The sequence below is a fragment of the Geomonas limicola genome (assembly GCF_014193675.1).
In the GTDB taxonomy this organism is placed as follows: domain Bacteria; phylum Desulfobacterota; class Desulfuromonadia; order Geobacterales; family Geobacteraceae; genus Geomonas; species Geomonas limicola.
This window is the reverse complement of record NZ_BLXZ01000004.1, coordinates 288,147-343,087: the sequence shown is the minus strand read 5'-3', so window position 1 is coordinate 343,087 and position 54,941 is coordinate 288,147. Positions and strand designations below refer to the sequence as shown.

Below are 54,941 nucleotides of genomic sequence, written 5' to 3'. Positions count from 1 at the left end.
GGGCTTGACGCCCAGGTTCACCAGGTAATCGCGGGCGGCCTTGGCCCTTCTCTCGCCCAGGGCGAGGTTGTACTCGTCGGAGCCGCGCTCGTCGCAGTTACCCTCGACCCTGATGCTCACCCCCGGCTGCTTGGCCAGGAGTTCGGCGTTCTTGGAGAGGGCGCTGCGTGCCTCGTTGGAGAGATCCGCGGAGTCGAAGTTGAAGTAGATCTTCTGCAACGCGCTCTCCAGGGCGGTGGCGGCCGGCTGTGCCGCGGCGCCCTGCTGGGGGGTCTCCTGGGCGACGGCCTGCTCCTTGGCCGGGGTCTCGGCCACCGGCTGCGCAGTCTGCGCCGGGGTGCTCTTGGCGCCCTCGCTCAGGGGAGCCGGAGGGGGGACGACCTGCGTTGCAGGGGTCTGTTCTTCGGGCTTCACCACGTCCTTCTTGGCACAACCACCCGAAACAACTGCTGCAAGACAAAGGACAACCAGGCATCCGTATAGTTTTTTGCTCATTCCCCCACTCCTTTTGGATGAAATAGGGCATCTGCAGCTGCCAGATGCCTCAATGAAGCGGAACAAATTATACCGGTTTTTTCACTGAACGCAACGACTGTTACGCCTGTAACAGTAAATTTACCAAGCGGCGGACCAGGTAGGATGCGAGTCACGCGCTTTGCCGCGCGAAACCTTGCTCTGAGCGCTGCCGTCGGCGCGCATGACATATATCGCTTCGCCGCCGTCACGACTTGAGGAAAAAACGATGAAACGCCCGTCGGGAGACCAGCGCGGATGCTCGTTGCTCCCCAGGTTGGTGAGCTGGGTGTCCTGGGTCCCGTCCGGGTTGATGGCGTAGATCTGGAAGCCGTTGCCGTCCTTGCGGGCATAGGCGATGCGGTCCCCCTTGGGTGACCAGCGCGGCGTGACGTTGTAGGCGCCGTTGGTGGTGAGGCGCTTGACGTCCGAGCCGTCGGCGTTCATGACGAAAACCTGCGGCTTGCCCAGCCGGTCCGAGACGAAAGCGATCCGGTTGCCGTCCGGGGACCAGGCGGGAGAGACGTCGATGGCCTGGGTGCGGGTAAGCCGCGCCAGCTCCTTCCCTTCCCGCGAGATCAGGTAGATCTCCGAGTTGCCGTCCTTGCTCAGGACCACCGCGATCCGGTTGCCGTCCGGGGAGAAGCTCCCCATGGCGTTCAGGCCGCTGCGCGCCGAGATGCGGGCCTCGACGCCGGTGTAGAGCTCGCGTCGGTACAGGTCGGGATTCCCCTTCTTGTACGAGGTGTAGATGATCTCGCGTCCCGAGGGAGCGAAGTCCGGGTTCAGGTTGATCGCCCCGTTGTTGGTGACCCGCTGGGTGTTGAACCCGTCGTAGTCCATGACGAAGACCTCCTTGTTGCCGGAGACCTTGCTCACGTAGGCTATTTTGCCGGTGAAGGGCCCTTTTTGCCCGGTGCGCACCCGCAGGACCTCGTCGGAAAAGGCGTGCCCCATGCGGCGCAGGTCCTTCAGCGACCCGGTGTAGCGCTTGGCGGCGACGTCCCGGTTCAGGACCGGGTCGAAGAGGCGGCACTCGATGGTGAGGTTGCCGCCGCTACTGCCGTACGCGGTCTTCAGGACCAGGTCCGAGCCGGCGCTCCCCGCTTCGGCTGGGGCCACCGAGAACGGGCCGGCCAGGTTCAGGTCGAACAGGAAGAGCTCCGCCAGTTCGCGCGCCACCTCGGGAAGGGCCGGTCCGGAAAGGGTCGTCGCCGGCGCCAGGTAGATCTGTTGCTTCTTGTTGGCCGGGGCCGTCACGTCGAGGTACTGATCGGACGCCCCCATGAGCTGCGGGGTGACCAGGAGCAAAAGGCAGAGCAGGATGATTCTTTTCATGGTAGAGCGACCCCTTCCGGCTTGAAGCGGAACACGCGTTCGAAACTCTGCCCGTTGGGCGGCGGCTTGAGGGTACGCCCGGCCAGGGTGACCGCCCGCGAGACCGCGTCGTCGAAGACCGGGTCACCGGAGCGTTTCTCGACGCGGTAATCTGAGATGTGCCCGTCCGGGGCGATCTTGATCCGGACCAGGGTCTGCGGCGTGCCGCTTTGGAAGGCGATCACGTCGCGGAAGGCGTCCCTGAGCCGCGACTGCAGGTACGAGCCGTAGTCGCTCCCCGCCTGGGTCCCCTTGGCGCCCGGCATGCCGACGGTCCGGTTCCCCCCGCGGTTCTTGAGCCCCGCGACCGCAGCCTCCAGCTGGCGTTCCTCGGCCTTGCGCTGCAGGTCCTTCATCCGCTCGGAGAAGTCTTTTCCCTCCTCGGCGCCCGGCTTCTGCGGGGCCGTCTTCCCTTTTTCCGGTGGCGGTGGTGTGACCTTGGGCTTGGCGGACGGGAGCACCATGGCGGCGTGGGGCACGGCAGTGGGAGCGGCCGGGGGAGCCGGGGTCGACTCCGCAGGGGCCGGGGTGCCGGCCTGCGGCGAGGCGACCGGGAGGGTCGCCAGGTCGACGTAGGTGACCGGCTCTTCGGACGGGGTAAAAACGGCGGCCTCGTTGAACCAGATGATGAGTGCGCAGACAACCAGGTGGCACAGGAAGGAGAGTGCGAACATCCCCGCCGGCCCCGGATATCTCCTGGTCTGGCGTATCATTTGCGCTGCGGGGACTCCGTAACCATGCCGAGCCGTTCAACGCCCGCGGCCTTGATCTGGGCCATGACCCGGACCACCTCGCCGTAGGGGACCGAGCTGTCCGCCTTGAGGAACACCTCCCGCTTGGCGCGTCCGGCCAGAAGCGAGTTGAGCTTGTCCTTCAAGAGGTCGGTGTCGATGGCGTCGGAGTTGATGAAGGTCTTGCCGGACTTCTCGATGGAGACCACCAGGGTGTCCTCCTTGGGGGCGAGCGACTTGCTCTCCGCCTTGGGGAGGTTCACCTGCACCCCCTGCTGCATCATCGGCGCGGTCACCATGAAGATAACCAGGAGCACCAGCATGACGTCGACCAGCGGGGTGACGTTGATCTGCGACATGGTGGAGCGGCCGCTGTCCCTGTTGCCGAACTCCATGGTCTATCTCCCCGCGAAGTTGCGCTGCACGATGTTCAGGAACTCGGTGGAGAAGCTGTCCATGTCCGAGATGAGCACCCGAATTTTCTGCTGGAAGTGGTTGTACCCCATGACGGCGGGGATAGCGGCCACCAGGCCTATCGCGGTGGCGATGAGCGCCTCGGCGATCCCCGGGGCGACCACGGCGAGCGAGGCCGAGCCGGACTGGCCGATCTTCTCGAAGGCGCTCATGATCCCCCAGACCGTGCCGAACAGGCCGATGAACGGTGCGGTGGCACCGGTTGTGGCCAGGAAGGTCAGGTACTTTTCCAGCCGGGTGATCTCCGAGGTGGTGGCCCGGCGCAACGAGCGGGCGATGTTGTCGATCCCCAGGTCGGTGCTGATCACGTTGGGATCGGCCTTCTCGTCAGCCTTGCCGCGCAGCTTCTTGAGCTCGTTGTAGCCGTCCTGGAACAGCACCGCAAGCGGCGAGTTCTCGAAGCGGTCCAGCTGCGAGCCGATGGCGTCGAAACTTTTGGCCTTGTAGAAAAATTCCATGAAGCGCTGCGAGGCGCCGTTGGCGCGGTAGACCTGCAGGAGCTTGTAGAAGATGATCCCCCAGGAGACCACCGAGAAGTAAAGCAGCACGATCAGAACGATTTTTACGACCAGGCCGGTCGAAGCGAACATACCCAAGGGACAGTACCTCCGGTTAATTTGCGGTCAAACCGAAAAAATATGCTTTAGTTCCGGCGAAGTCAACAGGAAAGCGTGACGGCCGGGAGATCAGTAGCAATCAGGCCTGCGGTCTTTAAGGCAGGGGATGCTGGCGCGCCAGCTCTCCATGGCCTGCGCCTCGAGGGTGGCTTCGATTGCGCAGCTCTCGTACCCCCCCTGGGCCAGGATCTCCCCCTTGGGGCCCAGGATGAGGCTCCCGCCGAAGAAATCGAGCTTGCCGACCGGTCCGCAGCAGTTGGCGGCCACCACGAAGAGCTGGTTTTCGATGGCGCGGCCGCGCAAGAGGGTGTGCCAGTGGTCGTCGCGCGGTTTGGGCCACTCGCCGGGGACCGCGATGATCTCGGCCCCCTCCAGGGTGAGCCGGCGGGCGAGTTCCGGGAAGCGCAGGTCGTAGCAGATCATCATGCCGATGCGGCCCAGGCTGGTGTCGACTACCACGGCGCGGTCTCCGGCGTCCAGCGAGCGGTCCTCGCCCATCAGGGAGAACAGGTGCAGCTTCCGATAGCTGCCGACCACGGACCCGCGGTCCACCAGGTAGGCGGTGTTGTAGACCTTGGCGCCGTGCGGCTCGGGGAGGCTCCCGACGATCACCATGGCGTACTCCCGGGAGAGCCGTTCCAGTTCCTGTACGATTTCCGGCGTGCGTTGCGCCAGCTGGTTCAGTTCATTGTAGGCGAAGCCCGAGCTCCACATCTCCGGGAGCACGACGAGCTCCGTGCCGCGCTGCGCCAGCTGGGCCAGGGACTCCCTCACCCGGGCAAGGTTCGCGTCGACGTCGCCAAGTGCAATGGTGAACTGTACGGCAGCTGCTTTGACAGTACTCTGCATGTGCCCCCCTGGGTCTGAGAATCGGCAATGTGGAAGTTTAATCCGAGCGGTTGCGGATTTCAAGACTGTTCCACGTTTCCCGCATTTTGATGACAAGGCTTGGGGGAATCTGTTACTTAAAGAGAGGAACCAGGACCAAGGCGCTTCCCCACGAACCAGCTCGGGCCGCGCGCCCGTGCAGCATGCTAGCCAGACATAGACGGAGCATCAGGTGATCACGACCGGCCTCTACATACATTTTCCCTTCTGCCTCAAAAAGTGCCTCTACTGCGATTTCAACTCGGCGGCCTCGAGCACCCTGGCGCGTGAGGAGTATCCCGAGCTCCTGGTGCGGGAGATGGCGCTGCGCCAGGCTGGGCTTACCCAGCCGGTAAGCGCGCCGACCCTCTACCTGGGAGGCGGCACCCCCTCGCTGATGTCCCCGGCCGAGGTCGCACGTCTCATCGATGCTGCAGCCGCACGCTTCGGCCTCACGGCTGATGCCGAGATCACCCTGGAAGCCAATCCGGGAACCCTTTCCTTCGAGAAGCTGGCCGGGTACCGCAGCGCCGGGGTGAACCGGATCTCGCTGGGGATCCAGTCCTTCGAGGACCGCTTCTTGGAAATGCTCGGGCGGGTCCACAGCCGGCACGAGGCCATCAGCGCCTTCGAGGCCTGCCGCAAGGCCGGCTTCGACAACCTGAGCATCGACCTCATGCACTCCCTGCCGGGCCAGTCGCCCGCGCAGTGGCGCAGGGCGCTCGCGGACGGGATCGCGCTCGCCCCGGAGCACCTCTCCGCCTACGCCCTCTCCGTCGAGGAAGAGACCCCCTTCGAGGCGCTGGTGGAGTCGGGGAACCTGACGCTTCCCGGCGAGGAAGACGCGGCCGCCATGTTCGAGGCCACCGCCGAGCTCTTGGAACAGGCCGGCTACCGGCACTACGAGATCTCCAACTTCGCCCGGCCCGGGCGCGAATCGCGCCACAACGGCGCCTACTGGACGCGGCAGAGCTATCTCGCGTTCGGCGCCGGCGCGCACTCGTTCTGGAACGACAACGGGCTGGGCGACCGCTGGCACAACGCCGAGGGGGCAAGCGAGTACCGCGAAGCGATCCTTTCGGGGATCCTACCCGAGCGGGAGCGTGAAGTGCTGGATCGGGAGCAGGCCGTTTCCGAAGCCTTCTTCCTCGGTCTCCGCGTCCTCGCCGGGCTGGACCTGGAGCAGCTTGAGAGAACCTACGGCGCAAGCGCCCTCGCCTCGCGCCGTGACGTTGTCGACCGCCTGGTGGCCGCAGGGGAGCTGATCTGCGAGGGGACCCGGATCCGGCTGGCACCGCAGGCGATCATCGTAGCCAACGGCATCTTCGCCCAGTTTCTCTGATCCCCACGAGTCCGAATCAAAACGTCCCGCGACAGAAGGAATTGCTACGCGGTAGCCACGCGAGCCCGGTTGCAGCCCCTCTGTCTCCCCTTTGCGAAGGGGAGACAGAGGGGATTTGATCAACTTCGCCACAGACGCTACGCTTGACCAGTTCCTCATGGTAGCCAGGGGAATCCCTCCCCTCCCCATCCCCCCGCAGCCGCGCCGCCCGCAAATAATCCACCGAAACTCCCCTGTTTTCCTCCCTCCGCCCCCGGTAAAATCTCCCGCGGAGAGTCCCCTTGACAAAGCATAGGTCCATTGCTAACTTAGGCTGGTTAGCACTCTGGGTTTTTGAGTGCTAATCTGTTTTTTGAAGGAGAGAGGTATGGAAGAGCAGCTTTCAGAACGGGGCAAGCGGATCCTCGAGGCAGTCATCGAGGACTACATCGCCACTGCCGAACCGGTCGGAAGCCGGACCCTCACCAAGAGCCACGCGCTGGCGCTTTCGCCCGCGACGGTGCGCAACGTGATGTCCGACCTGGAGGAGATGGGTTTTCTCACCTCCCCCCATACTTCCGCCGGCAGGATCCCGACCGACAAGGCCTACCGCCTCTACGTCAACTCGATCCTCGAAGTGAGGAATCTCACCCGGGACAACCGCGAGGAGATCAAACGGCGCTGCCAGCTGGCCGGCAGAGACATATCCGAGGTACTCAAAGAGACCAGCCGCCTGCTCTCCTCCACCTCGAGCTACATGGGCGTCGTGATGGCGCCGCGTTTCGCTGCCAACGTTTTTCGCCAGCTGGAGTTCGTGAAACTCTCCAGCCACCGGGTGCTGGCGATCCTCATCTCGCAAAACGGCGCCGTGCAGAACCGGCTCATCGAGACCGAGGTCGAGATCAGCCAGGACGACCTGGTCCGGATGGGGAACTACCTGAACGAGCAGCTCAAGGGACTCACCATCGCCCAGGTGCGCGAACGGCTGCTCTCCGAGATGAAGAGCGAGAAGGTGCGCTACGACGCCATGCTGTCCCAGGCCATCGTGCTTTCCGAGGCGACCCTCAAAAGCGACGATGCGCAGATCTTCGTCGAGGGGCAGGCGAACATCCTCGATCAGCCCGAATTTCATGACGCGGCCAAGATGCGCGAGATCTTCCGCGCCTTCGAGAGCAAGGGGCTGATCCTCGACCTTTTGGACCGCGCCATGCAGGCCGAAGGGGTGCAGATCTTCATCGGGGCCGAATCGCACCTGGTGAAGATGGAGGGGATGAGCCTCATAACCTCGACCTACATGACCGGAAAAGATACCGTCGGCGTACTCGGCGTCATCGGGCCGACCCGCATGGGCTACGGCCGGGTGATACCGATCGTCGACTACACCGCGAAATTGATCAGCCGCCTGCTCGAAACCGAGTAGGAGGACAAAGGAGAGTGGAACCGGATGGATCTCAAGAAAAAACACGGTAATCAGCAGGAGCCCAAGAAAGAGGAGGCAGCCCAGGCAGCTTCCCAGGACCACGTAGAGCTTTCGACTCCGGCCAGCGACGCGGATCGCATCAAGGAGTTGGAAGAGGCACTCGCCGCCAAGGGGCTCGAGTCGGCGACCAACTGGGACAAGTTCCTGCGCGAGCGGGCCGACCTGGAGAACTTCCGTAAAAGGACCCAGCGGGAGAAGGAAGAGATCCTCAAGTACGGCAACGAGCAGCTGATCCTCGAGGTACTCCCGGCCGTCGACAACATGGAGCGGGCCATCGCCCACGCCTCCGAGGAGGGGCTCACCGCGATCATCGAAGGGGTGAAGCTTACCCTGTCCATGCTGCAGGGTGCTTTGAAGAAGTTCGGCGTGACCGCGGTGGAAAGCGCCCCGGGCACCGTCTTCGACCCGTCCTTCCACCAGGCCATGGCCCAGGTGGAGACCGCCGATCAGCAGCCCAACACCGTGGTCGCCGAGTTCCAGAAAGGCTACCTCCTGAACGAGCGCCTGCTGCGCCCGGCCATGGTCACCGTGGCCATCGCGCCGAAACAATAACGGCCGTAACGGCCGTGCTAAGTTCTGCGTTCCAGGTGCTACGTTAAATGCTCCTCGGAGTCCCGTTCGGCCCGGCAGGGAACTGCGTCACAGCCAGCTCAAGCATTGGAAAGCGGTATTCAGCCGTCAACGTGGAACGTAGCACATAGAACGTAGAACTTTTTTTAGTCGTGCCCTTGTTTTTTTGCGGGGGGATGACTAGGTTTTGGACGACAGTTACCAAACACGGAGGATCAACAGACATGAGCAAAGTGATAGGGATCGACCTCGGAACCACCAACTCCTGCGTTGCAGTGATGGAAGGTGGGGAGCCGGTTGTCATAGCTAACGCAGAAGGTAGCCGCACCACCCCGTCCATGGTGGCCTTCGCAGAAAGCGGTGAGCGTCTGGTGGGACAGCAGGCCAAACGCCAGGCGGTCACCAACCCCGAGAACACGCTGTACGCCATCAAGCGTCTCATCGGGCGCAAGTACGACACCGAGGCGGTGAAGAAGGATATCGCCATCTCGCCGTTCAAGATCGTCAAGGCTGACAACTCCGACGCCTGGGTCGAAGTGCGCGGCCAGAAATACTCGCCGCCGGAAATCTCGGCCATGGTCCTCATGAAGATGAAGAAGACCGCCGAGGACTACCTGGGCGAGACCGTCACCGACGCGGTCATCACCGTGCCGGCCTACTTCGACGACTCCCAGCGCCAGGCAACCAAGGACGCCGGCAAGATCGCGGGCCTTAACGTACTGCGCATCATCAACGAGCCGACCGCGGCAGCTCTCGCCTACGGCCTCGACAAAAAGAAGGACGAGAAAATCGCCGTGTTCGACCTGGGCGGCGGCACCTTCGATATCTCCATCCTGGAACTCGGCGAAGGGGTCTTCGAGGTGAAATCCACCAACGGCGACACCTTCCTGGGCGGCGAGGACTTCGACCAGAAGATCATCGACCACATCGCCGACGAGTTCAAAAAGGACCAGGGGATCGACCTCAGGGGCGACAAGATGGCGCTGCAGCGTCTGAAAGAAGCCGGCGAGAAGGCCAAGTGCGAGCTCTCCACCTCGCTCGAGACCGACATCAACCTGCCGTTCATCACCGCCGACGCCTCGGGTCCCAAGCACCTGACCATGAAGCTGACCCGCGCCAAGCTGGAGGCGATCTGCGCCGAGCTGATCGCGAAACTGGAAGGCCCCTGCCGTACCGCACTGCGCGACGCCGGCCTCTCCCCCAATGACATCGACGAGGTGATCCTGGTGGGCGGCATGACCCGCATGCCGATCGTGCAGAAGAAGGTGCAGGAAATTTTCGGCAAGACCCCGAACCGCGGTGTGAACCCGGACGAGGTAGTGGCCATCGGCGCAGCGATCCAGGGCGGCGTTCTGAAGGGCGACGTGAAGGACGTGCTGCTCCTCGACGTCACCCCGCTCTCCCTGGGCATCGAGACCCTGGGCGGCGTGATGACCAAGCTGATCGACAAGAACTCCACCATCCCCTGCAGGAAATCGCAGGTGTTCTCGACCGCAGCCGACAACCAGCCGGCCGTCTCCATCCACGTGCTGCAGGGCGAGCGCGAGATGGCAGCCGACAACAAGACCCTCGGCAACTTCGAACTCTCCGGCATCCCGGCCGCACCGCGCGGCGTGCCCCAGATCGAGGTGACCTTCGACATCGACGCCAACGGCATCGTGCACGTCTCGGCGAAGGACCTGGGTACCGGCAAGGAGCAGTCCATCCGCATCACCGCTTCCTCGGGTCTCTCCAAGGAAGAGGTCGAGAAGATGGTGCGCGAGGCCGAGGCGCACGCCGCGGACGACAAGAAGAAGCGCGAGCTGATCGAAGCCAAGAATCAGGGCGACAACCTGGTGTACTCGACCGAGAAGTCCCTGGGCGAATTCGGTGACAAGATCGACGCCTCCGAGAAGCAGAAAATCGAAGAAGGGATCGCGGCCCTCAAGAAAACCCTCGAAGGGACCGATGCAGAAGAGATCAAGAAGGCGAGCGAAGCGCTCCTGCAGGCCTCGCACAAGCTGGCCGAGGCGGTGTACGCCAAGGCACAGGCAGCCGGTGCCGGCGCCGAAGCAGGCGCCGAGCAGCAGGCCCAGGGCGCCGAAAACGGCGGCGCTGCCAAGGGCGAGAAGGTCGTCGACGCCGACTTCGAAGAGGTCAAGGACGACAAGAAGTAATGCTGGCTTCCCGGACCGGTTCGCGGGTATAATCCCCAACTGGCCTGTCTGAATCATCAACAAAAACGCGGGCAGCGTCTCAAAAAATCGAGACGCTGCTCTTTGCGTTAGCAAGGGATCTATCTTGGCAAACGGCGAAAAGCAGGATTACTACGAGACACTGGAAGTCAACAAGAACGCCTCGGAGACCGAGATCAAGAAGGCGTATCGCCGCCTTGCGGTCAAGTTCCATCCGGACAAGAACCAGGGCGACCGCGAAAGCGAGGAGAAGTTCAAGGAGATCACCGAGGCCTACGAGGTGCTCTCCGACGCCGAGAAGCGGGCCCGCTACGACCAGTTCGGCCATGCCGGCATGGGCGGCGGCTTCTCTTCCGGCGGCTTCGGCGCCGGCACCCCCTTCGGCGACATCTTCGGGGACATCTTCGGCGAGGTGTTTGGTGGCGGCGGGCGCAGCCGCGCCGGTCGCGGACGCCGCGGCGACGACCTGCAGTACAACCTGGACATCAGCTTCGAAGAGGCCGCCTTCGGCGTCGAGAAGAAGATCGACATCCCCTACAACAAGCGCTGCGAAGCCTGCGGCGGTTCCGGCGCCAAGGCCGGCACCCAGCCAAAAACCTGCCCCACCTGCCAGGGTGCCGGGCAGATGCGCTTCCAGCAGGGCTTCTTCAGCGTCTCCAAAACCTGCTCGCACTGCAACGGCGAGGGGCGCGTGGTCGAGCACCCCTGCCCGAGCTGTCGCGGCAACGGCACCGTCCGCGACAAGAAAACCATCTCGGTCAAGGTTCCGGCCGGCGTCGAGACCGGCATCCGCCTGAAGCTCTCCGGTGAAGGTGGCCAGGGGGCCAAGGGAGGGGGCAACGGCGACCTCTACGTCGCCTTGAGCGTACGCGAGCACCCGATCTTCCGCCGCGAGGACAACGACGTCATCTGCGAAATCCCGATCAGCTTTACCCAGGCGGCACTGGGGTGCGAGATCGAGGTCCCGACCCTGGACGGCAGGGTCAACATGAAGATCCCGGAAGGGACCCAGTCCGGCGCCATGTTCCGCATGCGCGGCAAGGGTGTTCCGGCCCTGCAGGGGTATGGCCGCGGCGATCACCTGGTGGTTGCCAAGGTGGAGACCCCGACCAACCTGAACAAGCAGCAGCGCGAGCTTCTGGAGGAGTTGGCACGGATCAGCGGCGAGGACGCGAACCCGATGCGCAAAAACTTCTTCTCCAAGGTCATGGACATCTTCAGCTAGTGCGAACCTGGGTGCGGGGCAGCGTGGGGCTTCTCCTGGCGCTTTGCCTGACCGCCCTCCCCGCCCATGCCCACAACCCGGTCACCGAGCCGCAGCTGCTGGAAAACGGCAGCTACGGTCCGGTGCTCATCCAGAAGATCCAGCAGGCAAAAAGACGCATACTCTGCGTCTTTTTCCTTTTCAAGATCACCGACTCTCCCCGCAGCCTGCCGCGGGCCGTGGCCAGCGAGCTGATCGCAGCCCAGCGCCGCGGCGTCGAGGTGACCGTGGTGCTCGACGCCACCCGGCAGACCCAGCAGGACAACCGCAACGCCACACGCATCCTGGCCCAGGGCGGGGTGCGCGTCGTCTTCGCGCCCGCCGGAACCACCACCCACGCCAAGGCCGTCGCCATCGACGACCGCTACGTCATCATCGGCAGCCACAACCTCACCCAGTCCGCCCTCACCCGCAACAACGAGCTCTCGCTGCTGGTCGACTCCCCCCAACTCGCCGCACGGATGCGCCGCTACCTGGAGCGGTTGAGATAGCCGCTCCGCTAGAAGATTGCCGACAGCCTGCGTTTTTCCTTGAGCTCGGCCACGGGATTCTTGGACTCGCAGGGGACCTGAACCTGGCACAATGCGCACCCCGCCGGGCCCCTGAGGCCGTAGCTCGCCGAAAGGGCGATCGAGTCCCGCCCGTAGGCGTAGCTTGCGCAGATGGTCTTGTCCTGCCCCTCCTTGGAAATCGCCTGCCCCGGGCAGCGCCGCACGCAGGCCGCGCAGGAGCCGTTGTAAAAGTAGAGGCACCCCTCGTTGGGCTCGCTCAACTCCTGCGGGTCCGGATCGAGGGCGATATCGATCACCACCGAGCTCAAATACACGGCACTCCCCAGCTCGGTGATGAAGCCCCTGCTGAGCCCGAAGCTCCCCAGCCGCGCCGCGTAGCCGATGTGGCGCTCCGACCAGGTGGAAGACTTACCGGTCGGGGTATCGACCATCCGGAAATCGGGGCCGTCGACCGGTGCCACCCCGCGGTAGCCGTCGTCGGCCAGGTAGCCCAGAAGTGCCGCGCGCAGCTCTTTTTGCCAGGTAAAGTAGCTCAGATGGTAGGCCTCGGTCACCTGGCGCGAGGGGCGCTCGACCTGGTGGCGATTGGAGTCGCGCAGCTCCTGGCTCCAGGGCATCACCCAGCTCACCACCGTACCGCCGTGCCAGCTCCCCTTCCCGTACACCGCCTCGAACGCCTCGCGCGGCGTCAGGTGCCACTCGCCGACCACCTCCTTGAAATGATCGAAGACCGGATCATCCGCCGAGGCGAAACCGACCAGCGGCGCCCGGAAGTACGGGGCGTTCAACGCGGGGGACCAGTTCTTCTCGTTCTCGGTGATCAGCCGGGTGATGGTGTTGCGTATCTGCTCTTTCATCGATGCCTCCTCTGTCTCTTCACCTGACGCCTGCCAATCCTGCTTCAAAGGTGCCCGGTCCGCGTCGGGTCCCCTCTCCCCTTGCGAGAGAGGGAGGATTCCTGGTTGGACCGTCACCCTATGGCAGGCCCCGTTTCACTGAACCTCCGCTCATCGCGGTACCGCGGCCCCACTTGGTTGCATATGCAACCAACACGCTAAAAAAAATCCGCCGACCAATAAATCAGCGGATCCGTTCCGCCAACAGGCGCAGCGAATCGGCGCCCTCTGCGCCGAGCAGGGCCTGGGCCTTTTCCTGGGCCTGTTGCCAGTAGGGGTGCGAGTCGACCAACAACTGCTGTCCGGCCGGCGTGATGCGCAGCAGTTGGCCGGCCCGGCCACCGCGTTCCACGATCTCGATCCAGCCGCTTTTTCTCATGCGATCCACGTTGCGGCTCACGGTCGACTTTTCCATCTGCAGCCGTTTGCCGATGTCGCCGGGGCTCGCCTCGCCGGCGATGGAGAGGAACACCAGGATGCTCGCCTGGTTGATCTTGATCCCAAACGGCATCAGCGCGCGATCGTAGATGCCGGTGATCACCCGGCTCAGGCGCCGCGCCTTCCCTGCCAGGCACTCGTTCCCTATGGTGACGGCGAGATTGTCAGTGGTCGGATTCATGTCTCTCCTCAAGTTGCATATGCAACCAATACAGTTCCGGCTGGTTTCTGTCAATAATTTTTTCGGCGCTCCGATGCGTTCTGTGTCGCCACGGACTGTGGCACACCTTCCCCGGCGCAGTGTGAATAGCGGAACCGCGGTTCCCTCAGCACGGCGTCCTTTTCCTTTACTCACGCAGCGGCTCGGGGCACAATGCGATTTTATGGAAATTTTATGGTTTGTTTAAGAGCAGTTTAGATCTCGTGCGTACTGTAGCCTCATCAACAACCAAGGAGGCTACACCATGAATAAAGCAAAGCTGCTGTACGACGTAACCAGGATTCTCAAGAACAAGGACAGGATCGACGGGGTACTCACCACCTTCATCCAGAAAGACCAGGAGGAGATCTTCTCGCTGCGCAATCAGTTCGCCAAGAGCGGTGACCAGGCCAGCACCGACGTGACCTGCGAACTGAAGCTCGAGGGCAAAAAAGTGAAGCGCGAGAGCCACACCGAATTCTCCGGTTCCGGCCCGTGCTGCCACGGCGACAAGATGCGCCGTTTCTTCCACCACCGCCACGGCACCACGGGGGGCAACTGCGTCAAGGGGTTCTTCTCCCGGCTCTCCCTTATGTTCGGCCTGTTCGGTGCGGTGAAGGCCGAAGAGCGCGACGGCGGCTCGGTCCTCATCTCGCTGAACCTCGCCGACCTCCCCGAGGAGCTGAAGACAGAGGTGCGCGAGCGCCTGAACGGGCGCTGCTGCCGCAGTGAAGAAGACGGCAATCCGCACGCCCACGGCCACCATTACGGCCACCACTGGCACCACGTCTTCGCCGACGGCCCGCACAGCGTCGAGTCCCTGGACGGCCTCTTGCTGGTGACTTTGAACAGCAAGCGCGAGATCGAAAAGATCTCCCTGAATCTAGACGGCAGGGTGCTGGACCAGAAGGACGAGTCGCACGCTGTGACGGCGACCGCCGACGTGCAGTTCGCCTGGTAGTACCGAAGGGGGCCCGGTGGCAGCCGCGCCGGGCCCCCTGACAGATCGACAGCAACGCTTAGGAGTATCCATGCACAGTAATGAGCGCAGGTTGGGCAGGTGTGCCCCCGGGGGGCGCTGCGAGGGGCTGCAGGAGCGGCTCGCCCACGTCCACGACCACTTCCACCAGCATCGGCACGAGTTCCACCAGTACCACCGGTTCTTCCACTGGGCCCGCCCGATGATCCTCATCTTCAACCTGGTGCTGCTCTACCTGCTCTTCACCTGGTCCGGGTTCAAGGCCGTCGGCCTCTTCTTCGCCATCCTCATCCTGGTGAAGGAGATCGTCCTGCTCTTTTTCCTCTTGCGCCTGGAGCGCCACATTGTCACCCCCATCGAGCGGCTGCGCGAGGGGGTTGACGAAATCGCCAAGGGGAACTACGACGTCTGGGTGGAGAGCCCCTCCCCCAATGCCGTGGGGCTCTTGACCGCGTCATTCAACGAGATGGCGCTGCAGCTCAAAGAAAACGAACGGCTCCAGGCCGAGTACGAGGAGAACCGCAAGGCGCTCATCGCCAACATCTCCCACGACCTGAAGACCCCCATCGCCGCCATCCACGGGCATATCGAGGCGCTCATGGAAGGACGCAGCTTCCCCGCCGAGACCCAGGATAAATACTTGAAGGTGGTGCACCACAACGTGGTCTACCTGAACCGCCTGATCGACGACCTGTTCCTGTTTTCCAAGCTGGACATGCAGAAGCTCGAGTTCCACTTCGAGCGCACCTCGATCCGTCACTACCTGCGCGACCTCCTGGAGGAGTACCAGCTGGAGCTCGAGGGGGCGGGAATCGGCTTTTCCTACCTGGACCAGCTCTCGGACGATCCCCAGGTCGTCCTGGACGGCAGGAGGTTCTACCAGGCCATCAACAACATCGTCTGCAACGCCAAGGGGCACGGCAACAACGAGCGGCTCGCCATCTCGTTCCGCCTCTACCGGGTAGGCGAACGGATCGCGCTGGACATCGCCGACAACGGCCCGGGGATCCCGCAGGACAAGCTCCCCTTCATCTTCGACCGCTTCTACCGCATCGATTCGGAGCGCACCAAGGACCTGGAAAGTACCGGCCTGGGCCTCGCCATCACCCGCGAGTTCGTGCAGGCTCACGGCGGCGAGGTCTCGGTGACCAGCCAGGAGGGGGCGGGGGCCTGTTTCACCATCGAGCTGCCAGCCTACGAGGGGAAGGTGGACCAGCCATGAAGCGGGTACTGATCATCGAGGACGACCTGAACATTGCCGAACTGGAGCGCGATTACCTCCAGTTAAACGGCTACCATGCCGAGATCGAGACAGACGGCACCAAGGGGCTGGCTAGGGCGGTTTCCGGGCGCTTCGACATCGTGGTGGTGGACCTGATGCTGCCGGGCACCGACGGCTACGAGATCATCCGCGCCATCAGGAAGGACCACGAGATCCCGGTGATCGTGGTCTCGGCGAAGAACGAGGACATCGACAAGATCCGCGGGCTCGATATCGGCGCCGACGACTACCTCACCAAGCCCTTCAGTCCCGGCGAGTTCGTGGCGCGCATCAAGTCGCACCTGAAGCGCTACCAGCGGCTCAAGGGCGGGGTGGGCGGCCAGGAGACCATCCTGCACCGCGGTCTCGAGATCAACCCGGCCTCGCGCCAGGTGACGGTGAACGGGAAGGAGGTGCAGCTTACCACCAAGGAGTACGATCTTTTGCACTTTCTGGCGAGTCATCCCAACATCGTGTACACCAAAGACCGTTTGCTCGACGCCGTCTGGGGCAATGGCTACTTCGGCGAAACCGCGACTGTCGCCGTTCACATACAGAAGATCCGCAAGAAGATAGAGCCCGATCCCGCGCTCCCCGTTTACATAGAGACCGTCTGGGGCACCGGTTACCGCTTCAATCCCTGATTCCGCCCTAAAAACCACCGGCCGCAGTGCTACTGGCAAGTAGGCACTGCGGCCCGCCCCACTCCCCTGCCCGTGACGTCGCAATCGAAGGACAGCACAATCTTTAGCTGACCACAGGGCCTCCACGTCCCCCCTTTGGAAAACGGGTCTAGGGGGGATTCGCCTTTTTTAGGATTCGCCTTGTTCCTTCCAAAGCCCGCGGAAACCCACTCCCAAAGCTCCCCCCATCAGGCGCTTAAAAAACGATCAGATCTGCCGCTTTTTTTGCAGCCCCCATCTGCTTCGCACTCCGATATCAGTTGAAACTATAACGTTTTCCCCTCCTGGCACGCCCTATGCTGGTAAGAAAGCATCCTGAAAGTTTCGGATACCTGTGAGACATCGACGACAATGAACGGTTCGCTGCGTTGGACAGCCAGGCCGTTTGAGTATCCTTTGTCAGTGAGGTGGGCCATGAAACGGTACGAAGAGAGAGAGGAGCGGTACGAGGCTTTGGGGCGCCAGACGCAGTCGGCTCCGAGAAACGAGGAAGTCATGCCGGCCAGTGACGTTGCCAAGGCTGCCTACGCCTGGAACAACGCCCTCAAACTGGCAGCGGAGAAGATGTGGGGGGAGCGATTCGAGATCCCGCGGAAGCTGAGCATGCCCTGAACCGCGCTTCGCATTGCGGGGGTTCTCAAGAGGCCGGAGGAGAACTGCAGGAGCTTCCCGGGGAACTATTTTAGTTGGCTGTCCTTGCTGCCTCTCCGATTGTAGAGAGCCGCTCTTTTCTGCCGTCTTTCCATTTCCGTTTGACAGGTAACGCAGTACCTGACTCCCGGCAGCGCTTTACGGCGCGCTTCGGGGATGACATCCTCGCACTCCTGGCAATGGGTTGCGCTTTCGCCAGATGGCAAGCGATTCTTGGCCATTTCGACTGCCGATTCGACCGTAGCATCAATCTGTTCCTGCACTGCCCCATCTCGGGACCATCCAACTGCCATACACTTTTCCTCGCGTCTACACGTGCCTTTGCCTGTGGCAAGTCTAGCTACTGCTCGTCAGTGACACCTCAGAGTATAGTCTTCTCGATAAAAGTTGTGAACCAGTGTACCGTCAGATCGGAAAACAACCGGCTAAACAGGGCCAGCGTTCATTGACCTTTAACAACCTTTACAACCGGTTGAGTCAGCACAACTTTGTCATTTTTGGTAACTTCCAGTTCCCCAGGAGGATCATCGGCTGCACCGATCTCATTCACCATGCACCGATAATGATAGGGTCCGCTTTTGAAATCGTAGTGGTGGTTTCCACCGCTTCCGTCGAACGTCAAAGAACCGTTGTTCAGCACCAATTCTGGCTGTTCTGCCGGCTTCTTATTGACCAGCCAAGCTGCATAGCGAAACTTGTCATCGGGGAGACGGTCGATGCGAATTCTGAATTTCGCCGTTTCCCATTCCAGGACAGGTTCTGTGAAGTCTCGCAAACTGCCGGAAAGTTGTCGCTTATCTGCCTCAATCAACTCTGCACGCTTATGTTTTCCTTTTTCGGTCTGATGGTTGATGGCAATCACTTTCCCATCATCATCGAGCCACAACGAACCGTTCTGAAACATGATTCCTCTCCCCCCCATCTCAGACCAGTCAGTAGAAACGCTGGAGGTAGCGATTGCGTCCAGAAGTTTTGCATCGAGGATCTCATCGTATGCTTCGACAAATTGCCGTGCATTCTCGATTCTCGAAAGGGGAACTTTGCGACGTAAGGGATACGACACCGCATCAGCAATTGCCTGCGGATCCTTACGTGCAACAACCGTCATGAAGTAACTGACCGCCTTTTCGTAACCCTGTTCAGCGCGGACAAGCGGGCAGGAAAAAGAAAAAAGCACCATTGAGATAACTGTGATTTTTAATAGATTCATGTTTCCCCTACCCTTTTGTTTAACCATTGACTGCAGACGCTGCTCTGTTAGAGTTCTGGCATGTTGTCTCAGTGAGCTATGTCATCATCGGGGCAGACAATGACACTGAAAAGCTTCCGCACCATTTCCGCTTTGACTATCGCCATCCTTGCACTGGCTTCCTGCGCCTCGTTTCCCCATCTCCCCGGAGACAGAAACCTCCTCACCGACGTCACCTCACCAGGGGTATCTCGCGAAGCAGTCCTGATGAAACTCGGAGAGCCGTCCTCCAGTTTTGAATCCGGCAGGATCCTCACCTATCGCATCGGTGAAGATGCGGACGGCTACTTCCTCATGGACCGGATGGTCCGCTGGAGCAACACCAAGTACAGCGTGGTCTTCGTCTTCGACAGCAACGGGCATCTGCAAAAGTACAAGATGATTCCAGTGCGTTAGGAGTTGGCCTTGAGAAAGCGTCCTATGTGGCCCGCGGAATTGGCATTCGTGGCAACGCTGACATGCGTGCTGTCCGGTTGCCTGATCATTCCGACCGATTATTACCAGCCATACTCAAGACAGAACGCCGGAGCAGAGGTGCCTTCCGCGCTTGCAACGGGTAAGACGAGGGAAGAAGTCCTGCTTGACCTGGGCGAGCCTGACAGATCCTCACTCGATGAAACGGAACTTTGGTATATAGCGTCCAAGGTCAGAGCGATCATCATCCTGGGGGACAGGGGTGGTGAGGCCGGTGTGGACTACGTCCATGTGGTCCGGTTCGACAAAAACGGGCGTGTCGAACTGTTTCAGACCCTATTTACCAACACCGGAGAAGCCTCCTCTGATGACTCGCAGAGATTCGAGTATTCCTACCTGTTGGAACCACATTTCTCCAGGGAGCACGGTCAACACCCGGAGCGAGGGAGATAGCACGATATCGGCGCAATCCTTGACCAGCATCCCCACCAATCCAACCTCTGCAGTCCCAGCCTAACAAAATTCGTCTTCACGAGAGTAGTACAGAATTGCAGGCGCCTCTCCGCTCAGTCGTCACGAGGAATCAGGTCCGTTAATGCTTGATGACTCGCACCCGCCTTCATGTAGCAGCCTTCGTATAGCACAACCATTGCCAAGAAAATAGGGGTTTATAAGGTGAATTACGGGAACTGGGTTTTGGCTGTCGGTGTCGAACTGGCAAGCTCGGCCCTATATTCGATGAACCACCTAACGATTTATCCAATTATCTTTTACAAATTAGCACTCAAGCCTTTTGGCGACACCCTATCGGATTATTTAACACTCCGCATATCACATGTCGAGATAGCTTACAGTAATCCAAAGTCTTACAATGAAATTCTCTTTTAGAACAAGGGTCCCTGGAAAGGCCCTTATTTTGCAGTCTTATCGCTATCGTTTGCAGTCACTTTTGGAGAAGAAGACAAGACGCCATTTTATTTATAGTTGATTTTCATGTGGACAACCTATTGTCCATTTCGGCCCGTGACGGATGTTTCAGATACAAGGGATTTGGTATCGGGACGCTTCTGAGCGGCTCCTCTGTCGCACAAGCATCAACAATCAAGAAAATATCCTCGCCGGTTACTGAATCCAAAACATCTGAGCCACCGAACAATTGCATTTCAGCCATCGACCACATTGGATCACGGTTGATTGAGGGTGCAGTCGGGGCGTTCTTTATGCTTGAAATGTCGGAATAAACAATGGCTATCGCTTCTTTCATTGATGGAGGAGGGCAACATGATCGGCGGGGCGGAATCACTGGTTATCTTGGTAAGTTTGGTAGCTTTCTGGCTTTATCCTGCCATTTGCTTTTACCTATTAGCACGTAAAACCAAAACCGAGCCGGCCTGGCTGGCATGGATCCCCATTGCCAATCTTTATGTATGCTGCAAAATGGCGCGCATGTCTGGTTGGTGGTTCCTGTTATGTTTAATACCGTACGTCGGCGTAATCTTCATCCTCATCATCTTTTACAGGATACCGTTAAGTCTCGGGATATCGAATAGCTCACGAATTTTGTCGGTGTTGCCGTTTATAAATTATATTTATTTTGGTTATTTGGCATTTCGTCAAGAACCAGATGGTGTGAATCAAGCAGCTTGCAGTGAGGGTATGTCCCTTCCCAAAGAAGAAGACAGCCTAACTGTTTTCTTTCGCATCATGTTCATCTATCTCGGGGCTTCAGCCATTATTTCCTGGGCAGTGAGTTCGGCACTGATGTATTCGCGGCTCAGTCCCTATAGCTTAACCTTCAACAAGGCAGATTTCCTATTGAGGACTTCGCTGGGCTTGGCCTCTTCGTTGTTCTATGCCTGGGTGCTTTGGAAGGCGCGGGAAGGGAGATCTGTAAAGTTACTGGTTATTGCGCTCGGTTATGCTGTGCTTGGAGCATGTACCATGCTCATGTTTCGCTTTGTGCTTAAACGGCCGGCAGCCGGAGAGAGCGACCAGTTCTACACGTTCATAAGTTGGCTGAGCGCTGTAGTTGCGGGGCGGGGATATCCGGTTGGCTGGATTGTCGCCTTGATCGCCATGGTCTCGAAACCAAGCCAGAGTTTCTATGCCATTTTGAACATCTTTCAATCCCTATTCGCTCTAAGTCTCTTCAGCTTCGCCTTGGCAAAACAACCAGAAAAAAACCCTGGCAAGTTTCGACGCGAAGACGGGTCAAAGCCCGAAGGTGTCACAACCCATCAGGCAAAAGTTCAACCCGGCTCTGAAAACTGCTCACCAGATTTACCCGAACTGTCCAGTACATCGTCTTGCTACATTGCCGCCACCACAGATGGCTCCATCCGCCAGGTCGTGGTATCTCTCCCGCCTGCTTCCGCTGTAGAGACTGAATTCAGTACCATTATCCTGCCTGCCGACAAATTCCCCATACTGGCAATGCATTCCTGGTGTTCAGGTTTTTGTAAAATCAATGGACAGCACGTGATGATGCTTCGGGTGGGTGACTTTGCTGCGGCCGTAAAAAATGCAGGTATAACCGTCGGTTTGAGTTTTTGCCACATGCCGACCCATCCCGTGTTTTTAGTCTCCGTCCGGATCGACTCACCGGACTTGACTGGCGCGGTACGCAGTAAATTCCCCCATGTGCCTGCGTTATCGAAGCCGATTGCGGAATGGGTCAGCGGTCTCAACCCCTATGATCGCGAACTCATACCGTCGGTGCTCTCAGCGAATCCTTTCCGGGTGATCCTCGCAGAAGACAGCCCCAGCAAGAGCGTCGTATATCTCCCAGATGGGCAGACGCAGGAATCTGCTATGCCGGATGCGGTCTGCGAATTCAGTTTAGTGTTGGAAGATGGTGTTATTGAGTGCTTGAAACAACAATGGGAAGAATTATTGAGGCATGACGCTTCTATTCCTGGTGACAAAAGAGACTTTAATATGGCTGCCAATTTTGATTTGGTCAGACTTATGCCTTTAGATAGAGATCCGATCATGCCCAAAAAGCAGGTAACTTAAAGGCTAACGATTCTGACAGGCGTGAATTGATATGTTCAGAATCTTGACGCAGTAAAAGTAGTGTTTGTCGCGATCTTCGTACCAGCTTCGCTTGTACACAGCTAACGATGATGACGAGTATTGGCCGACAAAACAAAAGCTCCGTCTTGGACGGCTAAGTGAATATCTTGGAGCCCAGGGAGAATGTCACATGAGGAATGAAACCTACCGCCGCAAGTATTTCGCCTTTTTGTTCATAATTACTCTCCTGATGACAGGTTGCTCTTCAGCTCCCATTCACAAGCATCTAGACACAACGCTGACGAACAAAACCTACGACACGGTAGTGCTCAGCAAAATCCCCAAAGAAGAGATCAGCGTACCTGTGCAGGAAAAGCGCTACACCTCTACGGGAGGAGCTGACGGTCTGCTCTGGCTCTTAATCGACAAGGGGATAAACAAGGCGCGTGCGAGTTCGGTAGAGGAAACCATTGCCCCGTTGCTTAAAGCCACGGCAGATGTTGATTTCCGTACCCAATACTGGAGTCAGTTGGAACCGCTTCTCTCTGGCTCACCTTGGCTTAAGGTTACACGTTTGGACAAGCGCACCCTGGGTTATAAAAAAGAAGAGGCAGAAAAAATCAAAGCACCATTTTTAATCCTTACTACCTTTTACCAGTTATCGTCTGACTTTCAGACCTTGCTCGTCCAGACAAAAGCACAGCTTTACCTGCAGAACACCAGCAAACCAGACTATTTTGGCTTCATGTCATACTATTCTGGCAAAATCGGGAAGAACAACGAAGAGGATTCCAAGGCTGTTGAACTGTGGGTTGCCAACAATGCTGCGGCCTATCGGAAAGCACTTGCCGAAGGTATTGACCAGAACATGAAGATGCTGAGGCTTGACCTGTTAGATCGCCCGGCCAATCCACAGGATGAACAGGGAGAGGAGTTTAAACTGACCTTACGCTCTCCTGTCTCAGACTCTTCACAGACCCTGCAAGGCAAAGTCCTCGATCGTAAGGGAAGCCGCCTCATATTCCGCGATGTAGGCGGAAATCTGTTCTCTATCGACACAGCTTCGCAGGAATAGCCGCTTGGGGAACGTATGAAGCCAGTACTGGTTTTCATCTTGGGGAGTATCTGTCTGCTGCAGGGGTGCGCATCCTCGCCCGAGCCGGTGCGAGTTCACCTGAAATACTCACCGGGAGACAACCGGCAGATACCTGCAGCAATAAGGGGAGAAAATTCCGGTTTGCGGATTGCCAGGCTCGATATTTCCGACATGAGGGTAGATAGAGAGCACCTGGGGAGTACTGACGTCCCTATTTACGGCTCCGGAGCAAGTGATTGGGTGCGGAGCGGATTATTATCTCTATCAGAATTCGGTTATTTCCAGCCACAAGTAGACAGCACTGCCCCCCCTTCGGGATTGTCGCTCAAGGTAAGCTTAAATCGGACCTCATGCAGGGGCACACTTATGCACATGCGCTGCACCGTTCTGATGGAGGTTGAGTACTACCTTGACGGGAAGTTTATCCAAAAAACTCCATACTATGGAGCAGAAATGGATGACAGAAGTATTTGGGTCGGAACCAGCCACTTTGGAGAAGACGCTGTTATTAAAACGCTTAATTCGGCGCTCGATCAGTGCCTGGTACAAATCGGCACCGATATCAAAAAAATGTATAAAGGCTTATAGCACTACCACAAGTGTAATGTATTTCACAGTGGAACTTTGCTCGTGTCGTAGCCAATTGCATGCTTTATCCCCTAGAGGAGATACTAAATGAAACTAAGCATAAGAGGCGCATCCATAATCATTTCTTTTATAGTGCTAATATCAACAGTACTTCCTGCTCATGCCAAGAACTTGGATAAAGAGCTTATGCTCGCAGTCCACGATAACAATTTGAAGAAAGTCGAATCCCTCGTGCGACAGGGAGCTAATGTGAACGTAAAATCGGGCCCCCCTGTAGACTTCACACCATTGATGTACGCAAATTCAACAGAGATGGTGCGCCTACTACTCAACAAAGGAGCAGACGCAAAAATCAAGTGCGGCATGGATGCTACCCCTCTTTTAGTTGCCAGAAATGTGGAAATAGCCGAGATGCTCATTGCACGTGGAGCGGAGGTGAATGCGGTAACAAAAGACGGCCAAACGCCACTTCTTTCCGCTGTTCAAGGGAATAAAACCGAACTAGTGCGCTTCTTGTTGTCTAAGGGGGCAAAGGCAGACCTAAAAACGTCCTACCGGATAACACCACTGATGGCAGCCACCATGAACAAGAACTCAACCATAATCAAACTTCTCAAGGACGCTGGTGCACGACAATAGGTATTGAGAATCAGCCAGACGAGGCCCTGCGAACTCGCAACAAAAATCGGAGGACGTTTTGATGACAAATGACCGCTATGAATTACACGCGGCGATTGCTGCAGACAAATTTTTCATTGTAGGCAAATTGATTGAAAACGGTGCTTTTGTAAATTGCCAAAACGAGCAGGGCGACACTCCTTTACATATAGCCGTGCAAAAGAAGAATTCCCATTATATCCGATTACTGATTACCAACGGTGCTGACGTTGAGTTGCCGAATTCTGAGGGGAAAACCCCTCTCGACATTGCCCGCACATTGAAACCTAAACTGCTAAAAGAAATGGACGAAGCAAAAAAATTTGTAAGACCTGGCCTTGGTTCGTTACCAATTTACCAGGACAGTCTGAGGACTCTCGAACTTATACAGCCGGATGTTGCACAGGCTCATGTACAGGATTCAAGATTGACCATCCTGATCTTAAGCCATATTAGCCAGACGTTTAACTCTGAGGAAAATGCTAAGGGCCCCTCAAGTTTGAATTATTGGACAAACGCTGCAAGGCGTGAGTTGTTTGCCAATGTCGGGATTTACCAGACGGAGTGCAGGGTTGAAGGAGACACATTCATTGCACCGCACGTACTAAAAATAACCAATGCAGGCATAGAACCTCCTACCCTTTTCTTTTACTCGGGAAAACTATTGCATTCAGGCTACCTCGAGTTCACCAAGCTTGTCACCTTGGCTAATATCTGCAATTCACTTGAAATAAATGAGTATCTCTCCCTCGAGGAATCTATTCCCCTGGAACCGTACCTCGAATACAAGGGGTCGGACAACTCTGGTGTATCACTACAGGAATTGATAAAAAAACACAAAAAAAAGGTTGCTGCTACGATCCGTGACACGAAAATCAACAATTTCTTTATTTCCTTCTTTAACGCACTACTATTTGCGGTGGCTGTTTATTTGTTCCGGAGATGCCAACACTGATTTCTCGAACCGAGGCACCGGTTCCGAAATCGCCGTCAAGGTTCTCTTGCAGGGTGCAAAAGCTGAAATCAAGGTTTTGGTTCCACCACATAACTGAAAAGACAGATATATCATACGGAAGGCAACCGAATAACCTCTTCTTTCCTGATCAGTAAGGCTCTGTCAAATTCTAATAGATACAATAATGGAGACTGGCAACATGCATAGATTGGTGAAAAATTTTGTCACCTTTGTAATCGTTATGTTCCTTTCTGTAAATCTGTATGGTTGCGCCACAACAGCTACTCAGATCAACCAATGGGAGAAAACCGGAAATGTAGAAAAGTTATCGGAAGTAACTCGCGACAAGTCAGAGCGTCCATACATACGAAAAATATCGTTACAGAGCCTTGCTCGACTGAACTGGAAGCCTTCGAATGAAGAACGGTTGCAGGTCTACAGCATGTTTGCAACCAAATCAGGGCTCCAGGAAGCCGAAGCACTCATGCAGACTCTTAACTCGGAAACCTTCGCAGCAATAGATGAAAAAGTTGTCGCATGTGGTTCCCTGTTATCTCGAAGCGGTTCGTGGACAGATACAAGTAAAGCCAAAACATTGTACGATGGCTTACTTGGAATGGATAAAAGGGCCGTAACTATCTCCATCTGCCAACAGATTGTTGCCAGGCCTCAATTGCAGGTCCAGATTCTACTTCTAGCTATAAAACTAGGGATACCCGATTCTGAAAATGAGCTTGTGGGAGTTTTGTTCGAGTATGGGGACAAGTCAATGGCAGAAGATTTTCTCAATTCTGGGTCACAAAGACTATCAGACGGCGGGCGTCGCTGGGCCAATGCTCGGGGTTACCGTGTATCGACAGGATTTGGTAGCCATCGGTCAGGATGGGGCCGTTTCTAAAACGTACGCGCCTTGACAGTGCAAATGCCGGCGTCCTTGATGCTCTTAACAACCTGATTGAAGGGCCAATCAACTAAAATGGCTCCCTATCGCTACGAGGATAGTCTATGGCAATGGTTTCTTGTCCCAAATGTTCTCATCAGACAAAGCAAAGTTTCTATCCTACGTGGGTACTGGTAGCGGCCCTGGTACTTTTCCCAGTAGGACTTCTTGCATTCTTTGCTGGACGGAAACCAACATCATGCGAAAACTGTGGCCACACGTGGAACGGCAAAGACAGATCAGCAACCTCAACACGCCCCTCAGGGCATCTTGCTCAAGAGACAAGGAGCATCGCCCCCCGTTTTTTTGGTATTTTAATGTCTGTGTTAGCTTTGTTTACTTCTCTATATGTGACACGAACTGGTTTACCATTTATTAAATCTCACAAAGGCAATGTCTCCATCTCAGTATCCAATCTTAGCGTGGATCACAAAATTGATAACAAAAAAAGAATAAAAGCCATGAATGCAGTAATTAATATTAAAAACGTGGGTTCGACACCTTTTGATTCCGTAGACATAAAATGTACGGTTAAAGAGTCAGGAGCGATCACAAATGGAAAACCTGATTTTTTCGTGTATGAGCGTGAAATCACTTTGGGGCCAATCCCAGCAAACAGCCAACAATCATTTCCCGTTGTTATGGGAGAATCTTTCGATTCAGCGGTGCAGGGGTATGGAGCCAGTAATGACTGGGGTTGTTCTTGCGTACTCTCAAAGGTCAAAGGCAAGTAGTCTCGTAACACCACCACGCTATTATACAAATTCCGACGATTAAATAGCTTGCTCCTCGTGAGGGATCCTTTTGGAGGTACAGTATGCAGGTCTAGATGGAAATCTTGGCCTTTGGAGTTTCCTGATAAGGCGGCCCCCGCTCTGATCAGGCAAAATCACAGTATATGAGGGTAATAAAGGGCAAATGGTTCTGAATAACCGGACGACACCATCTACTTATCCTAGGATTGAGCAGAAAGTTCTATTGACATGAATGGAGTAAAATTCAACTGCCTTTATAAGGAGGGGTTTGTGCGGAAATCATTCTCAGCAGGTATTTTATCGTTAGTGACTTTTATAGTGGCTATGGGTAACGTTTATGCAGACCAGGCAGGCGGCGTAATAAAAGGTAACGTCATCAGGTTGGACAAGAATGGTTTTATGGATTTTAGCCAGCCAATGCCAATTGAAGGGACCCTGATGTTCCATGAACAAGAGTACGATCCTAAAACCAACTCTTTGGGCAATTTAGTAAAACTTCAAAGCGGCATGACAAAAGAACAAGTTGTCGAAGAATGTAAAAAGAGTAATGTTACCGTTAAAAAAGTAGCAGATGACGAGTGGAGAATAGGCACAGGGACAATATTGTTTCGTGATGGGAAACTATATGCCGGGACACTAAAGTGAGCTTGCTCGGGGTGATCCTATGAGAGTTCTGTGGGGCCACTTCAGAACAACGGAGGAGCTGCAGCTGTAAAATTCATAATCGACAATACGTTCCCACGTTGGGATTTTTATTTCTTCCCTGACCAGGAGAACAAGTGGGATGTTGGGTTGAAAGAGAATACGGCGTATATATCAGACAAAAAAACTTATGAGCTTAGCCCCCCTAACGGACCTCTGTCACCGAGGAGTCCTCTGTTTTCATGAGCACATGTATAGTCGCTGGATCCAACGGCAGGGTCATGGCCAACTCCAGGGTGTTCAGTGCTTTTAGCTGCACCCTCTTCTTCACGTCGTAGATGATCTTTCCGGTCCCTTTCCCGGACGCCTCTATTTTCAGGTTTTGTTCAGAGGCGGCAGAAGCGGACAGCTTAAACGTGTAGGTCGTGGCAAAATCGGCTACACCGTCCTTCACGCCCACCAATTGATAGGTGGTGGTCACCTCCATCCCGATGTTCATAAGTCCCGGTACCGGAATCTCCAACGGCACCGTTTTCGTGAACTTCTCCCCGATGCCTATGGGTTCCACCTGCGCAGATTTCATGGCCTTCGAGACCGCCTCGAAGGTGGCTATCACGATCTTCTGCTCTTCTTCCGGCAGTTCCTTCCCGTCCAGCTTGACCAGGCTAAGATTCCCCTGCAGGTCAGTTGTGCCATGAGTGCGAACGCCCACCAGCCTGCCGACGTCGTCACCAATGTTCCTGGTCTGGTCGTTTTGCTTCAGCAATTGGACAGCTTTTTTCAACTCGAAGGTGATCGGGAATTTCTTATCTTTGGTCATCTTCCCAGTCACGATGGAAATCTCCCGGTTATCATCCACCACCATCGAGACAGGGAAATTCTGCCGCACCGTTTCGGGAACTGCGAAGGGATTTTCGAGCGTCATGGTCATCAGATTGGTCGATGACTGCTTGATGCTATAGGACGTCTCCGGCAGGTACCACTGATTTATTTCAACCTTTTCACTAGCCCAAGAAGGACCCGCTGCAATGGCAGTGATTACTGCAAGAAAAAAGAGGACAGAACGGTACATGCAGCCTCCATCGACTTCCAGTTATAGGGGCGCGCGCCCACTCTTGTCCGAATTCACGGCTTTCCTATACCACAATCTCTCACGGGAAAGTAGATATTTATTAATTTAGACTCCAGATTTCGCGCACCTATGGAACATTGGGTGCTCCTTTTTGGCCACAGGTCAGAAACGTGCGTTACGTGAAGGGGATGACGGTACGAGGCGGTGCCGACGGGATCTACAGGATGGCGAAAGAAATCAACCGCTGCACCCGCGTTGCAGGCTCATCGGTTTTCCAGGGGAGGACATGAGAAGAGTACTGGCTTGTTCCAGGCTGAGGCTACGGTCAGATAGACCGGCCTCCTCAAACGACAAGGCTGCGGCCGGAATCTCCTGGAAACCGGCCCCTTTGGTAGAACTACCGAACCCTCTCGTAGCGGTGCCGGGGATTTGAGACTAGGAAACCTCCACTTCCCTTTCCTGTACAAAGCTGCCGAAGGCTGCATCGGAAGCAAGAATATGGTTGGCAATCCAGTTTTTCAGAAAAACGATGGTTTCAACCGAGAGACTTTTTTCACCACGAGAAAAGAGCTTCTCGAGTTTAGTCACCTTGACAATGAACAGGTTGTGTTCGTCACGGTGATGCTGGAATGCAGGGTAGCCCACTAGCTTCATGTGCTTTTCCTCCTCAGTAAAATGGTACTTGGAGTAGTTCAGCAGTTCGTGCAGCACCAACCCGAGATTTTCCGGTGGGGCATTCGAGGAAAACTCGGCGTAAGCCGTGTTCAGCAACTGCACGAGGTGTTCGTGATGACTGTCAATGCTGCCGATATTGATCCGAAAGCTCTCGTCCCACGTCACGATTGACATAGCATCCTCCACAGGAAAGGGTTTGAACGGATTACGTTGCCCCAAGTTTGCATTTTTCTGGCTGCAGCCCGCCTTTTATTACCGTTGGCTCAGTACCTCATGGTAGGTCTAACGCTCCTATCGGACAGTTCCGACATTCCTTGAGTGGTTGCCAACTTTTCTCAGAGTCCTTTGAAAGCCCCTACACACATTTCTATTCGTCGGGCAGCAATAACAACGATACCCGACAGGGCGAGCACAGTAACCTGGTCTTTCTTTTGACAGTACACTGTTCCTTTTGGACCCACCATGTCCCCTGAGGGAACAGTCCTGGCAGCAACTTCACGCTAACTGCCCGTATTTTCGTACTACATGCAGTTGGCCCGGTTTATGCTCATTCTGTGATCGTACCGCAGGCACAGGCCGAATCTGCTACCAGGGGGGACGACAAGACCTGCGCCACATGACAGAGGAAAGAGCGACAAGGGGTAAACGGCATGGAACTTATGGTAGTAGCGACCCTGGCGATTGTTTTCTATTTCGGATACCTGACGGTGCGGGACTTGCTGGACGACTGCCGGCGGGAAGGCCTTCTTGAGGAGGTTAGGTATTGCGGCAATGTGGCACGTGGCTGGTCGAATCGGCTGGTCCGCTTCGCCAACGCGGAAAAGGTAGTGCGCCGCTCGCTGCGGGTTACCCCCTGCAGCGGCACAGCAGCGGTTGTCCGGGTCATGCAGAACCCGATAACGTGCCGGCTGTCACGCAATTGCTGGCGTTAAAAGAAGGGTATTCCGGGAGCGTGGAGATCGAGTCCACGGGTTCACAGGTGTCATCTTAACAACAAACATTCGCACGGAGGGGGGGCGTTCCCCTTCTTCCGCTCCGGACCAAAGAAAGTCAACCGGTAGCATTGATAGGAGGGGGTACACATGGTATCCGATGTCGTTTCAGCAAGCGCAGCAATGCCCATGTTCGGTGCACAGCCGGCGTCGGTTCAGCAGGTTTCCCAAGCTGTACCTGACACCACTGCTCCTGCGGTACAAACCAGCGCTCCGGTTGGTGACACCGTAAATTTTTCAGCTCAGGCGCTCCAGCAATCCGGCACGTTGGGAAACATCGGCGGACCCGCCGTTGAAGGGAGCTCTCTCTCGAGCGTAGCAGGAAGCACCACAAGTGTGTTCCAAGCAACTGACGCGGCATCTTCCGCCGCATTTACCAGTACCATTGCCACGTCAATGGCAATGACCGCGATGACCAGTGTTGATACCTACGCCTGACGTCACAGGTGAACGAACTTCATAGCTATCTGGGAGGCGAGCCGGGGGTGTATCGGATTTTGAGGATACATCCCCTTTGGGGAGTTCCCTGCAGAGATGAGCAGCTGTGCTCGCGCTGGAGACCCCATCGGGTTTCCTTACGGGGCTATGGGAAGAGTACTGCCGAGCCCCTTCGCGAATAAACCGCACAGGGGCCTCCGTGAAATTGCCGGGCAGGATTTTGTGGGCGAGCGGTCGCAAAGGCAAGACACAGAACAGCGCATGCCGCCTCAGCAAACAAAAAAGGCCTTACAGTCTGAACTGTAAGGCCCTGTGTTGGCTCCCCGGGCATTACGCAGCAAGACTTTTTCCGCTATTACTTCAGATCTCAGCCGGCACTAAAACGCACTCCAAATCAACCAGCCACCCACAAGTGCCACCATTCCTCCACTCACTTTTTTTGCCCAGGTCGAGAAGCTCACGATACCTTTCGCCTTGCCAAAGCTCTCAACGAACCCTGTGAATGTGCCGGCCGCCAGCATGAGCAGGCAATGGCCCAACGCGTAGGTAAAAAGGAGCGCCATGCCGTAGAGCATCTGCCCCTTTTTGGCTATCAACGCCAGGAGCACGACCAAGGCCGGGGTCGCGCACGGTGAGGATACCACACCGAAAAAAAGCCCCAGCAGGAGTGACCCCACCATGCCGTCCTGCTTTGGTCGATAGCTAGGCCTAAGGGGGAGGTGAATCTCGTAGAGTCCCATGAGTTGTCCGCCCATCGTTATGGTCACCGCACCGACGGCCACATACCACCATCCTCCCACGGTACCGAACATGGTACCCAAGAGCCCAGCCGCGGCACCAAAGGCCGTGAAAGTCAGAGATAACCCAAGGATAAAAGCGACAGAATACCGGAAGGCTTTCCATCGGTCCCCATCGCTGTAGCCCCCAACATACCCAACCACCAAAGGGATAGTGGCGAGTACGCACGGAGACGCAGAGGAGAGAACCCCTGCGAGAAAGACAGCGGCGAAGGCGATCACGGGATAGAGCGTAATGATCTGGTCGATGTCGCCGAGGAAGCTCATCTTAATCCCGCGGCCTTCAACTCCTTCACGATTTCCGACTTCTCCAGGAAACCCACATGGCGCTTCACCTCTTTACCCTGTGCGTTGAAGAAGATCTGGGTGGGAATCATTTGAATCCTGAACCTGTCGGCGAGGGTCTGCCCCTCGTGCACATCAATGAACAGTACCGATGCCCGGTCCCGGTACTCGGCCGAGAGCGACTCCAGAACGGGGGCCATCTTCTTACAGGGGATACAGGTGCGGGCGCCCAGGTCAATGACTGTGGGTTTCCCCGATGCAAGGGCTTTTTGGATAGTCGCTTCGCTGGCCGAGGGGAGCTCAGCCCGGGAGATCCCGGTCAACAAAAGCGTGGCTACCATGGTTGCAACGATCAGTTTCATGAAGACGTCTCCTTTGCTGTTGTTCGCCTGACGTGACCTGTTACAACCACTCTTTGATTTCGGCTGACGATGCGACCCGGCCGGAGAACTTGACCGTGCCATCGATGACCAGTGCCGGGGTGCTCATTACCCCATATTTCATGATCGAAGGAATGTCTTCAACCTTTGCCACTTCGACATCGGCACCTTTTTCCTCTACCGCTCTTTTCACGTTCTCGTACAGCGTCTTGCAATTGGCGCACCCCGTACCGAGTACCTCGATTTTCATGCCCTACCTCCATTTGAATGTGTAATAAACCCGACTGGCCGGCCTGGGAAAGTGGCAAGCGCCACCCGCCGTTCACAAAATTGCGTTGAAGAGATACCCCACCATGGTGATGGCCACGGTTACCACACCGAAAAATGTCACCAGAAGGGGTTTTTTCAGCACGTTGCTGAGAATCACCGCTTCCGGCAGCGACAGGGCCGTTACAGCCATCATGAAGGCCAGTACCGTCCCCATCGCCATTCCTTTTGCGGTGAGAGCCTGCACGATGGGTATGACGCCGGCGGCATTGCTGTAAAGTGGTACACCAAGCGCTACCGCCAGGGGGACCGCAAAGGGATTGTCGCGGCCGGCCCACTTGGCCAGGAAATCCTGAGGGACATAACCATGGATGAAGGCGCCAATCCCGATTCCGACCAGTACATAGGGCCAGATCTTCTTTAAGAGTCCCAGCGTGTACTCTTTTGCGTACAGGAGACGCTCGGGCCAAGTCGGTGTGGTGACCTCGCCTTTGCCAACGCGCATCTCCCAGACGTAGTCCTGTACGTAACGTTCCATTTTCAGCCTTCCTATGGCTATTCCGGCTACGACCGCAATGATGAGACCAGTCCCTATATAGATGAGGGCGATGCGCCAGCCGAACATTCCCCACAGCATGATCAGGGCGACCTCGTTGACCATGGGAGAGGAGATCAAAAACGAGAAGGTAACTCCAAGCGGGACACCTGACTCTAGAAAACCGATAAAAAGGGGAACTGCAGAGCAGGAGCAAAAGGGGGTGACAATCCCCAGCAGCGCCGCGACGACATTGCCGAGATATCGGGTCTTGTGTGAGAGGATCTGTTTGGTCTTTTCAGGGGGAAACCAGGAGCGGATTACAGCGACCAGGAAGATGATTCCGGCAAGCAGAAGGAAAATCTTTACCGTGTCATAGATGAAGAAATCGAGGGCTCCTCCCAGGCGTGAAGCTGGGTTAAGTCCTAAAAGATCATAGGTCAGGTAGTCGGCCAGGATCTTAAGCATGAGCCACTCCATGAGTATCTGATTAACTGCTCATCTATGCGGGCAAAAAAAATTATCCGAGACGCACGCAGGTCACCTTCTCAGTGGCCGCGCGGATAAGCTCCCGCCCTTATCAGCAGGTGCCGCCACTCGTTATCCAACGCTTTCCGGGACCCTCTGCGGAGGTCACACGGCCTTCAACAATTTGTGCCGCCCGGTAATTTCCTCTTCCACAATCAAGTTCACCAGATCGACGACCTGAAGAATCTCCGGGTGCTTAATCGTGTAGTAGATTTTCAGCCCCTCTTTGCGACGCGACAAAACTCCAGCATCCATCATCATGTTCAGATGTCTGGACGTGTTGGATTGCTCCTCGCCAATGGCCGGGAAGATTTCGCAGACGCAACGCTCACCGTCGCGAAGGAAGTCAAGAATCTTGATGCGGGTGGGTTGTGCCAGAGCTTTGAGAATATCCGAACGAAGTTCGAGTAAGTCTTTCATGGGCGACCTCGTGACTATATGCTTATAGACTCATATATTCCTTAGAAGCCGCCGTGTCAAGACCCTTCACAGGTGACAACCGGTGCCGGTTTCTCCGTGTAAAGGGCGATGGGCAACAGGGTCATCCTTGTAGCTTCAAATCAGAGGGAGATAAAGGAAGGATCGAACTTGATCGGACTGACGCAGGGGGCAAAAAACAGCAAAAGCCCTTGATTACTCAAGGGCTTTTGTGTTTTACCGGACAGTGCCGGATTAACTTTTGGCTCCCCAACCCGGACTCGAACCAGGGACATGGTGATTAACAGTCACCCGCTCTACCGACTGAGCTATTGGGGAATATATCAACGAGACGTTACCCTCGAGGGCCTCCGAAGACCGTTGTCGTCAGAAGCTCGAACTGTATAACATGGGCTTTCAGAGGTGTCAACGGATTTTTTTCGGAGCCGTGCTTTCGCGGTTATCAGGTTCCACGTCAGCGCCCCAGCGCTCCCTGCAACAGCCAGATCACCTGGGCATTACCGGAATCTACAAGCGCAGGGCCGGCTTCAAGTTGTCCGGGGTGTAGATCTGGGCGGTACGCCATCCCTTGCCGGGGACCAGCACCGGCTCGAGGCGGCACGCCAAATAACCGATGAGGTTGGCCTGCTCGGGAAGGTCGGACGCGATCATCACGATGCGGAATCCCACGAGATCCCCTTCCTTCGGGTACCCCTTTGTTTCTCTGAGGGTCGAGGACCAGATGGTGCGGCCGCCACCATCCACGGCGAGGTTGATCTGGAAGGTGCGCTCGCCATCGGGGCCCGGCCCGCCGGGTTCCAGGACCAGGGCAGGAATCAGCGCGCCGATCAGCGGCTGGTAGCCGAGCGTACAGGCATGTGCGAAAGCGGCGTCATTATCGGAAAACTCGATCGGCTCTTTGTTTTTGCGAAACCAGTTGAACATGTGCAGCTCCGGATGCGAGAAAGCTACTACTATACCCGCATTTACCGGTTTGAACAGGGATCAAGGGGGTAACGGCAAAAACTAACAGGGATGAATGGGATGAACGGGATAAGACAAAACCCAAACCTACAAGGAATGAATGGATCAACGGAATATGGCAAAACCCAAACCTACAAGGGAAGAACGGCCACCGCTGGGAGTTTTTCCGGTTTTCATCCCTTTTATCCTGTTAATCCCTGCTTACCGTTTGGTTTATCCCATTCATCCCATGTATCCCTGATATTTGCCTCTGATTTTCATCCCATGCCTCCCTGTGGACACGAAAAAAGGCGGGGTTGCCCCCGCCTTCTTGATGCATGCTGAACGTGCCGCGTCAGGCCGGCTTTTTTTCCGGCTCGACCGCCACTGCGGCGGCCGCAACTTCTACTTTCGGTTCCTCGGCGGGAACGCCGTGACCTTCCACCTTGGCACGCAGCTCCTCGGCTTCTTTCAAACGCTCGGCCTCAGCCTTGGCCTTGGCCTCGGCAAGCTTCGCCAGGTGCTCCTTCTCCTCGGTAGTCCTGGTCTCGGCATCGATCGTCTGCTTGAAATCGTCGGTGGCTTTCTTGAACTCCGCCAACCCCTTGCCTAATGACTTGGCGAGGTCCGGGAGTTTCTGAGGGCCGATTACTATCAGCGCGATGACCATGATGATAATCAGTTCCGGCATCCCAATTCCAAACATACCTGCTACCTCGCTTTATCTGCGCTATCTTCCGCAGTTGGATCAAAAAAGTTAGAAAAAATAATAGAGGTTTTACTCTCCAGTGTCAAGCTTGCTTATCCACTGGCTCAAAGGGTTTGACAGGAACGTTAACATTGTCTACTATCGGTGCTGTTTACATTGAATTCAGCTACTGAAAACAAACCTTTGGCGGTGATAAACCATGGAGCAGCAGTCGGTTCAGATACAGATTAAGAATCTTCTCAAAGAGCGCAATGCGGTGCTCCTTGCTCATAACTACATGCGGGACGAAGTGCAGGAAATTGCCGACATCACCGGCGACTCTCTGGCCCTCTCCATGGAGGCGGCCAAGACCGACGCGGATGTCATCGTCTTCTGCGGCGTTCACTTCATGGCCGAATCGGCCTCCATCCTCTCTCCCGAAAAGACCGTGCTCCTTCCCCGCCTGGACGCCGGCTGCCCGATGGCCGACATGGTGACGGTCGACGCCCTGCGTGAGCTGAAAAAGAGCCTGCCGGGGGTACCTGTGGTCACCTACGTGAACTCCTCCGCTGCCGTCAAGGCGGAAAGCGATATCTGCTGCACCTCGGCCAACGCGGTAAAGGTCGTACAGTCCCTCGATGACCCCGAAATCATCTTCGCCCCGGACCGCAACCTGGGACGCTACGTCTCCGGCTTCACCAACAAGCGCTTCCACCTCTGGGAGGGGTACTGCCCGACCCACGAGCGGCTGCGCCCGGAAGTGGTGCAGGAACTCAAGGCCAATAACCCGGACGCCCCGTTTGTCTGCCACCCCGAGTGCAACCCGGCGGTGGTGGCCCTCGCCGACCACATCTGCTCCACGACCGGCATGTACGACTACTGCCGCAAGAGCAGCGCCAAACGCTTCATCATCGGCACCGAGGCCGGCATCCTGTGGCGCCTGAAGCGGGAAAACCCGGATAAGGAGTTCATCCTCGCCTCGCCCGCCCTGGTCTGCCCCAACATGAAACTGACCTCGCTGGAAGACGTGCTCGAGGCGCTCACCACCATGCAACCGGTGGTCAAGGTCCCCGAAGAGATCCGGGTGCCTGCCAAGCGCGCCCTGGAGCGCATGCTCGCCATCCCGCGCGACTGATCCTTAAACCCTGGAGCACATCGTGATCCGTCCCTTCAAGGGGATCTCCCCCGATATCGCAGATTCCGCCTTCATCGCCGAAGGAGCCGTGGTCATCGGCGACGTCACCATCGGCAAGGAAGCAAGCATCTGGTACAACTGCGTGGTGCGCGGGGACGTCAACTTCATCAAGATCGGCGACCGGACCAACATCCAGGACCTCTCGATGCTGCACGTGACTCACCGGAAAAACGCCGACGACCCCGGCGCCCCGCTGGTGATCGGTAACGACGTGACCGTGGGTCACAGCGTCACCCTGCACGGCTGCACCATCGAGGACGGCGCCTTCATCGGCATGCAGGCGATGGTGATGGACAAGGCGGTGGTGGGCAAGGGTGCCCTGGTCGGCGCGCGCGCCCTGGTCACCGAAGGAACCGTCATCCCGCCTGGAACGCTCTGGATGGGTGCACCCGCAAAGTACAAGCGCGACCTCACCGACGCGGAGGTCGCCTGGCTGGCACGCTCGGCGGGAAACTACGTGAAGTACTCGCGCGAGTATCTTGAGGATCTCGCCGGCCAAGAGTAGCGGCTCGGACCAGATCCCGTACCCATCCCGGGTCCTCCCTTCCAAGGTGAGGACCCTTTTTCGTATCCGCCCCACAACGTGAAGGAAGTGTCCCGTGCAGCCAAATCCCTGGCAGTCCAGACTCATGGAGGTATTCGAACTCCTCTTCACCCGCTACGGCGCCCTCAACTGGTGGCCGGCCGAGACCCCGTTCGAGGTCTGCGTCGGCGCCATCCTCACCCAGAACACCAACTGGCTCAACGTGGAGAAGGCGATCCACAACCTCAGGCGCGAGGGGCTCCTCTCTCCGGAGGCGATCTGGGATCTCGATATCGAACGTCTGGCGGAGCTGATCCGCCCCAGCGGTTTCTTCAACGTGAAGAGCGTGCGGCTCAAGGAGTTCGTGCAGTGGGTACTCGAGGGACACGGCTCACTGGACGCCGTGTTCGCGGGGGACTGGCTTGAGCTGCGCGAGCGCCTTTTGGCGGTGCGCGGCATCGGGCGGGAGACCTGCGATTCGATCCTGCTCTATGCGGGGGAAAAACCTTCTTTCGTGGTGGACGCCTACACCAAGCGGCTCTTCTCGCGACTAGGGCTGGTGCGGGAAACGGACGGCTACGAGGAGGTGCGGGCAGTGTTCATGGAGTCCCTGCCATCGGACGTCTACCTGTACAACGAGTACCACGCGCTCATCGTGGAGCACTGCAAGCAACACTGCAGGAAGAAGCCGCTGTGCGACGGGTGCCCGCTGAGGATTATCTGCCCGTACCCGAAGGCGCACAGGAGGTAAGGCGAATTTTGCAGTTTGGCTCGTTTCCAGACGTAAAGGCGAATCCCCCCCTGTCCCCCCTTTTCCAAAGGGGGGAACGCCGGGACATCTGCTACGCTGCGTGGGAACGATACATAATCTCCCTCTGGCAGGAACCACTGCCATAAAAAAAGGGCGAAGATCATTCGCCCTTTCCTTTCCCTTATTTTCACCAACGTTTCAGTCGTTGGGCGGGTAGCTGAAATCCGCCGGCTTGGTGCACTCCTCTTCCTGCGCGTCGTCCTTGCCGTGCAACACATCCAGAAACTGCTTCAGGATTCTCGCCGTGAGCCCCCAGATCTCGTCCGAACCGTGCATGTAGAAGTGCATGGCCCGCCGCTGCCCCTGCCACTGCCAGTCCTCGGTCCGGTACACCCCGGGCTTCCCGAAGTGCGAAAGCGGCACCTCGATGATCCGCTCGATCTCGGCGTCGTTCACGGTCAGCTGGTAACCGGCGGGGAAGATCCCTACCACCGGGGTGACCCGGTAGTTGTGCAGGGAGCGCACGTCGTCCAACTCCCCCAGGACCTCGACGTGCTCGGGGCGGATGCCGATCTCCTCCCAGGTCTCGCGCAGCGCGGTCGCGGCGGAGTTGACGTCCTCGGGCTCGCCACGGCCGCCGGGAAAGGAGATCTCGCCGGAGTGGTGAGCCAGGTGCGAGGTGCGCTTGGTGAAGAGGATGTGGATCTCGTCGGCTTTCAGGAAAAGCGGCACCAGGACGGCCGCCGGAACCGGGCCCGATTCCATCGGCACCCTGTGCCGTGCCGCGAGCGCGGCCCTCAGGCGCTCCGCTATCGCCGCCGGGTCGCAGTAGACCGCGTCCTCTTGACGGGCCTCGTCGTTCAGAGCACCGGCTCCTTGGCCCGCCTCTTCAACTCGGCAATGGTTGCCGCGTAGTCAGGACTGTTGAAGACCGCACTCCCGGCCACGAAGACGTCGGCGCCGGCATGGGCGATCCGGGCGATGTTGTCGATCTTCACCCCGCCGTCCACCTCGAGTTCCGCCTCTATGCCGCGCCGGTCCATGATGGCCCGCAAGGCCTGGATCTTCGGCAGGCACGCCTCGATGAAGGACTGGCCACCGAAGCCCGGGTTCACCGTCATCAGGAGCACCAGGTCGAGGTCCTCCAGCACGTAGTCGAGCAGGTTCAGGGGGGAGTGCGGATTGAGCGAAACCCCGGCCTTCTTCCCCAGCGACTTGATGAGCTGCACGGTGCGGTGCAGGTGGTTGGTCGCCTCGGCGTGGACCACGATGATGTCGGCCCCGGCCTTGGCGAAATCCGGGATGTAGAGGTCCGGGTTCTCGATCATGAGGTGCACGTCGAGCGGCAGCTTGGTCACCTTGCGCACCGCGTCGACCACCAGGGGCCCGATGGTGATGTTGGGGACGAAGTGGCCGTCCATTACGTCGACGTGGACGTAATCCGCCCCCCCGGCCTCGATGGCGGCAACCTCTTCGCCAAGCCGCGCGAAATCTGCAGAAAGTATCGATGGTGCGATCTTTTTCATGACGACTCCCGGATTATCTAATGTAGCGTGTAAGGCATGTGGTGGATGTGCCGCTGTTGCGGGGATGCCGCGGCAAGGCCGCTTCCCGGCAGGCGCTCCGAGGGGAGCAGACCGTCAGCCGCGCAGGCCGGCGGCAGTTACTCGACCTTCTTGAGCCGTGCCGCGAAGAAGCCGTCCATGCCGTCGCGATGCGGCCAGCTTCTGAAGTAGCCGCGCTCGGTGAACAACGAAGCGAACTGCGGGAACAGGGGGCGCAGGTCCTCGGCCTCGAACTCGGGGTGGCGCACCAGGAAACGGTCCACCACCGCCTCGTTTTCCATGACGCTGGTCGAACAGGTGGCGTAGAGCAGGGTGCCGCCGACTTTCAGGTACTCCGCCAGGTTTTCCAGGATGGCGAACTGGGTGACCGCAAGCTGCTGCAGGTCGCCCGGCTGCTTCCACCACTTCCCTTCCGGGTTGCGCCGGATCACTCCCAGCCCCGAACAGGGGGCGTCCACCAGGATCCGGTCGAACTTCACCTCGCGGATCGCGTTGGAGGGGGTGCTGGCGTCCATGGTGAAGGTGCGCACGATGTCGATCCCCAGCCGGTCGCAGGTCTCGCGGATCATGCGCAGCTTGCGCTGGTTCACGTCGCAGGCGTAGATCTCACCCGCGTTCTCCATGAGCTGCGCGATCTGGGTGGTCTTCCCGCCGGGGGCCGCGCAGGCGTCCAGCACCCGTTCTCCTTTGCGGGGAGTCAGAAAGAGCGGCGCCAGCTGGGAGGACTCGTCCTGGACGGTGAAAAGTCCCTCGGCAAAGGGCGCGAGCCTGGTCACGGCGCCGGAGTGGTTCAGCCGGATGCCGTCGGGGGACCAGGTGGTCGGGGTGCCGCCGATGCCGTCGCGGCCCAGGCGCTCCAGGAGCCCGTCGCGCCCGATACGCAGGGTGTTGGCGCGGATGGTAAAGGGGGGCGGCTCGGCCATGGCGGTCGCCAGCGCCTCGGCGTCCTCGAGCCCGAGCTGCTCCAGCCACTGCGCGACGAGCCACTGCGGGTGCGAGTAGCGCGCGGCCAGGTACTGCACCGGCTGCTCGGCGGGGTCGGGATAGCGGATGCCGTCGCGACCGCGGTCGGCGCTGCGCAGGACGGCATTGATGAACCCGGCGGCCCGCGGGGCCAGTTCCTTGGCGAGGTTCACCGTCTCGTTGACGGCCGCCGAGACCGGCACCCGGTCCAGGAAGAAGGCCTGGTAGATCCCCAGGCGCAGCAGCAGGCGGACGTAGAGTTCCAGCTTCTCGGGGCGCTGTTTGGAGAACTGCCCGACGATGTGGTCGAGGGTCGCCTGACGGCGCAACACGCCGTAGACCAGTTCGGTCAAGAGGCCGCGGTCGGCCCCCTTGATCAGATCCTTGGAAAGCTCGTGATCGATGAGGATGTCGGCGAAGGACCGTTCCTTCTCGATCCTGAGCAGAATGTCGAAGGCGGCGCGACGTGGATTTTTCGTGGACAAGGTACTTCCTTTTTGAGCGGTGACGAGATCGTGCCGAAGCTGCTTCATTATAAGCATTTCGGGCAAAACTGCAAGCTGATAGGGCACTTGACATGCCTCAGCGCAGGGTTAATCTTTCTTTTGGAGCGTCTTAATAAAAAGGAGGGTCTGCCATGTTAAGCTGGGAGTCGGATATGGCCAAGGCACTGTCCCGGGCGAAGGCCGAGCAGAGGTGTATCATGCTTGAATTCTTCAGCCACGAGTGCATCGGCTGCAAGCAGATGGATGCCGTCAGCTTCCCTGACCAGTCGGTAGAGAACTTCATCGGCGACCGGTTGGTCCCGCTGCGGGTGGAGGTCGCCGCCCGCAACCTCGCCACGGACTTCCGGGTAGTCTGGACCCCCACCATCATCATCCTCGACTACTATGGGAAAGAACACCAGCGCACCCTGGGCTTTCTCCCCCCGCAGGAACTGGTTCCCTCGCTCCTTCTGGGGATCGGCAAGGTCGCCCTGGAGCAGGACCTGTTCAACGAGGCGGTCATCCAGTTCAGCACGCTGTTAAACGGCTGCGCCGACAGCGACGTGGCAGCGGAAGCGGTCTACCTGAGGGGTGTGGCGCGCTACCGTGCAAGCCACGCGGTCGAGGCGCTCAAGGAGACCCAGCGCCAGCTTGCCGCGGAGTACCCCGACAGCATCTGGACCCGGAAAGCCGAACCGTACACGCTTCTTTAAGTAGTGCCAACTCGCGGCCGATACAGGAGGGGGGAAGGCAGTCAACCGACCCCCTTTCTTGTGTCCGGAACAACAAAAATCGGGGTATCGCTTGTAAATGTCGGCCACTTCCGCCATAATCCGCCCGAAAGTCCGAGTGCAGTGCGACGCCTTCGCGCTCTCACTGATCATGATCCCTTCCGGAGGGGCAGTGGACCACGTTCTCAACGGTGTGCTCATCGGGTTGCTGGCGATTCTGGCACTGCTCTCGGCGGGGCACGCCCTCATCAACAAACGCGACCCGCGTTCGGCACTGGGCTGGATCCTCACCTGCCTGGCCATCCCCCTTTTGGGCCCGCTCTTTTACTGGGGTATGGGGGTGAACCGGATCTACAGCCGTGCCCGGCGCTGGCACCGGGAGGCTGGCGAGATCCCGCACTGGCCCGAGCGCACCAACGCGGTAAGCGTGCCGCTGCCCGCCGACCTCGCCTACTTAAAGGAGCTGCGCCGCCTCTCGGACCGGGTGGTGAGCGCGCACCTGATCCCCGGCAACAGCATCACCCTCCTGGAACACGGCGAAGAGGCCTACCCCGCGATGCTCGCGGCGATCAACGGGGCCACCTCGTCGGTTCACCTGTGCACCTACATCTTCGACGGCGACCAGACCGGGCGGCGCTTCACCGAGGCCCTGAAAAAGGTGGCGGAGCGCGGCGTCGAGGTGAGGGTCATCGTGGACAGCCTCGGCGCCAAGTACTCGCGCCCCACCGCAAAAAAACTGCTCAAAGGCTCGCGGGTCCAGTTCCGCAGCTTTCTGCCGCTGCGCCCCGGGGGGTACCTGAACCTCAGAAACCACCGCAAGATCCTGGTGGTCGACGGCAGGATCGCCTTCACCGGCGGGATGAACCTCGGCGACCGCCACCTGGTCGAGCGGGACAACCCGCAGGTCAAGGACCTGCACTTCCGGGTGGCCGGGCCGGCCGTCGCCGACCTGCAGCGCACCTTTCTGGAAGACTGGCGCTTTGCCAAAGGGGAACACCTGACCGGGCTGCGCTACTTCCCGGAACTCCCGCCTTTGGGGAGCGCCCTGGTGCGCGCGGTAAGCGACGGCCCGGACAAGGAGTTCCGCAAGCTGAACTGGATCATCCTGGGGGCCATTTCCTGCGCCCGACGCCGGGTGCTCATCGTCACGCCGTACTTCATACCGGACCGCCCGCTCATCTCCGCCCTGGTCACCGCGGCGCTGCGTGGCGTCGCCATCACCTTGGTGCTGCCGGGGAAGAACAACCTCCCCTTCGTACAGTGGGCAAGCTACACCTACCTGTGGGAATTGCAGCAATACGGGGTGCGCATCTTCTCGCAGCCTCCCCCCTTCGTACACACCAAGTTCATGGTGGTCGACGGCAGCTGGAGCCTGATCGGCAGCGCGAACCTCGATCCCAGGAGCCTCAGGCTCAACTTCGAGTTCAACCTCGAGGTGTACGACCGCAACTTCGCGCACCAGCTCGAGGCCAAGGGGGCCGCAGCGGTCGCCGCCGCTCAGGAGATCACCCAGGCCGAGATGGACGGCCGCCCCCTCCCGGTCAAGCTGCGCGACGGCCTCGCGAAACTCTTCTCACCCTACCTGTGACCGTTTTGGCGACAAGCGCCGGCTTCCCCTCCTGCACCCTGGGGAGATTTATTCCTACAGGTTGCTTTTTTTCCCTAATTAGATAACATACCTCTTCTCGCTCTCATGTGTGGATGCAGGGGGATTCCCCTCATGCGCAGGGTGCCGGGCGGTCCGCGTGGGGCCTGCGCTGGTCGCCCGAAGCACCGCCGGAGAGTGCCCCCTCGCGTATGCCCGATCGGCCAGGAGCCTGTATGCAGCGGATTCCGACCACAGCCACCTTCAAACTGCTGATCGCCTCGTCGGTCCTCTTTCCGATACTGATGTTCCTGCTGGCCATCTGGCAGGACTACCGCTCCCTCCTCGAGACCAACCGGGTGGAGGTCACCCGGAGCACCGCCACTTTCAAGCACCACGCCATGAACGTCTTCGAGACACACCAGCTCATCGCGGACCGGATCAACGAGCATCTCAGGGGGGTCAGCTGGGATGCCATCGCGAGCTCGGACCAGGTGCGCTCCTTCCTGCACCGGCTGGCCGACGACTACCCCCAGGTCCAGGCCATCTGGCTCGCCGATGCGACCGGCCGGGTGCGTAACGGCAGCGAATTCCTCCCCGCCAAGCCGGTCAACATCACCGAGCGTGATTACTTCCAGGCCCTCAGGGAGAAGGACAGCGGAATCTTCATCGGGCATATCGTCAAGCCGCTGGTCATGAAAAACCTGAACTTCAACCTGGCCTGCCGGCGCTGGAACCCCGACGGCCGGTTCGACGGCGTGATCGTCGTCACGGTGTTTCCCGAGTACTTCAGCAACTTCTGGAACAGGGCGGTCCCGGGCAAGGAGTGCACCGTCTTGCTGCTGCGGGAGGACGGTTCGGTACTCTCCCAGATGCCCCGCATCGACCCGAACCGGCTGCACCTGCCGCCAGGCGAGCTCAAGACCATCACGGCGGCACCCGGTCAGAATTTCGTCTCCTCAGCCCTGCTGGACGGGGTCGAGCGGCTCTACGGCTACCAGAGACTGGACAAGTACCCCGCCTACCTGCTCTACGGGGTGAACCAGAGCGAGCTTTTGAAGGTCTGGCGACGCCACGCACTCTACTACGGCTGTTTCTTCGCGGTGGCTTTGGGGACGCTTCTTGGCTGCTCGCTGGCGGCGAACCGCTGCTCCCGCAACGAGGAGGCCGCGCGCCGGGCGCTCCAGGAAAGCGAGGACCGCCTGCGCCAGTTGGGCGACAACCTGCCGGACAGCGCGGTGTACCAGTACGTCCACGAGGAAGGGGGCCGGGTCCGCTTCACCTACTTCAGCAAGGGGATCGAAAGGCTCAACGGCGTCACTGCGGACGAGGTGCTGCGCGATGCGGGGGTGCTGCACCGCCAGATCCCCGAGGAGACCTTCCGGGACATGGTGGCCGCCGAGGCGCTGAGCGCCCGCCTGCTGAACGATTTCGCCATGGAGGTCCCGATGCGGCGCAGCGACGGCGAGCTGCGCTGGATGCGCCTGCACTCGCGTCCGCGCCGCCTGCCCGACGGCCAGGTGGTCTGGGACGGCGTGCAGACCGACGTGACGGCGCGCCGACAGGCCGAGGACGAGCTCAGGCAGCTCAACGAGGAGCTGGACCGCAGGGTGGGAGAGCGGACCCTGGAATTGCGCCGCAAGGACCAGCAGATGATCCAGCAAAGCCGCCACGCCGCCATGGGCGAGATGATCCACAACATCGCGCACCAGTGGCGTCAGCCCTTAAACGCGCTCGGTCTCACGGTGCAGCGCCTGCAGATGTTCTACGAGCTCGGCGAGTTCGACAAGAAGTTCCTGGACGAGTCGGTCGAGGACAGCATGCTGCTTATCCAGCACATGTCGAAGACCATCGACGACTTCCGCGAGTTCTTCAAGCCGGACCGGGACCGGGAAGAGTTCGCGGTGTGCGTGGTGATCGAGCGGGCCCTGCAGCTGGTCAAGGCGAGTTTCGAGAACAGCCAGATCAGCATAAGCTTCAAGCGCCGCGCGGAGTGTACCATCAACGGCTACCCGAGCCAGTACGCCCAGGTCATCCTGAACATCCTGGCCAACGCAAAGGACGCCCTCTTGGAGCGGGGCGTCCAGGACCCCGAGGTGGCGATCGAGGTCGCGGTCGAGGGTGGGAGGTCCCTGGTGACCATCCGCGACAACGCCGGCGGCATCGGCGCGGAAGTACTCCCCAAGGTGTTCGACCCGCTGTTCACTACCAAAGGGCCGCAGGGGACCGGGATCGGGCTCTTCATGGCCAAGACCATCATCGAGCGCAGCATGCACGGCGAGGTGAGCGTGCGCAACGCGGACCAGGGCGCCGAGTTCCGCATCCTGGTCTGACACCCCTCCTGGCAACTCCCCCGCAGCCCGTCGACAGGGCGCCCCCTAAAATATTAGCTTTTTCCAACTACCCCTCTGGCAAAGTCCCCGCAGGCCGCTAGAATGTCCCTGGTGCAAGGTGAACCGAACCGATGCGGAGGTGGATCATGAAGCCGAGCGTGCTCCTGGTATGCGTGGCAGTGGCAGCCCTTAGCTTTGGATGCAGTGCGACGACGGTGCAGACGGAGTGGAAGGATCCCGGCTACCACGGTCCGGCGGCGAGCGCGCTTTTGGTCGCCTGCCTGCCGGCCGACTCGAAGGAGCGCGAGTGCGAGGACGAGTTCGTCCGGCAGCTCTCCCCAAAGGGGATCCGCGCCACGCCGGCCTACCGCGCCTCGGCCGCCCCCCTGGGCCGGGAGGCCCTGATGGCCAAGGCGCGCGAACTGGGCGTCAAGCGGGTCCTGGTGAGCCGCTTCGTGGAGAACAAAAGCCAGCTCGACGTCTACCACCGGCAGACCAGCATGATCCTGATGCCCGACTACGACATGTGGAACGACTACCAGTTCGTGGAGAACCAGTACCTGGTGTTCGGTACCATGCTCTACGACGCGGAGACCGGCAAGACCATCTGGTCCGCCGTTTCGGACACCTACCTGCGCTCCAGCGAGCAGAAGAGCATGGACTCCTACGTGGAGAAGATGGTCAAGAAGCTGGAGAAGCAGGGACTCCTGGCTCGCCCCTAGCCCACCGTCATGGACGACACCTTCACCCCCCTGGAAAACTACGGAGTCGTCGGCAACCAGGAGACCTGCGCCCTGATCGGCAGCAACGGCTCGTTGGACTGGCTCCCCCTCCCCTACCTGGACTCCCCCTCGGTGTGCGCCGCGCTGCTCGACCCGGAGCGCGGCGGCCTCTTCTCCATCACGCCGACCCTGAAGTTCCAGTCCCTGCAGCGCTACCTCCCCAACTCGAACGTCCTGGTGAGCCACTTCACCACGGCCGCCGGCGAGTGCTCCATCACCGACTTCATGCCGCCGCGCGAGGCCGGCGTCGAGCACCGCATGCTCTTGCGCCGCATCGAGGGGACCCGGCTGGAGACCCGGCTCAAGGTGGTGTTCGCGCCGCGCTTCGACTACGGCAGGCTGCAGCCGGAGCTGGTTCGGGACGGAACGCGGCTGGTGGCGCGCACGGGAAAGCTCGCGCTCGCCCTTCAGGGGGTCGAGCTCCAGGTGGGGAGCGACGGCGTAGCACGCGGCGAGCTGAGGCTCGACGAAGGGGAGGAGCTCTGGCTGGTTATGAGCTGGGCCGGTACCGACAAGCTCCCGACGCCGAAAGGGTGCGCGAAACTGCTGGAGAAGACCGTTACGTTCTGGACCCGCTGGAGCGAGGGACACCAGCGCTCCGAGTCGGTGCACCAGGAACTCTGCCACGACCTCGCCATGCGCTCCGGGCTCGCCCTGAAGCTGCTCATGAACCCCGACTCCGGCGCCATCGCCGCAGCCTCCACCATGGCGCTCCCGGAAACGGTGGGTGGGGTGCGTAACTGGGACTACCGCTTCGCCTGGATCAGGGACGCCTCCTTCACCGCGCAGGCGCTCTTCCACCTGGGGTACCTACGCGAGGCGACCCAGTACCGGCGCTGGGTCACCAGGATCCTCCAGGAGCTGCCGGAGGTCTCCGGGCTCAAGCCGTGCTACCGGCTGCACGAGTCGGTGTCGCGGGAGGAAGGGTCACTCGAGGCCCTGGGGGGGTACCGGCACTCGGCTCCGGTCCGGGTGGGGAACCTGGCCTGGCACCAGACCCAGCTGGATATCTTCGGAGAGATGGTGAACACGGTCTTCGAGACCACGCGCTTTGGCGAGGAGATGGAGGCGAAGACCTGGGAGGCGGTCCGGCGCATCTGCGATTTCATCTGCCAGAACTGGGGCAAGAAGGATCGCGGCATCTGGGAGATGCGCACCCCGCCGCGCCACTACCTGCATTCCAAGCTGATGTGCTGGGTGGCCCTGGACCGCGGCTGCGAGATCGCCCGGCGCACCGGTCGTCATGCCCCGGTTGCCGAGTGGCAACGACAGGCCGCCGAGCTGCGCCGGGCCATCCTGGAGCGGGGCTTCAACCGGAGGCTGAACAGCTTCGTGCAGACCTTCGGCTCGGAGGACCTGGACGCCACGGCGCTCCTCATCCCGATCCACCGGTTCCTGGCGCCTGAGGACCCCAGGGTGCAGTCGACCATCGACGCCGTCTGGAGCGGGCTGTCGGCCGGCCCGGGTCTTTTGTACCGCTACCGGGCCGACGACGGCATTGCCGGCACGGAAGGGGCGTTTCTGCTCTGTTCCTTCTGGCTGGTCTACGCCTTGTCGCTGAGCCGGCGCATCGAAGAAGCGGAACAGGTCTTCCGCCAGGTGCTGACGCGGGTGAGCCCCCTGGGACTCATGTCCGAGGAGGTTCTTCCGGCAACCGGGGAGCTGATCGGCAACTTCCCCCAGGCACTAAGCCACATCGGCCTCATCAACGCGGCCCTGCACCTGGGTATCGCCAAGGGGCACGGCCACCAGGGACCGCCCCCGCAATCCGAGGGGGAGCGGCAGGCCGCCTCCTGACACCTCCAGGTTCGAGGCGCAAGCCCCACACTGCCGTCTCTTCGCTCCAGTTCGTGAATCTTTCCCGAAGTGCACCAGTACCACCCTCTTCCTGAGAAATCCCCACCTGCCTGACAGAACCTCCCTTACCCCTCCCGCATGACTGTCTCAGTGATTTCTACAATCTCAGGAATGCCCACAAAGTACTCAAGAAATGTAAGGAAGCGCCCGATACAGATAGCGCGGTCCATACAGGGAGGGAACACTATGAGAGTCTTCAACGATCTGAGCGTCGCAAAGAAGTTCATCTTGCTGAGCCTGTTGGTGATCGCCTGTTTTGTGGCAACCATAGGGCAGTCGATGCTCTGGATCAGGCACCTGGCGGGTAATTTCAGGGGATTCGTGGACAAGGAGCAGGTGGTCGCTTTTGCGCTGAGCGACATGTACGCCCAGGGTCTGCAAAGCGAGCAGGCGACCCGCAACGTGCTGCTCAATCCGGCCGACAACAAGGCGGTGAAGAATTACCAGACGGCGCTGGAGCAGTTCGACAAGGCCTATAAGAGCGCGAGTACCCTGGCAGCCCCGGCGGTCAAGGAGTCGCTGGCCGCGATGCTTCCGGTATGGCAGGAAGGGGACCGCCTGAAACGGGAGGTGCAGACGCTGGCACGCTCCGGAAAGGGTGCCGATGCCCTCGAATTGTTGACCAAGCAGGAGACCCCGAAGTGGCGCGAGTGCAAGGACAGGCTGCTGGGTATCTCGGAGAAGGTGAAGCAGCAGATGGTGACCCAGCGCCAGGCGGTGGACGGTTTCACCTCCACGGTCACCTCGCGGTCGGTGCTCATGCTCTGCACCTCGCTCGCCATCATCATCACGCTGTTGTGTTTTTTCTCGCTCAACATGCGCTCGAGCATCGCCCGGATCCTGGAGCGCGTCACCGACATCGCCCAGGGCGATGGGGACCTGACCAAGCGGGTGGTGGTGATCGGCCGGGACGAGATCGGCGAGGTAGGCCTGCAGTTCAACCTGTTCCTCGACAAACTGCACGGCATCATCAGCCGGGTGGCGGACCATACCAAGGAGGTCGCCCTGGCAGCGGAGGACTTCAACCAGGTTGCCTGTTCGATGGCCCAAAGTTCGGAGGAGGTCGCCACCCAGGCCTCCACGGTTGCCACCGCAAGCGAGGAGATGGCAAGTACCTCCGCCGACATCGCCCGCAACTGTGGCAATGCGGCCCAGGGGTCCAGCGAGGCGAGCGACTCGGCCCGCATGGGGGGCTCGGTCATCTCCGACACGGTGCAGGGGATGCAGCATATCGCGGACCGGGTCAACGAGTCGGCGAAGACCATCGAGAGCCTGGGGGCGCGCAGCGACCAGATCGGTGCCATCGTGAGCACCATCGAGGACATCGCCGACCAGACCAACTTGCTGGCCCTCAACGCGGCCATCGAGGCGGCGCGGGCCGGTGAGCAGGGGCGCGGTTTCGCCGTCGTGGCCGACGAGGTGCGTGCCCTGGCCGAGCGGACCGCCAAGGCGACCCGGGAGATCAGCGCCATGATCAGCGCAGTGCAGCGCGAGACCAGGGAGGCGGTGCTCTTCATGGGGCAGGGGGTGAGCGAGGTGGAGAAGCGGGCCCGGGACGCCGAGCGCTCAGGCGAGGTGCTCAACGAGATCATCGCCAAGATCACCGACGTCACCGGCCAGGTCACCCAGATCGCCACGGCCGCCGAGGAGCAGACCGCGACCACCAACGAGATCAGCAGCAACGTGCATCAGATGACCCAGGCGGTTCAGCTGAGCGCCCAATCGGCCCAGCAGTCGGCGGAGGGGTCGGTGTGGCTGGCGGACCTGGCGCACAGACTCCAGCAAGCCGTGGGACAGTTCAGGCTGAGCGCCTGAGAAACAAAGAGGGCCCGGGACGACTCAACGTCCCGGGCCCCGGTTTTGCCATCCTGGCTTTGCCTGCTCAGGCGAGCGCCCAGTCGGCCAGCTGCCCCGCGTGCAGCGCCGTGGTGTCGAAAAGCGGCAGCGCGGAATCGGCCGGCTCCAGCAATAGCGGGATCTCGGTGCACCCCAAGACCACCCCCTGCGCCCCGCGGGCCGCCAGTGCCTCGACGATACGCTGAAAGGCCAGGCGCGAGGCATCCCTGATCTCTCCCAGGCAGAGCTCCCCGTAGATCACCCGGTGCACCAGTTCGCGGTCCTCGGGTTCCGGAACCAGCACCTCGATGCCGAAACGCTCGGCAAGCCTCCCCTTGTAGAAATCCTGCTCCATGGTGAAGCTGGTCCCCAAAAGACCCACCCGGTCAAGCCCCGCGGTACGCACCGCCTGGCCGGCGGCGTCGGCTATGTGCAGCAAGGGGACCTTGAGCGCCGACTCCAGGGCGGGCGCCACCTTGTGCATGGTGTTGGTGCAGATCGCAACACAGTCGGCACCCGCGGCCTCGAGTTTGAGCGCCGCCTCGACCAAAAGCCTCCCCGCCCCGTCCCAGTCCCCCTCGCGCTGCAGCACCTCGATCTCGGCGAAGTCCACGCTGTAGAGCAGGACCTTTGCCGAATGCAGCCCCCCCAGCCGCTGCTTCGCCGCCTTGTTCAGGTGGCGGTAGTAGGGAATGGTCGATTCCCAGCTCATCCCTCCGATAAGTCCCACGGTCTTCATGCGCTGCCTCCCCTTGGCAATTCCGGTCCCCCACGGTCCCGCGTCTGCCGCATATGCCTCCGAAAGCGTCGGCCTGTCAAGGCACAGTCGCTACGGGTACAGTCCCCCGACGGTCTAGCGCCCCCCCGGCGAAGAGAGCGCCAGGGTGAGCCGGGCCCCGCCGTGCTGTTCCTGCCCCGCCACGACGACCGCCAGTGCCGCATCCTCGAGCGCCTCCAGCACCACGAGCCGCGCACCGTCGAGTGCAAGCCGGGAGCCCGCGGCGAGGCAGTAATCCCGGGGGTCCCCCTCCCGGGTAAGCCAGATACGCCCCGACTGCACCCAGACCGACTCCAGCCGCGCCGCGCCGATCAGGGTGAGCACTTCCTTGTTCTTGAGCAGGTAGTTCATGAGACCTCCTCCGGGAAAAAGCGTTTCCGGTAGCCGACGGGGCTCACCCCCATCTGCTTCATGAAGCTGCGCCTGAACTGCTCGGCGCAGCTGAAACCACTTTCTCGTGCCACGCTGCCGATGGGGAGCTCGCCCTGCTCCAGCAGGGCGATGGCCCTTTCCAGCCGCAACTGCTCAAGGTAACGCCCCGGCGTGCTGCCGGTCTCCCGGGCGAATACCCGGGCGAAGTTGCGCGGGCTCATGGCGGCCAGCTGCGCCAGTTGGTGCACGGTGTACTGGCGCGCCGGGTTCTCCCGCAGCCGTGCCAGAAGCCCTGCCAGCGCGCCCCCCTCCACCATCTGGGCCCGCAGCTGGGTGCTGAACTGCGCCTGCCCCCCCGGGCGTTTCAGGTACATCACCAGGCGCCGCGCCACCGCGAGGGCCAGGGTCCGCCCGAAGTCCTCCTCGACCAGGGCGAGCGAGAGGTCGATGCCGGCGGTCACCCCGGCAGAGGTGGCGATAGCCCCGTCCCGCACGTAAATGGCGTCGCCTTCCACGCGTACCCCGGGATACGCGGTTTCCAGGCGTTCCAGGTCCATCCAGTGGGTGGTGGCGCGCCGCCCCTCCAAAAGTCCCGCCTCGGCCAATAAAAAGGCGCCGGTGCAGACCGAGACGACCCGGCGCGCCCGCTTTGGTGCAGCGCGCAGCCAGTCGATGAGCGGCCGGTTGGCGAGGGCCCGGTTCAGCGCGTCGTCCGGGCTTCCCACCACCACGATGGTATCCAGGGGCTCGGTGAAATCCTGCCAGGCCGCATCGGCCACCAGGCGCATCCCGGCCGCCGAAACCAGGGAGCCGGCGGACTCGGCAAGCAGGACCACCCGATAGCCGGTGGCTCCCAGGCAGCGGTTCAGCATGTTGAAGACCTCGACCGGGCCGGTGATGTCGAGGAGTTCGGCGCCGTCGTAGGCCACCACCGCGACACTGCGGGGAACCTGGGAGGCTTCTTTTACGGTGTCGTTTGTTTTCATGGTGAGATCATCACACAAGCTGCGCGACGGCGCAATGACAACGAACAAGCAGATGCTGCCATTTTTTATGAAAGGGAGCGCTGGTCCTGAGGGCCAGGGTATGGTAAAGAAGCTGGGAGCCACGCGCGCCGCAGCAGCGTTTCCAGGAGAAGCCATGCCCCTTGAAAAGATGTCGGACCAGGAGATCCTCAACCTGGTGAACCCGATGATGGACAACCTGATGGAGGCCTCCACGAGGGTAGATCACGCCGCCCATGTCCGGGACTTCACCGACCGGATCAAGGCGATCGTGACCCCCGAACACCTGGAGGCCGTGTGCCGGAACTACCAGGAGGAGAAGGGGTTCTTCGGAGCCCGCGAGCCGGTCGCCGTACTGCGCCGGCCGGGTGGCGTGGCGGTACTCTGGAAGCAGCAGTTCACCAAGGCAGCCGGCGATTTCGTGGCCGAGGCGCTGGTGGTCGAGCGGGAGGGACGCCTGCTCATCGACCACGTCATGGTCTGGTAAGGGGGAGGAGATGGTACTTAAGATGGATCACCTGAATATCGTGGTGAGTAACCTTGAGGAGGCGACGCGGTTTTTCCGGCTGCTCGGTTTCACGGAGGGGATCGCCGCAGAGCTCGACGCCGCCTTTCTGGGAAGGGTGACCGGCATCGAGGGGGCCCGCGGACGCTTCTGCGCCTTGCACCACCCGGGATCGGACCTCTCCGTGGAACTCCTCGAGTTCGCCGGGGGACCCGCGGCGGAGCAGGGGCTCGGTGAGGCCAACCGGATCGGGCTGCGCCACCTGGCCTTTGCCGTCGAGGATATCGACGCCGAGGTGGCACGGCTTGCCCGGCACGGCGTCGGCTTCCTGTCGCCGGTGCAGACCTGGGAAAAGACCGGCAAGAGGCTCGTTTACTTCCGGGGCCCCGACGGCATTCTCCTGGAACTCGCCCAGTATCCGAAAGAGCCGGAGAGAGTATGAGCGTACTCCGCTCCTGGCTTGAGCGCCTTTTCGGCACACCCGCTCCCCTCCCCGGCGAGCCGGTGCGCAACTTCCAGGTGGAGCGCTACCTGGGAACCTGGTACGAGGTGGCGCGGCTGGACCACCGCTTCGAGCGGGGGCTCAGCAACGTGACCGCGGAGTACACCCTGCGCCCGGACGGCACATTGCGCGTGGTGAACCGGGGCTATTCGGAGCGGGAGGGGCGCTGGAAGGAGGCGGTGGGGAAGGCCTACCTCGCCGGAGCCCCCGACCAGGGGTACCTCAAGGTCTCCTTTTTCGGCCCCTTTTACGGCGCGTACCTGGTGCTCGATCTGGACCACGAGCAGTACCGCTACGCCCTGATCGCCGGCCCGAACACCGAGTACCTCTGGATCCTCTCCCGCACCCCGTACCTCGCGGTTCCGGTGCTGGAGCGGCTGGTGGGGCGGGCGGCGGCACTCGGCTTTGCCACCAGGGAACTGATCCGGGTACGCCACGACCAACCCAGCTGACGCGCTTAAGCGTATCGAACGAAAAAGCCCCACCGGAAGGAACCCGGCGGGGCTTTTTTGCGTCAAGGCGGTGCCGTCAGCGGCGCGCGGTGCCGGCGGTGGCACCTGCCGCCGCGGCTGCGGGGGGGCTCCCGAGCCTTTTGCGGTTCAGGAACATGCGCACCGCGAGGTAGACCACCGGAAGGATACCGACGATGAACAGGACGTCGCCGGGGAGGCGCAGCCATTCGAAGATGCGCACCAGGGTCTGCTGGTAGAATTCGGGCTGGCGCCCCTGCCAGTAGGAGGTGGCCAGGATCTGGTTCAGCTGGATGAGACCTACCGGGAAGAGGTTGACGAAGAGCATCCAGGCAAGGCCCAGGTTGGTGCACCAGAAGGCCCAGGCCATGGCACGGTTCCCCGCCTGGTCCAGCGGCAGGAAGTAGCGCGCCACGAACATGAAAAAGCCCAGCGACAGCATCCCGTACACCCCCATCATCGCGCCGTGACCGTGGTTCGCGGTCCACTGGGTGCCGATCTCGTAGTAGCTCACGATGGGGAGGTTGATCAAAAAGCCGAAGACCCCGGCCCCCAGGAAGTTCCAGAAACCGACCGCGATGAGGAACATGACCGCCCACTTGTGCGGGAAGACCGCTCCGGTGGTGCTCAGCATGGAGCTGCCGGTGGGCGCCCCGAGCCGCATGAACTTCCAGGCCTCGTAGGTCAAAAGCAAAAGCGGGATCACCTCGAGCGCAGAGAAGCAGGCACCCAGCGCCATGTGGATCTCCGGGGTCCCCGAGAAGTAGAGGTGGTGCATGGTCCCGACCACCCCGCCTATCGAGTAGAGGATGATGTCCAGGTAGATGATGGTGGTCGCCGCCTTGGCCCGCACGACCCCGAGCAGCAGGAAAACGTAGGCGACCATGATGGTGGTGAAGAGTTCCAGGAAGTCCTCGACCCACAGGTGCACCACCCAAAAGCGCCAGAACTCGATCTGCACGAAGCTGGTGCCGCGCCCGTAGAGCATGCCCGCTGCGTAGAAGAGCGGGATGGAGATCGCCGAGTAGATGAAGAGCCAGGGCATGTTCCCCGGATGCTCACCCTTGAGCCGCTCGGCCATGCCGCGCACCAGGATCACCAGCCAGATCACCATCCCGAGGGTGAGCAGGATCTGCCAGAACCTCCCCAGGTCGAGGTACTCCCACCCCTGGGATCCGATCCAGAACCACGGGCCGTTGGTAGGGATCAATCCGAGGAGGCTCGCACCTTCGCCTCCCAGGCTCCCGAGCACCACGACCACCAAGGCCCCCAGGAGGATCAGGGCGAGCTTGTCCTGGTGGCGCGGCTCCTTGCCGGCGATGAACGGGGTGAGGAAGATCCCCATGGCG

At 59.5% G+C, this 54,941-nt stretch carries 61 protein-coding genes and 1 tRNA gene (2 of these 62 cut by a window edge); 34 read left to right on the top strand and 28 right to left on the bottom strand.

What is annotated here, in order from left to right; genetic code table 11:
• The 6 genes from pal to H7688_RS11975 all read right to left on the bottom strand — a co-directional run.
• Positions 1 to 495, bottom strand: the 5' portion of a protein-coding gene (pal, locus tag H7688_RS12000; protein ID WP_183361353.1) for a peptidoglycan-associated lipoprotein Pal. The gene continues 108 nt to the left of window position 1, outside the view; 495 of the gene's 603 nt are visible here — the first part of the coding sequence; its start codon is at positions 493 to 495; its stop codon lies beyond the left edge, outside the window.
• Between the two features lie 120 nt (positions 496 to 615).
• Positions 616 to 1,851 (bottom strand): Tol-Pal system beta propeller repeat protein TolB, encoded by a 1,236-nt coding sequence (tolB, locus tag H7688_RS11995; protein ID WP_183361352.1) that lies wholly within the window; start codon positions 1,849 to 1,851, stop codon positions 616 to 618.
• Complete coding sequence (locus H7688_RS11990; RefSeq protein WP_183361351.1) at positions 1,848 to 2,603, bottom strand: energy transducer TonB; 756 nt, start codon at positions 2,601 to 2,603, stop codon at positions 1,848 to 1,850. The genes tolB and H7688_RS11990 overlap by 4 nt, the downstream gene beginning before the upstream one ends.
• Positions 2,600 to 3,016, bottom strand: a complete 417-nt coding sequence (gene tolR, locus H7688_RS11985) for a protein TolR (RefSeq protein ID WP_183354453.1) — start codon at positions 3,014 to 3,016, stop codon at positions 2,600 to 2,602. Before tolR ends, H7688_RS11990 begins: the two co-directional genes overlap by 4 nt.
• Before the next feature lie 3 nt (positions 3,017 to 3,019).
• Positions 3,020 to 3,691, bottom strand: a complete 672-nt coding sequence (tolQ, locus tag H7688_RS11980) for a protein TolQ (protein WP_183361350.1) — start codon at positions 3,689 to 3,691, stop codon at positions 3,020 to 3,022.
• 90 nt (positions 3,692 to 3,781) lie between these two features.
• The gene (locus H7688_RS11975) at positions 3,782 to 4,561 is read right to left on the bottom strand and encodes a carbon-nitrogen family hydrolase (RefSeq protein ID WP_183361349.1); all 780 of its coding nucleotides are present in this window, start codon (positions 4,559 to 4,561) and stop codon (positions 3,782 to 3,784) included.
• Positions 4,562 to 4,775: 214 nt separating this feature from the next.
• On the opposite strand from H7688_RS11975, the gene hemW reads away from it, so the two are divergent.
• From hemW to H7688_RS11945, 6 genes are all read left to right on the top strand, one after another.
• Positions 4,776 to 5,921 (top strand): radical SAM family heme chaperone HemW, encoded by a 1,146-nt coding sequence (gene hemW, locus H7688_RS11970; protein WP_183361500.1) that lies wholly within the window; start codon positions 4,776 to 4,778, stop codon positions 5,919 to 5,921.
• Between the two features lie 367 nt (positions 5,922 to 6,288).
• Positions 6,289 to 7,320, top strand: coding sequence for a heat-inducible transcriptional repressor HrcA (gene hrcA / locus H7688_RS11965; protein ID WP_183361348.1), 1,032 nt, complete (start codon positions 6,289 to 6,291; stop codon positions 7,318 to 7,320).
• Positions 7,321 to 7,344: 24 nt separating this feature from the next.
• The gene (gene grpE, locus H7688_RS11960) at positions 7,345 to 7,932 is read left to right on the top strand and encodes a nucleotide exchange factor GrpE (RefSeq protein ID WP_183361347.1); all 588 of its coding nucleotides are present in this window, start codon (positions 7,345 to 7,347) and stop codon (positions 7,930 to 7,932) included.
• A gap of 242 nt (positions 7,933 to 8,174) precedes the next feature.
• Positions 8,175 to 10,106, top strand: a complete 1,932-nt coding sequence (gene dnaK / locus H7688_RS11955; RefSeq protein WP_183361346.1) for a molecular chaperone DnaK — start codon at positions 8,175 to 8,177, stop codon at positions 10,104 to 10,106.
• A 124-nt stretch (positions 10,107 to 10,230) separates the two neighbouring features.
• On the top strand, positions 10,231 to 11,349 hold the full coding sequence (dnaJ, locus tag H7688_RS11950) for a molecular chaperone DnaJ (RefSeq protein WP_183361345.1): 1,119 nt from the start codon (positions 10,231 to 10,233) through the stop codon (positions 11,347 to 11,349).
• A complete protein-coding gene (locus tag H7688_RS11945; protein ID WP_183361344.1) occupies positions 11,349 to 11,879 on the top strand; it encodes a phospholipase D-like domain-containing protein in 531 nt (176 codons plus the stop codon). Before dnaJ ends, H7688_RS11945 begins: the two co-directional genes overlap by 1 nt.
• Before the next feature lie 8 nt (positions 11,880 to 11,887).
• Here the strand turns inward: H7688_RS11945 and H7688_RS11940 are convergent, their stop codons facing one another.
• On the bottom strand, positions 11,888 to 12,757 hold the full coding sequence (locus tag H7688_RS11940) for a (Fe-S)-binding protein (RefSeq protein WP_183361343.1): 870 nt from the start codon (positions 12,755 to 12,757) through the stop codon (positions 11,888 to 11,890).
• A 223-nt stretch (positions 12,758 to 12,980) separates the two neighbouring features.
• Positions 12,981 to 13,415, bottom strand: coding sequence for a MarR family winged helix-turn-helix transcriptional regulator (locus tag H7688_RS11935; RefSeq protein ID WP_183361342.1), 435 nt, complete (start codon positions 13,413 to 13,415; stop codon positions 12,981 to 12,983).
• Between the two features lie 283 nt (positions 13,416 to 13,698).
• On the opposite strand from H7688_RS11935, the gene H7688_RS11930 reads away from it, so the two are divergent.
• The 4 genes from H7688_RS11930 to H7688_RS11915 all read left to right on the top strand — a co-directional run bounded on the left by H7688_RS11930 (position 13,699) and on the right by H7688_RS11915 (position 16,968).
• Positions 13,699 to 14,394, top strand: a complete 696-nt coding sequence (locus H7688_RS11930; RefSeq protein WP_183361341.1) for a hypothetical protein — start codon at positions 13,699 to 13,701, stop codon at positions 14,392 to 14,394.
• A 70-nt stretch (positions 14,395 to 14,464) separates the two neighbouring features.
• Entirely contained in the window at positions 14,465 to 15,634 is a 1,170-nt protein-coding gene (locus H7688_RS11925) for a sensor histidine kinase (protein WP_183361340.1), read from the top strand.
• Complete coding sequence (locus H7688_RS11920) at positions 15,631 to 16,317, top strand: response regulator transcription factor (protein WP_183361339.1); 687 nt, start codon at positions 15,631 to 15,633, stop codon at positions 16,315 to 16,317. Before H7688_RS11925 ends, H7688_RS11920 begins: the two co-directional genes overlap by 4 nt.
• Positions 16,318 to 16,770: 453 nt before the next feature.
• On the top strand, positions 16,771 to 16,968 hold the full coding sequence (locus H7688_RS11915) for a hypothetical protein (RefSeq protein WP_183361338.1): 198 nt from the start codon (positions 16,771 to 16,773) through the stop codon (positions 16,966 to 16,968).
• A gap of 65 nt (positions 16,969 to 17,033) precedes the next feature.
• Here the strand turns inward: H7688_RS11915 and H7688_RS11910 are convergent, their stop codons facing one another.
• Together H7688_RS11910 and H7688_RS11905 are read right to left on the bottom strand one after the other, a co-directional pair.
• Entirely contained in the window at positions 17,034 to 17,300 is a 267-nt protein-coding gene (locus tag H7688_RS11910; RefSeq protein ID WP_183361337.1) for a DksA/TraR family C4-type zinc finger protein, read from the bottom strand.
• A gap of 149 nt (positions 17,301 to 17,449) precedes the next feature.
• On the bottom strand, positions 17,450 to 18,217 hold the full coding sequence (locus tag H7688_RS11905; protein ID WP_183361336.1) for a hypothetical protein: 768 nt from the start codon (positions 18,215 to 18,217) through the stop codon (positions 17,450 to 17,452).
• A 99-nt stretch (positions 18,218 to 18,316) separates the two neighbouring features.
• Between H7688_RS11905 and H7688_RS11900 the strand changes: the two genes are divergently transcribed.
• Together H7688_RS11900 and H7688_RS11895 are read left to right on the top strand one after the other, a co-directional pair.
• Complete coding sequence (locus tag H7688_RS11900) at positions 18,317 to 18,652, top strand: hypothetical protein (protein WP_183361335.1); 336 nt, start codon at positions 18,317 to 18,319, stop codon at positions 18,650 to 18,652.
• Between the two features lie 9 nt (positions 18,653 to 18,661).
• The gene (locus H7688_RS11895) at positions 18,662 to 19,123 is read left to right on the top strand and encodes a hypothetical protein (protein WP_183361334.1); all 462 of its coding nucleotides are present in this window, start codon (positions 18,662 to 18,664) and stop codon (positions 19,121 to 19,123) included.
• A gap of 538 nt (positions 19,124 to 19,661) precedes the next feature.
• On the opposite strand, the gene H7688_RS11890 is transcribed toward H7688_RS11895, so the two are convergent.
• A complete protein-coding gene (locus tag H7688_RS11890; RefSeq protein ID WP_183361333.1) occupies positions 19,662 to 19,934 on the bottom strand; it encodes a hypothetical protein in 273 nt (90 codons plus the stop codon).
• 17 nt (positions 19,935 to 19,951) lie between these two features.
• Between H7688_RS11890 and H7688_RS11885 the strand changes: the two genes are divergently transcribed.
• The 8 genes from H7688_RS11885 to H7688_RS11850 all read left to right on the top strand — a co-directional run bounded on the left by H7688_RS11885 (position 19,952) and on the right by H7688_RS11850 (position 27,321).
• Positions 19,952 to 21,685 carry a DUF5684 domain-containing protein gene (locus tag H7688_RS11885; protein ID WP_183361332.1) on the top strand — a complete coding sequence of 578 codons (1,734 nt, stop codon included), beginning with the start codon at positions 19,952 to 19,954 and terminating at the stop codon, positions 21,683 to 21,685.
• Between the two features lie 190 nt (positions 21,686 to 21,875).
• Positions 21,876 to 22,760: a hypothetical protein gene (locus H7688_RS11880; RefSeq protein ID WP_183361331.1), complete on the top strand. Its 885-nt coding sequence runs from the start codon at positions 21,876 to 21,878 to the stop codon at positions 22,758 to 22,760.
• Positions 22,761 to 22,775: 15 nt separating this feature from the next.
• Positions 22,776 to 23,369, top strand: coding sequence for a hypothetical protein (locus H7688_RS11875; protein ID WP_183361330.1), 594 nt, complete (start codon positions 22,776 to 22,778; stop codon positions 23,367 to 23,369).
• 87 nt (positions 23,370 to 23,456) lie between these two features.
• Positions 23,457 to 24,008: an ankyrin repeat domain-containing protein gene (locus tag H7688_RS11870; protein ID WP_183361329.1), complete on the top strand. Its 552-nt coding sequence runs from the start codon at positions 23,457 to 23,459 to the stop codon at positions 24,006 to 24,008.
• Positions 24,009 to 24,069: 61 nt separating this feature from the next.
• Positions 24,070 to 24,981: an ankyrin repeat domain-containing protein gene (locus H7688_RS11865; RefSeq protein WP_183361328.1), complete on the top strand. Its 912-nt coding sequence runs from the start codon at positions 24,070 to 24,072 to the stop codon at positions 24,979 to 24,981.
• A 199-nt stretch (positions 24,982 to 25,180) separates the two neighbouring features.
• Positions 25,181 to 25,879, top strand: a complete 699-nt coding sequence (locus tag H7688_RS11860) for a hypothetical protein (protein WP_183361327.1) — start codon at positions 25,181 to 25,183, stop codon at positions 25,877 to 25,879.
• A gap of 107 nt (positions 25,880 to 25,986) precedes the next feature.
• Positions 25,987 to 26,655: a DUF2367 domain-containing protein gene (locus H7688_RS11855; RefSeq protein WP_183361326.1), complete on the top strand. Its 669-nt coding sequence runs from the start codon at positions 25,987 to 25,989 to the stop codon at positions 26,653 to 26,655.
• 291 nt (positions 26,656 to 26,946) lie between these two features.
• Positions 26,947 to 27,321: a hypothetical protein gene (locus H7688_RS11850; RefSeq protein ID WP_183361325.1), complete on the top strand. Its 375-nt coding sequence runs from the start codon at positions 26,947 to 26,949 to the stop codon at positions 27,319 to 27,321.
• A gap of 202 nt (positions 27,322 to 27,523) precedes the next feature.
• Here H7688_RS11850 and H7688_RS11845 read toward each other — a convergent pair whose 3' ends face one another.
• Positions 27,524 to 28,390: a hypothetical protein gene (locus tag H7688_RS11845; RefSeq protein ID WP_183361324.1), complete on the bottom strand. Its 867-nt coding sequence runs from the start codon at positions 28,388 to 28,390 to the stop codon at positions 27,524 to 27,526.
• 435 nt (positions 28,391 to 28,825) lie between these two features.
• On the bottom strand, positions 28,826 to 29,239 hold the full coding sequence (locus H7688_RS11840; protein ID WP_183361323.1) for a bacteriohemerythrin: 414 nt from the start codon (positions 29,237 to 29,239) through the stop codon (positions 28,826 to 28,828).
• A 476-nt stretch (positions 29,240 to 29,715) separates the two neighbouring features.
• On the opposite strand from H7688_RS11840, the gene H7688_RS11835 reads away from it, so the two are divergent.
• Entirely contained in the window at positions 29,716 to 29,997 is a 282-nt protein-coding gene (locus tag H7688_RS11835; protein ID WP_183361322.1) for a hypothetical protein, read from the top strand.
• Positions 29,998 to 30,147: 150 nt separating this feature from the next.
• Complete coding sequence (locus H7688_RS11830) at positions 30,148 to 30,495, top strand: hypothetical protein (protein WP_183361321.1); 348 nt, start codon at positions 30,148 to 30,150, stop codon at positions 30,493 to 30,495.
• Positions 30,496 to 30,872: 377 nt separating this feature from the next.
• On the opposite strand, the gene H7688_RS11825 is transcribed toward H7688_RS11830, so the two are convergent.
• The 8 genes from H7688_RS11825 to H7688_RS11790 form a co-directional block, all read right to left on the bottom strand.
• On the bottom strand, positions 30,873 to 31,559 hold the full coding sequence (locus tag H7688_RS11825; RefSeq protein WP_183361320.1) for a cytochrome c biogenesis CcdA family protein: 687 nt from the start codon (positions 31,557 to 31,559) through the stop codon (positions 30,873 to 30,875).
• Positions 31,556 to 31,939 (bottom strand): thioredoxin family protein, encoded by a 384-nt coding sequence (locus H7688_RS11820; RefSeq protein WP_183361319.1) that lies wholly within the window; start codon positions 31,937 to 31,939, stop codon positions 31,556 to 31,558. Before H7688_RS11820 ends, H7688_RS11825 begins: the two co-directional genes overlap by 4 nt.
• A gap of 40 nt (positions 31,940 to 31,979) precedes the next feature.
• Entirely contained in the window at positions 31,980 to 32,207 is a 228-nt protein-coding gene (locus tag H7688_RS11815) for a thioredoxin family protein (RefSeq protein ID WP_183361318.1), read from the bottom strand.
• Between the two features lie 72 nt (positions 32,208 to 32,279).
• On the bottom strand, positions 32,280 to 33,227 hold the full coding sequence (locus tag H7688_RS11810) for a permease (protein ID WP_183361317.1): 948 nt from the start codon (positions 33,225 to 33,227) through the stop codon (positions 32,280 to 32,282).
• Between the two features lie 165 nt (positions 33,228 to 33,392).
• On the bottom strand, positions 33,393 to 33,707 hold the full coding sequence (locus H7688_RS11805) for an ArsR/SmtB family transcription factor (RefSeq protein ID WP_183361316.1): 315 nt from the start codon (positions 33,705 to 33,707) through the stop codon (positions 33,393 to 33,395).
• Between the two features lie 260 nt (positions 33,708 to 33,967).
• Positions 33,968 to 34,043 (bottom strand) — tRNA-Asn (locus H7688_RS11800).
• Positions 34,044 to 34,232: 189 nt separating this feature from the next.
• On the bottom strand, positions 34,233 to 34,649 hold the full coding sequence (locus H7688_RS11795; protein ID WP_183361315.1) for a glycoside hydrolase 64/thaumatin family protein: 417 nt from the start codon (positions 34,647 to 34,649) through the stop codon (positions 34,233 to 34,235).
• Between the two features lie 373 nt (positions 34,650 to 35,022).
• Positions 35,023 to 35,358 (bottom strand): twin-arginine translocase TatA/TatE family subunit, encoded by a 336-nt coding sequence (locus H7688_RS11790; RefSeq protein WP_443093454.1) that lies wholly within the window; start codon positions 35,356 to 35,358, stop codon positions 35,023 to 35,025.
• 217 nt (positions 35,359 to 35,575) lie between these two features.
• Between H7688_RS11790 and nadA the strand changes: the two genes are divergently transcribed.
• The 3 genes from nadA to H7688_RS11775 all read left to right on the top strand — a co-directional run bounded on the left by nadA (position 35,576) and on the right by H7688_RS11775 (position 37,824).
• Positions 35,576 to 36,490 carry a quinolinate synthase NadA gene (gene nadA, locus H7688_RS11785; RefSeq protein ID WP_183361313.1) on the top strand — a complete coding sequence of 305 codons (915 nt, stop codon included), beginning with the start codon at positions 35,576 to 35,578 and terminating at the stop codon, positions 36,488 to 36,490.
• Positions 36,491 to 36,512: 22 nt separating this feature from the next.
• Positions 36,513 to 37,055, top strand: coding sequence for a gamma carbonic anhydrase family protein (locus tag H7688_RS11780; protein ID WP_183361312.1), 543 nt, complete (start codon positions 36,513 to 36,515; stop codon positions 37,053 to 37,055).
• A gap of 124 nt (positions 37,056 to 37,179) precedes the next feature.
• Positions 37,180 to 37,824: an endonuclease III domain-containing protein gene (locus tag H7688_RS11775; protein ID WP_183361311.1), complete on the top strand. Its 645-nt coding sequence runs from the start codon at positions 37,180 to 37,182 to the stop codon at positions 37,822 to 37,824.
• Between the two features lie 198 nt (positions 37,825 to 38,022).
• Here the strand turns inward: H7688_RS11775 and H7688_RS11770 are convergent, their stop codons facing one another.
• The 3 genes from H7688_RS11770 to rsmB form a co-directional block, all read right to left on the bottom strand.
• Entirely contained in the window at positions 38,023 to 38,589 is a 567-nt protein-coding gene (locus H7688_RS11770) for a CoA pyrophosphatase (RefSeq protein WP_183361499.1), read from the bottom strand.
• Positions 38,590 to 38,684: 95 nt separating this feature from the next.
• On the bottom strand, positions 38,685 to 39,350 hold the full coding sequence (rpe, locus tag H7688_RS11765) for a ribulose-phosphate 3-epimerase (RefSeq protein ID WP_183361310.1): 666 nt from the start codon (positions 39,348 to 39,350) through the stop codon (positions 38,685 to 38,687).
• A gap of 137 nt (positions 39,351 to 39,487) precedes the next feature.
• Positions 39,488 to 40,837, bottom strand: a complete 1,350-nt coding sequence (rsmB, locus tag H7688_RS11760) for a 16S rRNA (cytosine(967)-C(5))-methyltransferase RsmB (RefSeq protein ID WP_183361309.1) — start codon at positions 40,835 to 40,837, stop codon at positions 39,488 to 39,490.
• A 152-nt stretch (positions 40,838 to 40,989) separates the two neighbouring features.
• On the opposite strand from rsmB, the gene H7688_RS11755 reads away from it, so the two are divergent.
• The 6 genes from H7688_RS11755 (at position 40,990) to H7688_RS11730 (ending at position 49,940) form a co-directional block, all read left to right on the top strand.
• The gene (locus H7688_RS11755) at positions 40,990 to 41,550 is read left to right on the top strand and encodes a thioredoxin family protein (RefSeq protein WP_183361308.1); all 561 of its coding nucleotides are present in this window, start codon (positions 40,990 to 40,992) and stop codon (positions 41,548 to 41,550) included.
• A gap of 190 nt (positions 41,551 to 41,740) precedes the next feature.
• Positions 41,741 to 43,156, top strand: coding sequence for a cardiolipin synthase (gene cls, locus H7688_RS11750; protein WP_246329792.1), 1,416 nt, complete (start codon positions 41,741 to 41,743; stop codon positions 43,154 to 43,156).
• 233 nt (positions 43,157 to 43,389) lie between these two features.
• A complete protein-coding gene (locus H7688_RS11745; protein WP_183361307.1) occupies positions 43,390 to 45,486 on the top strand; it encodes an ATP-binding protein in 2,097 nt (698 codons plus the stop codon).
• 146 nt (positions 45,487 to 45,632) lie between these two features.
• Positions 45,633 to 46,208: a DUF4136 domain-containing protein gene (locus H7688_RS11740; protein WP_183361306.1), complete on the top strand. Its 576-nt coding sequence runs from the start codon at positions 45,633 to 45,635 to the stop codon at positions 46,206 to 46,208.
• 9 nt (positions 46,209 to 46,217) lie between these two features.
• Positions 46,218 to 48,065, top strand: coding sequence for a glycoside hydrolase family 15 protein (locus H7688_RS11735; RefSeq protein WP_183361305.1), 1,848 nt, complete (start codon positions 46,218 to 46,220; stop codon positions 48,063 to 48,065).
• 246 nt (positions 48,066 to 48,311) lie between these two features.
• Positions 48,312 to 49,940 carry a methyl-accepting chemotaxis protein gene (locus H7688_RS11730; protein ID WP_183361304.1) on the top strand — a complete coding sequence of 543 codons (1,629 nt, stop codon included), beginning with the start codon at positions 48,312 to 48,314 and terminating at the stop codon, positions 49,938 to 49,940.
• Positions 49,941 to 50,007: 67 nt separating this feature from the next.
• Here H7688_RS11730 and H7688_RS11725 read toward each other — a convergent pair whose 3' ends face one another.
• From H7688_RS11725 to H7688_RS11715, 3 genes are all read right to left on the bottom strand, one after another.
• Entirely contained in the window at positions 50,008 to 50,700 is a 693-nt protein-coding gene (locus tag H7688_RS11725; protein ID WP_183361303.1) for an aspartate/glutamate racemase family protein, read from the bottom strand.
• Positions 50,701 to 50,814: 114 nt separating this feature from the next.
• Positions 50,815 to 51,090, bottom strand: a complete 276-nt coding sequence (locus H7688_RS11720; RefSeq protein ID WP_183361302.1) for a DUF2917 domain-containing protein — start codon at positions 51,088 to 51,090, stop codon at positions 50,815 to 50,817.
• Positions 51,087 to 52,097 (bottom strand): GlxA family transcriptional regulator, encoded by a 1,011-nt coding sequence (locus H7688_RS11715; protein ID WP_183361301.1) that lies wholly within the window; start codon positions 52,095 to 52,097, stop codon positions 51,087 to 51,089. Before H7688_RS11715 ends, H7688_RS11720 begins: the two co-directional genes overlap by 4 nt.
• A 154-nt stretch (positions 52,098 to 52,251) precedes the next feature.
• Here H7688_RS11715 and H7688_RS11710 point away from each other — a divergent pair, with 154 nt between their 5' ends.
• Genes H7688_RS11710 through H7688_RS11700 form a run of 3 tightly spaced genes read left to right on the top strand, consistent with a single transcriptional unit; the run spans position 52,252 to position 53,574 of the window.
• On the top strand, positions 52,252 to 52,602 hold the full coding sequence (locus H7688_RS11710) for a hypothetical protein (RefSeq protein ID WP_183361300.1): 351 nt from the start codon (positions 52,252 to 52,254) through the stop codon (positions 52,600 to 52,602).
• Between the two features lie 10 nt (positions 52,603 to 52,612).
• Positions 52,613 to 53,062, top strand: a complete 450-nt coding sequence (locus tag H7688_RS11705) for a VOC family protein (protein WP_183361299.1) — start codon at positions 52,613 to 52,615, stop codon at positions 53,060 to 53,062.
• Positions 53,059 to 53,574: a lipocalin family protein gene (locus H7688_RS11700; RefSeq protein WP_183361298.1), complete on the top strand. Its 516-nt coding sequence runs from the start codon at positions 53,059 to 53,061 to the stop codon at positions 53,572 to 53,574. Before H7688_RS11705 ends, H7688_RS11700 begins: the two co-directional genes overlap by 4 nt.
• A gap of 76 nt (positions 53,575 to 53,650) precedes the next feature.
• Here H7688_RS11700 and H7688_RS11695 read toward each other — a convergent pair whose 3' ends face one another.
• On the bottom strand, positions 53,651 to 54,941 hold the 3' portion of the coding sequence (locus tag H7688_RS11695; RefSeq protein ID WP_183361297.1) for a nitric-oxide reductase large subunit. The gene runs 1,010 nt beyond the window's last position; only the last 1,291 of its 2,301 coding nucleotides appear in the window; the start codon falls outside the window, past its right edge; it ends in the stop codon at positions 53,651 to 53,653.

Coding starts and splice junctions, on each gene's coding strand:
- tolB (WP_183361352.1), bottom strand. CDS start 1,851: ATGAAAAGAATCATCCTGCTCTGCCTTTTGCTCCTGGTCACCCCGCAG.
- H7688_RS11990 (WP_183361351.1), bottom strand. CDS start 2,603: ATGATACGCCAGACCAGGAGATATCCGGGGCCGGCGGGGATGTTCGCA.
- tolR (WP_183354453.1), bottom strand. CDS start 3,016: ATGGAGTTCGGCAACAGGGACAGCGGCCGCTCCACCATGTCGCAGATC.
- H7688_RS11975 (WP_183361349.1), bottom strand. CDS start 4,561: ATGCAGAGTACTGTCAAAGCAGCTGCCGTACAGTTCACCATTGCACTT.
- hrcA (WP_183361348.1), top strand. CDS start 6,289: ATGGAAGAGCAGCTTTCAGAACGGGGCAAGCGGATCCTCGAGGCAGTC.
- grpE (WP_183361347.1), top strand. CDS start 7,345: ATGGATCTCAAGAAAAAACACGGTAATCAGCAGGAGCCCAAGAAAGAG.
- dnaK (WP_183361346.1), top strand. CDS start 8,175: ATGAGCAAAGTGATAGGGATCGACCTCGGAACCACCAACTCCTGCGTT.
- H7688_RS11940 (WP_183361343.1), bottom strand. CDS start 12,757: ATGAAAGAGCAGATACGCAACACCATCACCCGGCTGATCACCGAGAAC.
- H7688_RS11935 (WP_183361342.1), bottom strand. CDS start 13,415: ATGAATCCGACCACTGACAATCTCGCCGTCACCATAGGGAACGAGTGC.
- H7688_RS11930 (WP_183361341.1), top strand. CDS start 13,699: ATGAATAAAGCAAAGCTGCTGTACGACGTAACCAGGATTCTCAAGAAC.
- H7688_RS11925 (WP_183361340.1), top strand. CDS start 14,465: ATGCACAGTAATGAGCGCAGGTTGGGCAGGTGTGCCCCCGGGGGGCGC.
- H7688_RS11920 (WP_183361339.1), top strand. CDS start 15,631: ATGAAGCGGGTACTGATCATCGAGGACGACCTGAACATTGCCGAACTG.
- H7688_RS11915 (WP_183361338.1), top strand. CDS start 16,771: ATGAAACGGTACGAAGAGAGAGAGGAGCGGTACGAGGCTTTGGGGCGC.
- H7688_RS11910 (WP_183361337.1), bottom strand. CDS start 17,300: ATGGCAGTTGGATGGTCCCGAGATGGGGCAGTGCAGGAACAGATTGAT.
- H7688_RS11905 (WP_183361336.1), bottom strand. CDS start 18,217: ATGAATCTATTAAAAATCACAGTTATCTCAATGGTGCTTTTTTCTTTT.
- H7688_RS11900 (WP_183361335.1), top strand. CDS start 18,317: ATGACACTGAAAAGCTTCCGCACCATTTCCGCTTTGACTATCGCCATC.
- H7688_RS11890 (WP_183361333.1), bottom strand. CDS start 19,934: ATGAAAGAAGCGATAGCCATTGTTTATTCCGACATTTCAAGCATAAAG.
- H7688_RS11885 (WP_183361332.1), top strand. CDS start 19,952: ATGATCGGCGGGGCGGAATCACTGGTTATCTTGGTAAGTTTGGTAGCT.
- H7688_RS11880 (WP_183361331.1), top strand. CDS start 21,876: ATGAGGAATGAAACCTACCGCCGCAAGTATTTCGCCTTTTTGTTCATA.
- H7688_RS11875 (WP_183361330.1), top strand. CDS start 22,776: ATGAAGCCAGTACTGGTTTTCATCTTGGGGAGTATCTGTCTGCTGCAG.
- H7688_RS11870 (WP_183361329.1), top strand. CDS start 23,457: ATGAAACTAAGCATAAGAGGCGCATCCATAATCATTTCTTTTATAGTG.
- H7688_RS11865 (WP_183361328.1), top strand. CDS start 24,070: ATGACAAATGACCGCTATGAATTACACGCGGCGATTGCTGCAGACAAA.
- H7688_RS11860 (WP_183361327.1), top strand. CDS start 25,181: ATGCATAGATTGGTGAAAAATTTTGTCACCTTTGTAATCGTTATGTTC.
- H7688_RS11855 (WP_183361326.1), top strand. CDS start 25,987: ATGGCAATGGTTTCTTGTCCCAAATGTTCTCATCAGACAAAGCAAAGT.
- H7688_RS11845 (WP_183361324.1), bottom strand. CDS start 28,390: ATGTACCGTTCTGTCCTCTTTTTTCTTGCAGTAATCACTGCCATTGCA.
- H7688_RS11840 (WP_183361323.1), bottom strand. CDS start 29,239: ATGTCAATCGTGACGTGGGACGAGAGCTTTCGGATCAATATCGGCAGC.
- H7688_RS11835 (WP_183361322.1), top strand. CDS start 29,716: ATGGAACTTATGGTAGTAGCGACCCTGGCGATTGTTTTCTATTTCGGA.
- H7688_RS11830 (WP_183361321.1), top strand. CDS start 30,148: ATGGTATCCGATGTCGTTTCAGCAAGCGCAGCAATGCCCATGTTCGGT.
- H7688_RS11825 (WP_183361320.1), bottom strand. CDS start 31,559: ATGAGCTTCCTCGGCGACATCGACCAGATCATTACGCTCTATCCCGTG.
- H7688_RS11820 (WP_183361319.1), bottom strand. CDS start 31,939: ATGAAACTGATCGTTGCAACCATGGTAGCCACGCTTTTGTTGACCGGG.
- H7688_RS11815 (WP_183361318.1), bottom strand. CDS start 32,207: ATGAAAATCGAGGTACTCGGTACGGGGTGCGCCAATTGCAAGACGCTG.
- H7688_RS11810 (WP_183361317.1), bottom strand. CDS start 33,227: ATGCTTAAGATCCTGGCCGACTACCTGACCTATGATCTTTTAGGACTT.
- H7688_RS11805 (WP_183361316.1), bottom strand. CDS start 33,707: ATGAAAGACTTACTCGAACTTCGTTCGGATATTCTCAAAGCTCTGGCA.
- H7688_RS11795 (WP_183361315.1), bottom strand. CDS start 34,649: ATGTTCAACTGGTTTCGCAAAAACAAAGAGCCGATCGAGTTTTCCGAT.
- H7688_RS11790 (WP_443093454.1), bottom strand. CDS start 35,358: ATGCCGGAACTGATTATCATCATGGTCATCGCGCTGATAGTAATCGGC.
- nadA (WP_183361313.1), top strand. CDS start 35,576: ATGGAGCAGCAGTCGGTTCAGATACAGATTAAGAATCTTCTCAAAGAG.
- H7688_RS11775 (WP_183361311.1), top strand. CDS start 37,180: ATGGAGGTATTCGAACTCCTCTTCACCCGCTACGGCGCCCTCAACTGG.
- H7688_RS11770 (WP_183361499.1), bottom strand. CDS start 38,589: ATGGAATCGGGCCCGGTTCCGGCGGCCGTCCTGGTGCCGCTTTTCCTG.
- rpe (WP_183361310.1), bottom strand. CDS start 39,350: ATGAAAAAGATCGCACCATCGATACTTTCTGCAGATTTCGCGCGGCTT.
- H7688_RS11755 (WP_183361308.1), top strand. CDS start 40,990: ATGTTAAGCTGGGAGTCGGATATGGCCAAGGCACTGTCCCGGGCGAAG.
- H7688_RS11745 (WP_183361307.1), top strand. CDS start 43,390: ATGCAGCGGATTCCGACCACAGCCACCTTCAAACTGCTGATCGCCTCG.
- H7688_RS11740 (WP_183361306.1), top strand. CDS start 45,633: ATGAAGCCGAGCGTGCTCCTGGTATGCGTGGCAGTGGCAGCCCTTAGC.
- H7688_RS11735 (WP_183361305.1), top strand. CDS start 46,218: ATGGACGACACCTTCACCCCCCTGGAAAACTACGGAGTCGTCGGCAAC.
- H7688_RS11730 (WP_183361304.1), top strand. CDS start 48,312: ATGAGAGTCTTCAACGATCTGAGCGTCGCAAAGAAGTTCATCTTGCTG.
- H7688_RS11725 (WP_183361303.1), bottom strand. CDS start 50,700: ATGAAGACCGTGGGACTTATCGGAGGGATGAGCTGGGAATCGACCATT.
- H7688_RS11720 (WP_183361302.1), bottom strand. CDS start 51,090: ATGAACTACCTGCTCAAGAACAAGGAAGTGCTCACCCTGATCGGCGCG.
- H7688_RS11715 (WP_183361301.1), bottom strand. CDS start 52,097: ATGAAAACAAACGACACCGTAAAAGAAGCCTCCCAGGTTCCCCGCAGT.
- H7688_RS11710 (WP_183361300.1), top strand. CDS start 52,252: ATGCCCCTTGAAAAGATGTCGGACCAGGAGATCCTCAACCTGGTGAAC.
- H7688_RS11705 (WP_183361299.1), top strand. CDS start 52,613: ATGGTACTTAAGATGGATCACCTGAATATCGTGGTGAGTAACCTTGAG.
- H7688_RS11700 (WP_183361298.1), top strand. CDS start 53,059: ATGAGCGTACTCCGCTCCTGGCTTGAGCGCCTTTTCGGCACACCCGCT.